Consider the following 55,595-nt stretch of genomic DNA (forward strand, 5'->3'; position numbering starts at 1 on the left):
ATTTTTGCGGGCTTCGGTGTTCGGCTATTGCTCTCCCAGAAGTAGGTTAGCTCGGCCGCTTCTGAAGAAGCTGCGAACGGCAGTATTCTGACCGGTCATGCTCTCCTGATTTGAATGCGAACGGCAGCTCCGTCCGCACTGCCGACGCTCGCGCCAGTCGCAGGGAATGGCCGCTTCGGCGTAGGTCGCCCGGTCAGAGGCAACGCTTCTGACGGAAAGGGCAGAGCAATGGGATGCCGTCTAAAGGGTGGGAATTGTCACAAAGTTCTGCCTCCAAGGCCTAAAATTCTCCTTGATTTCAGCACCCGAACATCTCGATGCTGAACCGAACCTGCCTTTTTCGTCAGATAAGTTTGCCTCTGGCTGAACGTGAAAAAGCCGGCGCAGTGGCCGACTTCCTTCGACTGATGTTTTAGAGAACGTCGTTTCGCCTGAAAACCATGTTGGCGCGTGGTCCAAGTGGAAGAGGCTGCGCCCCGCGGTCGAGCTGGATCACGGCTTCGACGCTTGGCAGCCGCCCGCTCGTTGCTGCCAGGTCGACCACCGAAATATGGGTCTTGGAAAACCGCTCCATCGACTTGGCGCAGACGTACCGTCGCCTGCGTCCGCTCTTCAGCTCCACTATGTCGCGAGACTTGAGAACGCCCGCGTCCATCAGGCTGCGGATCGTCCGGATATTGATGCCGAGGAGCTCTGCAGCCCGGGTCGGCCGAACGGCTCCATGGTGATCGGCAGCGATGACCTCACGCAGCACGGCGAGCGATACGCGGAAATCCGGAAAGCATGCGGTGGTGGGGTCGGGGGCATACAGCGGAAGGCGGTTTCTCAGAATGGTTTCGACCACGCGCTCGGTCGGTATGCGGACTCGATGCGATGCCGTCGCAATGTCGAGTAGGTCCTTCGCCTCCGAGTCCTTAACTTGCGCTCGCAGCTTCCCGATGAACCCGTCGAGATCGCGGGGGTGATACATCGGAGAGGCATTCTTTTCGTCGAAGTACTTCTCGACCAGTCCGGGCTTCGTCAGCTTCGCCATCATGAACCGCTCGACGCCGAGATACCTTCCTGCGTCGGTCGCGTTCAGAAGGGCGTCGAAATCGGTCGCGATGTCATTGATGACTTCCGTGGGCACGTAACCGGTCACTACAAAACCCTGGCCAGATGTCTTCCTCTCCGCGAGACCCATCGAGGCCAGGCGGCGCGCCAGCTTCCAACCAGACATGCCATATCGCGAGCGAGCCGTTGAAAGCGAATGAACGTATTGTTCGGGGAAGGGGCGGCCCAATACGATCGAGCCTTCGGAGATCGGGAAGTTGCGGAAGATGAACTCTCGCACCAGATCGCGGATCACATCGAACTGAGGGTCGTCGTCACGGTGGCGCAGCCACTCGAAAAACACGCGATAGCGGGTCCGGTAGAGGGTGTTGTCGACTGGATGCGCCCGCTGGATCTCCTTGAGCTTTTCCCGGAAAGCGTCTGGTCCGTGACGTAGGACACCATAACCGGCAGTGCCTGCAGCCGCCCATTGCGCCGGCGTCACTGTTTCTCGCCGGGCTTTCGGGCCAAGGGTCAGCAGAAGCCCGAAGGCCTCGCAGGTCTGCGCCGCAACATGGACGGGCAAACGGTCCAGCCACGTCTTCCCAGGCCCCTTCTCGATCCTGTTTTTCAGGTAGTGCTCGAACAAAAGGTCCTGATCGTTCGCGATTTGGGCTTCTGGTGGGGAAAAGCCAGAGGTCAGCTTGGTGACGTCGAACCGCTCTCGTGGCCCAGACGAAGTGGGCAACGGAGTGAGGTAACAGCCGTGCAAGCCGCAGGTGCGGATTGAGGTCAGCTGCCACAGACCGAGATGCCCAGTCTCGCTATCGTTTGAAGCGTCTTGTAGGCATTGTGGACAGCCTTTGAGAGCGGTTCGGCTGAAGGCCGTGAATTTGATCTCCTCCAGGCCCAGCCGGAACCAGCCAGGGGAGATGAGCGCAGGCGTGTTTCGACGCAGTTCCGCCTGATCGACACCGGCAAGTGCGGCCAGCCGCGCGCAATCCTCTTGGTCGCCATTGGTTAGGTTGAGATAGTCGATCCCGAAGTCAGACAAAAACATGGCCATGCCTGACACGCCATTGCGACGTGCCAAGCGGGATGCGAGAGAGGTTGCGGATTCTCCGAGATGGTATTTCACGTTCAAGGGCAACGCTTAACGGTCGAGAACATCATGTGCGGTTCTCCCGAGAAAACACCTGACGGGCGTCGATGCGCATGAAATCCGGCACGACAAACGGATTGAATTCGGCGTCGCAGGAGGTCCGCCGATGGTACGCCCTGATGAAATTGTGCCGGTTCAGTGTCTCCTGTCCTTGCAGGAAGGCATCCTCGATGGCGTCGAGGATCAGCACGATGGCGATGCCGAACTGGTTTGCCGCGGCGTGGACCACGCGTTCGCCGTGGGACAATTCCAGCACGTCCTCCTCTGGTGCGAGGTTCGACCGCTCGCAGTAGCTCTCGAGCAGGTCGAGGATATCATCGCCATATGCAGCGGGGGATAGGCTCTCGAACCGAAAGGTCTTCATGCGCCGCGCGAGCTGGTGGTCGTGGTTGAGGATGTCTTCCAGCTCGTTTGTGCCCGAAAGAATGATCCCGACCGGCCATTCCGGGTCCGTCATCAGGGTCTTCAGCATGGATGTGACTGAATCCAGCTCGTGCTTGGTTCCCCGCGACGCCAGGTCCTGCGCCTCGTCGAGATGCACGAAAAGGACACGCCGCTCCTTGAGGTGATGTTGAACCAGGTCCCAGATGTACCAGGCATGGCGATCGGCACCGATGGGGTAGCCAAGCGCCCGAAGGAGCATCTGCCCGACGAATTTCAGCTTTGCGGGTGATGGCACCCGCAAGCTGATGATGGTTGAATCTCCGTAATCCCGATCGGCCAGCCTCCGGCTTTCCTGGGAAAGAAAATGGGTGATTGCCGCGCTTTTGCCGGCCCCCGAGTGCCCGGACAGGGCAAGCCCTTGCGCCTCGCTGATGCGGCCGGTCTGGATGTCTACGAGCCTTTTCTCGGCGAGGATCGAAAACCCTTCTGCCAGTGGAACGAAGCGCTCGTGATCGACGAAATACCCCTTCAGTTCAGCGACCCGTTGTGCTGCTCGGGTGATCAGATCATTTCCCATCATTGAACCCCCAGCGTCTGCGGGTCTTGCGTCTTGTTCGACGCTCGGACCCCGGCCCGCTATCGTCGCTGTCTGACTCCCGGGATGTGTCCGTGGGTGGAGTAATGGTGATCGCGTCATTGAGCAGATCGTTGCTCGGCGGCACGTATCCCAACCGCTGCGCGTCAGAGCGGAGCGGATGGTGCAGTCCCGCATCTGCACGTGCTATCTCCACGTCGGTTGTGTGGTACGGCGTCAGGGCGCGCAACGCGAACGCACGACGGTTCGCCTCGGAAATTCGTTCGATGGCGCGCTGAACCGTGGGCGCGTCCAGTTTCGCGGCGCGCGCATGTGCGTGTCGAACAGCCCGAATTCCCTCACGCAGCTCTTCGAAGCTCACGCCCGCGAAGCCGGGCTGATTGGCGAGCGCCGGATACCAGGTGGCCCCGACCTTGACGGCGATCCAGCCGATGTCCTGCAGATCGACCCTGATTTCCACTTCCCGTATGGGGGAGTGGAGATAAGCTTCCCGCAGCGCCTCGCAGCTATAACTAAGCCCAGAGAACAGCACGCCCTCGTCATTGAGTTTCCGGGTCAGCGGCCTGCCGAATGCTTTTCTAAGGGTCAGGCCATCCGGTACCGGAGGCGTCCCGTGTTCGGCAATCAGGCGCTTCCATGCTGCATTCGGGGTTTCTCCTTTCAGCGAGCCGTGTGGCTGATTGTGATAGATATCAACGATATAGGTCAGCAGAACCTTGATGAGATCGTCGTCGCATAGGCAGGCGAGCATCTCGGAGGGGTAGTCACCACGATCCACGGTGTCGAAGAAGGTACGACCTGCCAAGAGCGGCATGAGCTGATGCCCGAGTGTGCGGAAGAAGGACTCGATGTGCCCCCGCATCCAGGGAATCCCGGCAGGCGGCAGGTGTGACGTGATCCCGAGCGAAGCCACCGTCGTCTGGAAGGCATCCGAGACGAAGGCAGGCCCCATGTCGGTCACGAGGGTCCCGATCCCGCCGTGGTGATGCCATGTGCTTTCGCATTCGGCCGCCTGCGCCAGCGGGGTCTTGTCCTCGAAGATCTGCCGCAGCGCGCGGATCGCATCATCCGAGTTTGGCGTTTCAGCCAAACGCATCGACACGACGCATTTCGTCGCGTAGTCGATTGCAATGTAGAGCCAGCGCCGCCCGGTCTCGAATTTCTTCTGCCGATCCGGCGGCAGATGCTCCCAGATGCCTGTCAGCGTCAGCAACGACATGACGTCGAGCTTGTTTTCATCCATTTCGACCCGCTCCATCGGACGCACGACATCAGGACCGTTGCTGCTCATGGCGAACTTCCGGGCAGCCGCAGACGTGCCATGCCGTTTGGCGTAGACGTAGAATGGGTCAGCCGAGTCCAGTCGGCGTTTAACGCTAGAGGCCGAGGGGACCATTAGCAGCGTTGCGCCCGCGCTGGTTCTGCGCGCGTTCTCTTCGGCGAACAGCGCCCGTGTTTCCTGAATAGACTGAACTTTGCTCGGTCGCTGCGTGTCGGCGTAGATCTCGATGACTTGGTTCATCAGGGCTTCTGCCTTCGGGCACCAGCGCCGGGTCCGATTGCCGGATAGATGTGTGGCCGGAATGAGTGAAAGTGCGGAGTAGCCTGCAGCCTGGTAGGAGCGGACCCAATGCAAGACCGTCCGGCTTGCCGGCAGCTTGCGAGTTTTTATTTCCTTGCCCGGTCGTACTTTGGCAAAGGCCGATGCGCCTTCGCCAACCAGCCTAGCCGTCGCTGATGCGAGCTGCGCTTTCGCCTGCTCATATGCCCGCTGCGTGCGTTTGATGAGGCCCGCTGCTTCGAGCGCCAGGAAGGCGTCACAGACGGCCTTCCGCCAAATCACCAGCCGTGCAGTCTTTTCCGGCAGCTCGCTGATGACCTCCACAGGTTTGTCGCGACGCGCCTCTTGCGTGGCCCGGTCGAAATACCCGGCAAAGTAGGTCGTGTCCGGCCGACGCATCATCTCGGCGAGCTGATGATGGGAAAATGCCTCGATGATGCCAGGCTGGCCGACGCGCTCGAAGGTGCCGCCGATGTCGTTGATCTCAACCGGTCGCATGGCGACGCCTGCCGTCGTGATCATGTCGGAGCTCGAGAAGCGGAAACGTAGGGTCATACTGTTACCTCCACCAGCGAGGGGCGGGACCAGGCGAGTGTCCGGGCCGCTTCAGCTGCGGCGGCCCGGTCGAGGTGCTGGTCGGTGACCAGGAGCACCCGGTCGGCGAAGGATTTGGAGACCGCTGCCGCAACAGCTTCGAGCTCGGAGGCAAAGTTCAGCTTCAGGACTCGCTGCATGGGTTTGATCGCGACCGCGATCCGCTCGCCATCCGCCTTGGTGACGAGGAAGTCGAAGACATGTCGCGCGGGGCGGCCGTCGGTGCCGACATAAGAAATCGCCGGGGGCTGTTCGCGGATGTGATGCACGTCCTCTCGCACCAGCATCAGGCAGAGAAAGGCGTATTCGAGGGCGCTCTCGAAGTGGATGATGCGCGGGCGCTCGAAGCCGGGCAGCAGCGCGACCATGTAGCCGCGAAGGCTTCCCTTGGAACGGCGCGCAGGAACTCGGGTCGCGTGGCTCGGTTCCGGCCCGCGGTAGATCAGTTTTTTCTTCATGATGGTTGGAGCGCACCTCACCTGGGCGCCGACACATGTGGATCGGAGCAGGCGCGGGGCGACATCCCCCTATGTTTGAGATGAGTTTGACCGCCCTGCCAGGAGACGCCCCGGCAGGTTGACTTTTCTTGAGACTCAGGGGATGAATAAGAGGTCGGGTCCAAACGACGCTTATTCGAAAAGGCCTTCTTGCTTAGCGCGGGGAGGTCTTTTCTTTTCCCAGTGTCAGGTTTGCTCGGTTGGACGTTCCTCCTCTGCCGGGTATCGGTCCGGGAACAGCTCAGCCGGTGTCGTGCCGACCGCGTCGGCGAGGGCTTTCTCGATTTTCGAGGACCGACGCAGACCTTGGCTAACAAGCGTGACCGTCGAACGCAGCACTTCAAGCTCGCGGGCGACTGAGGCGATGGACCTACCGCGTAATCGCAGCTCCATCTTCAGGCGCTCGTGAGCAGGATTCACCGTGTGGGACATCGATGCTGTAACCATGGTTGCTGGCACTTCGTGGTCCGGAGGGAATCAGCTATCAACGAATCAGTCAAGAAGAACTGTTTGAAATCAGGTGGTTAAAAAGTAGGGCGAAATTCGCGGCACCACTGCTTCGAGAATTTCACCGGAGTTTTTAGCCAAAGGAGGGCGCATGGCGAACGCTAGAAACTATCTGGCCATAGCCGGAGAGAACGTTTTCATTTTCGAGAATGGCCACGGAACAGGAGTGCATCATTCAGAATTGCTGGGCCTGATGGCTGAAAGCCGGTCTTTGGCGGAGGTTAAGAAGAAATTTCGCGCTAGTCGTTCCAGCCTCATCAAGACGCTTGAGCATTTTGGCTTTGATTTCGACATGCTGCTCCGCGAGCAGTTTCGGGAGGGTCATCGCGATACGACTCTCGCAAGACTTCACCGCGTCGGCACGAAGTGGATAGCTGAAAAGAGACGTTCGCTCGGCTTTTCTCGCGAGCAGGGTCGCCCGCCCGCGATACCGCCGACAGCTTCGTGGGAGCCGCAGAGCTACTTGGTATCGACCGTAAGACATACCAGAAGCTGTACTTAGGCGCGTTGAAATCCGGTTGTGCTACCAAACCGACCGTCTTAGGGTTCCCTGTCGGTCCGGCACGATTTGATGGGGCCGAAGGCGTGGGGGCGGAGGCAAGTCGACTCCTGGGCACATGAAACTGCCGTTCAGGCAGGGCGCGGCGAAGGTGCGGTTCGGGCCCAGAAAGGTCATTCTCAACGGTATGGATTTCGTGCCTGCAGCGAAGGACGCGGCACCTCGAACGGGAATAGCCGGTCGCTCACACGTGGTCGGTCGCTGCAGTGCAGCTTTCGCGAACCGGTCACTCGGCTCTTGGCTACGAACGCCCTCAGGCGATCCAGATCGAGACGATTTTCCAGCATTCCCTAGACATGTTCGCCATATTGCCTCGCGCAAACAGCAAACTTGCTTGGCGAGACGGGGGAGCTGAAACTACTGATCTAAAAGGAGTTCAGTATTTCCGTTCAGTAAGAAGTCTCAGGATTACTCGAAATCCAGACGTCACTCCATCGCCCAGCACTACGCCATAGCGGCGAAGCGCGGTTTCCAACTTCCCGCAATGCACAAGTATGCTCTGAGGAATCGGATCGACACTCCAATTGAGAGACGAGAAACGATTAAGCTCACGTGCGAAGACGCTCCAATCTTCGCCCCGCAAAGGCTTTGGGGAGCTTTCATTCAATTTTCCGTTCCCGCCACGCACGGCGTCTATTGCATTATGGACGGTTGACAGCAACTCAGCGGATTTGCGATCCTCTGACAAGATTACGCACTGCGCATCAAGACCTGTTCGCGTAAAATGACAAGGATTAAGACTTTCCTCGAAGGCGACTGTATAGAGGTAAAGCTCTCCGAAATCAAAATTGCGGGTGCACAGATCTTCGATCTTGCCAATACCATGCTTCGGGCAAAACGCGTACTTGCCGAGGAAGCGCTGGTCCCGACTTACGGCCTCGCTATGGTTGCCACATTCTTCGGTTATTTCGCTCGGTTCAGACTTAATCTCTCTCGCAGCACCAGGCTTATCGTCCAGAACCCGAACACCGTTCAGACTAATGGGTCCGGTGTTGATGACGCTCTCTAGTTGGCGCTTGTCAAACGTCGCATAGTCTAGACAAGCACCGCAGAACGATATACCGGAAATGTCTGAGCTGATAAAATTAATGTGTGAAAGGTCTTCCCCGACTAGGCATACACTGGGGTCCCCGCCATACAGCCTAACAGCGGAAACAAAATCGGTCTCAGAGCACGCCCGTGCCCTGAGCAGAAGTTTTTCGTTCTTCCGGATGCGTTGCCCGTACACTCTCCAGCGCTCCGTTCAATAAACTTCTTTCAGAATTTCCAAAATTTCATTGGCGGGTCCATACTTGTCAAGAATTCTTTGGCGAATACGAACTATGCTTGGATCCTCGCCCATTAGATCGGCCTCCTTTGTCTCAAGTGCCTCAGCTATCGCAGAAAGAGCCTGAAGGGACGGCTTTTTCTTGTTCGACTCGATAAGGGAGACGTAATTTCTGGATAAGCCACTCATCTGAGCAAGTGATACTTGCGACAGTCCTTTTTCATGTCGTTTACGGCAAATTGCCGTGCCTACATCCATGTCGGCCTCCTTGCGACCACAGAAAGTCGTCGGACGCGCCTATTTGCTGGAATCTGCCTACTTCTGGTGCGAGGGGGCGCGCCCTATGACTTCCCTGTCTCAGAAACCCATGCACCGAGATACTCATACTTTTGGCCAGAGCCGCACACCTTGCGCTACTATGGAAAGAGTTCCAGCACACTCTCCCAGTATTGATGGGAGGCAAATCTACCCCCCTCTTAGTCGTTTTAAAGCCTACTTTTCGTTTCGTATCAGTGGTACACCTCCAAAAATCTGGAATATCATTATTCCGTCAGGGTGAATTGAAAGGTTTCGTTGCTTGATTCTTGCACTACCGGGTCGAACACCTCTTTCTCACGAGCCATTTATGAGAAGCCCAGAAGGATGCTGATGATTGAGGCGGCAAGTGATAGAAGCTCAACCGATCGTTTTGAGAGCCCGTAGCCTTGTGAGAGCTCATGCTCAAGTTCAGCTATTAGGTCCTCAATCTCCTTCGTCAGGTCTTCCCACTCCTCATTTTTCTCAAGCTCCCTATGGATCAGCTTGAGCACTTTCAGGTGCTTTTCAGCGGTTTCTCTTAGAGCCATACTACTCTCCGTTTGAGGTCCAAACGGAGGGCAGACACCGCCTCACGAGCAAGAGAAGGGCAGCGCGCCTTCTCTATCTTATGGCTACCGCTGTGTTGACTGAGAGTCAACAAAGTTCATCATCCAGATGATACGAAATCGCGGACAGGCGACGAGCTTGTTCCGACAAGAGGTACAGCACGTCGGACGATGACTACGTTGGGGTTGCCTGGCCGCACCGCTAACGAATTTTCCTTCTTCAATGACCGCCGCACCATCAGCGGAGGCAAGGGGTTTCGCCGCGGTGGCACGAACAGCGGGTGTCTCTGATTGGAAGGGACGCTGTGCCGCGCCGCAGCAAGTCCGTCTTGCACCCTTCATCATGGATGACTGCGAGGCGCGGCATGAACCGAGCACGCGCGGCGAACGGCAGAATTGTCCTGCACTGCGGCCCTTCGAGTGATTGCCGTTGAAAGTCCGCTCCGCAGCAAAGTTTGGACGAGGCGAAATGCATAACTATGGCACCGGGCACGCTGCGAGCAAGGATGGTCCCTTGCTGCGTTTTGCCCTCCTCAAAAGGCGGTCACTGTGCCAGACTTGAGGCTCTCGACGCTATGCCGTCCTCCAGGAAACCTATCAGCAGCACAGAGTTCACCTTGGCGAATATGAGGATAACGAACCTGCCGGACGAGCTTCACGAACGCCTCCGCGCTCAAGCTGAAGCGAATAAGCGGAGCCTTGAAGCCGAAGTGTGCTCGATCCTCATTCAGTCGGTCATCGCGTCTAGCGAGGACGGGTTCGGCCGTCGCATACGTAAACGCTACGGGGCCTACCTTGGGGACGACCTGTCAGTGGAAAGAGATCAGACGAAGAGCCACTCGGGCGTATTCGACTGATTTCAAAAGCCATCAGTGTGATCTCGAATCTGTCACTGCAGTAGCGCAAAATCGAGGGCTTCTACTCGTTGGCGCACCGTAATCGCAGGATTGCGCCTCACATCCTACGACGACGGAGCCATCTACTCCTGTCCGATAGGGGATCGTTCAACGGACGTTTTGATTTCGCCTCGCGCTCCTTCTGCTGTTGGGGAAACTATGTCTCGATAGGGTGGTACGATTTGTTTATCGCTGAAGGGGCCGCTTGCGTTACGCTTCTCCCATGACGACGGCACATCAATTGAAGAGCGTGTTTTTCGAGATCTACCTTGGGAAGGTGTCATGTCTTCTTTTGAGACGGCTCGTGCCATTATCGGAAATGATCCCTCGATCATTTCTCAGATTCAAGTCCGTTTCGGTGCCGGTTTTGAGCCAAATTTTGAGAATTGGATCGACACTCCGAAATTGAGAGTCGCTCTCGGCCGAACCGCAAAAGAAAAGAACTGGTTCAAACGTCAAGATTTTGGCGCGGAATGGGCTAGTGCGATTGCTGCATGTCTCGAAAATAGTGACATTCGCGAAAGTGATTTGGCTCAACAGCTCAAAAGCCTGCGGAAATGGATTGACCATGTGTAATCTCGCGGCAACCCTAGCAGCTTACCGAGGCTCAGGATTTGTTGTGGCGCCTGCCGGATTTGGCAAAACATATTTGATAGCAGAAGCGACGGCCCTTTCAGATGGCCGACAACTCATCCTGACGCATACATATGCTGGCGTGAATGCCCTCCGGCGAAAGTTACGCATTTTGGGGGTCAATGAGCACCAGTTTCATGTTGATACAATTGCGAGTTGGGCACTGCGCTTGTGCCTTTCCTACAAACACACTTCCGGTTGGGCCATTGAAAGGCCAGCAAACAACGATCAATGGAATGCACTATACGCTGCCGTCGGTGATTTGCTCGACCATGACTTCGTTAGGCGGATTATCCAGTCGTCATATGTCGGTCTTTACGTGGATGAGTACCAAGACTGCTCAGTTAGCCAGCACGCTATCGTAATGAAAATTTCCCGCGACCTCCCATGCCGCGTGTTGGGTGATCCCCTGCAGGGAATATTCGATTTCGGCGGCCAACAGTCAGTCGATTGGGCTCGTGATGTTGAAGGCGTGTTCGCACAGATTGGCCAGCTTGATGTACCACATCGTTGGGTGCAGGCAGGTGCAGGCCAGCTCGGAGAGTGGCTGCGCAACGTTCGCGAAAACCTCAAAAACGGAACTACGATAGATCTTAGACGACGTCTGCCTCAGGGAGTTAGGTATGTTGCGGCAAACGCTGCACCGCAAGATCTTCAGCGAACACAGGGCAACACATGCCGCTATTTTAATTGTGGACCGGGGCAAACGGTCATTGCCATTCATAACGGCAGTCAAGAATTCAAGGCGAAATGTCATCGTCTGTCGCAAAACTTATCTGGACGATACTCTTCAATTGAGGAGGTCGAGGGGCGCGATATGTTTGCGTTCTTCAGTCGTATGAATACTGCTGCCAGCAATAGTCGCCGCCTTCAAGAAGTCATCGCGTTTGCTGGAAAGTGTATGACGCAGGTGAATGCGAGCCTACCAGCTGGCACATGCCGGGGGGAAGCGGTCGCTATTCGCGCAGCTACCCGTAGCCCTAAAGTGGCTAGGTTGGCCAATGAATACTTGGATAATCCCACTAGCGGCCGCATGGCAGAGCTTTTGAAGGCAATCAAAGGGCTTGTCCAGACGAACGTGACGCGAGCCGATCTCCTCAACCGCGTTCTCGGTGTCTTAGAGAAGCATTCGATGTATCCCAAGCTGACATTTGATGAAGCCGCAGAAAAGTACCAACGCGAATTTCGTTTCAAGGGGCGCCTGGTTGGCAATCTTCGCCAAATTGGTACGACGCTGCTCGTGAAGGGATTGGAGTACGACCACGCCATCGTTCTGGACGCGACGACACTATCGCGCAAGGAGCTTTACGTTGCGCTGACACGCGGTGCTCGAACACTCACGATCATATCGACCAATCCCGTGTTGAATCCGGCCGCATGATTTCAGCATATCCTGCCGGAAGTCATCTTTGGAAGCAACCTTAACTCGGAGCAAAGAGCTCGATGACGAGGAAAGCAGAAAATTAAAGGGGCATCATAATGGTGAAAATTGTAGTGAGCCGGGAACCTGGTGGACGTTTTTCTACCTCTACTAAACACACAGGCCTTTCGCAAAGAGATAGCTTGGAGGCGATAATGTCGAACTTGTGTGATCACTTGGGTATTAAGACAGTCTAAAAAAAATTTGGCGCACGAGGCGGTACATTTTACTGCCCCAATAATGAAATCGGTGTGTATCAGAGCGCTACCAATACGATATTGGGATTGTCAGCTAAGTTAAGCTTGTCAAAAGATTAAGAACTTTGAGTTTGCTTCATCGATCGATCAAGCTCACACCCAAAGAAAGCCGTGAAATCCCAGGTTGCTGCGCAGTAAGCGTCCGTTTTGCGAAGGCCGCACCGCGGCGTTGCGCGGTATCGCGAACGACCGCAATAGGCCGTGAGTGTCAGGCAGCGGGAGGCCGGAGGGGCCATACGGTTTTTCCGCTTCAGCAGTTTTACCAGGGCATCTCGCGATTACGGTTGCCCCGCTGCGGACAAACAAAATCGGCGCGTGTTGCAATGTCGGCGCGCGGCAACTCCCTGATTTGGTATCCGAGCGCGGTGTAGGTCTCCCGCATGACTGCGCCGGTCGCTTCGGCCTCGGCACGGGTCTGCTTGCGTTCGGTGTCCTGTGTGAAGATCTTATCCCAGTAGGGGGTAAGGAAGACGCGGGCGTTGTAGCGGGCTGCCTTGGCCGCGGTAGCGACGTGGGGCGGCACGGGGAGGCCGCAGAGGGTCAGGTAGCCCATTATGTCGGGAATGCCCCGGTCGAAGATCACGGGGCCTGAGAGTGCCTGAGCGTCCTCGTAGGCGCGGAGGTCGCGCTCAAGCATCCGTTCGGCATAGGCCATGCGGTCCGCCCAGCGGAGGGCGTCTCCGCCGCTGGCCACCTCCTCGCGGATGACCGCGCGGCCGGATTCGGGGATCGTGTGAAAGCCGCGGCGGGAGAGCTCGGTGATCAGGCTGGTCTTGCCCGCACCAGGGCCGCCCGTCACGACGAAGAAATGGTCGCTCATGGGCCATCCTCGGGTTTGACAGGGGAAGGGCTGCGCAGCGATCGACGTTCCGAAAGACGCGGATCAAGGCAGCATGGATTTTCGTAGGGAAAACAACACCTGTCTGCGCGGCAGAGGCAAATCCTCTGACGAAAAAGGCAGAACTATCTGGTGCGTTTCAAAGGGGAAATGGTGGAGCCTAGGGGGATCGAACCCCTGACCTCTTGCATGCCATGCAAGCGCTCTCCCAGCTGAGCTAAGGCCCCGTCCGGCACCCTCTCGGGCGCGTGCCGCTCTCTAAGAGACGGCCCGGGCGAGATCAAGCGAAAAATCCCGCCCGGCTGGTCCTATGGCGGCGGCCTGTCCGGCCGCCCGCCGATCACCCGCAGATCAGTCCTCGTCGTCCTTGCCGGCGACGTCGCCCAGCTCTTCGAGCGAGACCGAATCGTCGTCGTCGTCGTCTTCCTCGAGCACGTCATCGCCGAGATCGACGTCTTCCTCCTCGTCGTCCTCGATCAGCAGGTCGTCGTCATCCTTGTCCTTGCTGGCGAGCTTCTTGGTCTGCGCGTCCTCGGCGTCGGCCACCATCGTGCGGCTCTTGGCGGCATCGACGGTGACGGTCTGGCCCGTGTAGGGGCTGACGATCGGGTCGCGGTTCATGTCGTAGAAGCGCTTGCCCGTGGTCGGGCAGACGCGCTTCGTTCCCCATTCTTCCTTGGGCATGGCTGGTCCTCATGTTGCGGCTTCGGTGCGGCCGAGGGGCGACTCGGTCGCTTGCCCTTGCGGCGGATTCAGCGCCTCTGCCATATGCGCTGCATGGTGTCAAAACCTTCGGCCAAAGGCGGTTCCGCGATGGCGCATCACGTTCTGCCGGGCGATCCGCCCGTCACGGTCGCCCTGCGCCGCTCGGCGCGGGCCCGTCGCTACACGCTGCGCGTCAGCCACGTCACCGGCGAGGCGGTGCTCACCCTGCCCGCCCGCGCCCGCGAGGCGGACGGGCTGGCCTTCGTGGCCGAGCGCGCCGACTGGCTGCGCGCCCAGCTCGCCGCCCGGCCGGAGGAGATCCGCCCCGCCCCCGGCGGCACCATCCCCTTCCTCGGCAAGGACGTGCTCCTGCGCCCCGCCGCCGTGCGCCGCGTATCCCGCGACGGCGCCGCGCTCGTCGTGCCTGAGGAGCCGCGCCTCCTCGCCCCCCGCCTCGCCGCCTTCCTCAAGGAGGAGGCGCGCGCCCGCCTCCTCGACGCCTCCGAGCGGCACGCCGCCACGCTCGGCGCCCGCTTCGGGCGGATCACCCTGCGCGACCCGCGCGGGCGCTGGGGCTCCTGCTCCTCCCGGGGGGACCTGATGTATTCCTGGCGGCTCGTCCTCGCCCCGCCCCCGGTGCTCGATTACGTCGCCGCCCACGAGGTCGCCCACCTGCGGGAGATGAACCACGCGCCCGCCTTCTGGGCCCTCGTCGCCCGGCTCTGCCCGGGCGAGGCCGCCCAGCGCCGCTGGCTGAAGGAGCACGGCTCCGCCCTCCACCGCCTCCGCCTGGATTGACCGCGCGCCCCCTTGTGATCACATGGCCGCCATGAGCCTCGCCCCCCGCCAGCCCCTGCCCCGCACCGCCGATGCGCCCCGCCCCGCGGAGCCTTCGGGCGCCGCGCATGACCGGCTCTACCGGGCGCTCCGCTCGCAGATCATGCATGGCGAGATCGCCCCCGGCTCGGCCCTCACCCTGCGCGGCATCGGCAAGAGCTTCGGCGTCTCGATGACCCCGGCGCGGGAGTCGGTCCGCCGCCTCGTGGCCGAAGGCGCCCTCTCCTTCTCTGCCTCGGGGCGCGTCTCCACCCCCGCCCTCTCCAACGAGCGGATCGAGGAGCTGGCGACGCTCCGCGCCCTGCTGGAGCCCGAGCTCGCCTCGCGCGCCCTGCCCCGCGCCCACTTCGCCCTCATCGACCGGCTGGAGGCGATCAACGCCTCGGTCAGCCAGATGGTCGCCCGGCAGGACGCGTCCGGCTACATCCGCACGAACCTCGAGTTCCACCGCACCCTCTACCTGCGCGCCCAGGCCCCCGCGATCCTCGCGATGACGGAGACGGTGTGGCTCCAGCTCGGCCCCACCATGCGCGCCCTCTACGGCCGCCTGCGCCGGACAGAGCCGCCCCAGCACCACCGCCTGATCCTCGCCGCCCTCAAGGCCGGCGACGAGCCCGGCCTGCGCATCGCCGTCCGGGCGGACGTCACGCAGGGGCTCAGGATGCTGAAAGGGTAGCGCGGGGAGGCTGGCCTGCGTGGGGGCGCTGCCCCCACACCCCCGAGGGTATTTTTGGCCAGATGAATGGGGATCCTCCACGAGCTTCGGGCGGAGCCGCTGCCCTGGCGCGCGGGGTGGGCGGGCGGGAGCGTGGCAGGGCAGCGGCGGTCAGAGCCGGGCGCCGGTGGCGGGGTCGAAGAGGCAGAGGCCGGTGCGGTCCACCGCCAGCGGGATCACCTGCCCCGGCGCCTCGCGCATCCGTCCGGGGAGGCGGGCGGTCAGGGTGGCCCCACCCAGATCGAGCGTCACGTAGGCCTCGGCGCCCGTGTTCTCGATCATCCGTGCCTCCAGCCGCAGGTCCGGCGCTCCCGTCGCCAGCGACAGGTGCTCGGGCCGCAGCCCCAGCGTCACCTCCTCCGGCGTGCCCGGCGGCAGCTCCATCGCCAGGTGCGTGCCGCCGAGGTCCAGCCCCCCCGGCGCGCGCCGGGCGGGGATGAGGTTCATCGGCGGTGCCCCCATGAAATCGGCGACGAAGGTATTGGCCGGCCGGTCGTAGATCTCCTCCGGCGTGCCGATCTGCTGAACGTGCCCGCCCTTCAGCACGACGATCCGCGTCGCCATCGTCATCGCCTCGATCTGGTCGTGGGTCACATAGACGATCGTCGCCCCCGTCGCGGCATGGATGCGCTTGATCTCGGCCCGCATCTCCACCCTCAGCTTGGCGTCGAGGTTGGAGAGCGGCTCGTCGAAGAGAAAGAGCGCCGGCTCGCGCACCAGCGCCCGGCCCATCGCCACCCGCTGGCGCTGCCCGCCGGAAAGCTGCGCGGGCAGCCGGTCCAGCAGGTGGTCGATCTGCAAGAGGCCCGCCACCTCGCGGACCTTCGCCTCCGCCTCCGCCTTCGGCACCCGGCGGATCTTCAGGCCGAAGCCGATGTTCTGCGCGACACTCATCGTCGGGTAGAGCGCGTAGCTCTGGAAGACCATGGCGATGTCGCGGTCCTTCGGCGGCTCGCCCGTCACCTCGCGCCCGTCTATGAAGAGCCGCCCGCCGGTGATCTCCTCCAGCCCGGCGATGCAGTTGAGCAAGGTGGACTTGCCGCAGCCCGAGGGCCCCACCAGCACGAGGAACTCGCCGGAGCCGATCTCGATGTCGATCCCGTGGAGGACATCGAGACCCCCGAAGCTCTTGCTCAGCCCCTCGGCCCTGAGCGCCGCCTGGTCACCTGAATCCAGCACCGCATCCTCCCTGCCGCACCTCCCCCGAGGTTAATCCTGCGGCACCCCCCTGTCCATCGCGTGTCCATCGCGGCGCGTATGGCCGTGGATCGGGCCTTTCGGGGTTGACCTCTAGCTCTTGTCCGTAAAGGTGCCCGCCAACGGTGGACCGGCGCCCTGCCATCCGCCCTTGCAAACGTATGCAAACGGCCGAGGGACCCCTATGCGTGAATGGTGGCGTGATGCGGTGATCTACCAGATCTATCCGCGCTCTTATCAGGACAGCGACGGCGACGGGATCGGCGATCTGCCGGGCATCACCTCCCGGCTGGAGCATGTGGCCTCCCTCGGGGTCGATGCCATCTGGCTCTCGCCCTTCTTCACCTCCCCCGATGCCGACATGGGCTACGACGTCTCCGACTACACGGGCGTCTCCCCCCTCTACGGCACGATGGAGGATTTCGACGCGATGCTGGACCGCGCCCACGAGCTGGGGCTGAAGGTCATCATCGACCAGGTGCTCTCGCATTCCTCGATCGAGCATCCGTGGTTCGAGGAGAGCCGCTCCAGCCGCGACAACCCCAAGGCCGACTGGTACGTCTGGGCCGACCCTCAGCGCGACGGCAGCCCGCCGAACAACTGGCTGTCGATCTTCGGCGGCTCGGCGTGGGAGTTCGACCCGCGCCGCAAGCAGTATTACCTGCACAACTTCCTCAAGGAGCAGCCCGACCTCAACTTCCATAACCCCGAGACGGTCGATGCCCTCCTCGAGACGATGGAGTTCTGGCTGAAGAAGGGCGTCGACGGCTTCCGCCTCGACACGGTGAACTTCTATGTCCACGACGCTCAGCTGCGCAGCAACCCGCCCTCGGACTGGACCAAATTCCCGGTGAACCCCTACGAGGCGCAGGACCAGCTCTATTCCAAGACCCAGCCGGAAAACATCGCCATCCTTCAGCGCCTCCGCGCTCTGACGGACAAGTACGACGCCCGCATGATGGTCGGCGAGGTCGGCGAGATGGGCCGGCAGATCGACATCATGGCCGAGTACACCACCGGCGACGACCGCCTGCACATGGCCTATTCCTTCGAGTTCCTCAGCTCCGACCAGACGGCGGAGCACTTCTCCAGCCGCATCTCCCGCTTCTTCGCCAAGGCGCCGGAAGGCTGGCCCTGCTGGAGCTTCTCCAACCACGACGTCTCGCGCCACGTCTCCCGCTGGACGCAAGAGGGTGAGCCTACCGAGCCGGTCGCCAAGCAGGCCATCGCCCTCCTCACCTCCTTCCCCGGCACGCTCGGCATCTATCAGGGCGAAGAGCTGGGCCAGACGGATACCGAGATCCTCTTCGAGGAGCTTCAGGATACCGCCAACATCGAGTTCTGGCCGGAGTACAAGGGCCGCGACGGCTGCCGCTCCCCCATGGTGTGGAGCGCGCAGGCCGAGCATGGCGGCTTCTCCGATGCCAAGCCCTGGCTGCCGGTGAAGCCCGAGCAGGCCGCCCGTGCCGTCGACCGGCAGGAGGGGGATGAGGGCAGCGTCCTCGCCGCCTACCGGGAGGCCCTCGCCTTCCGCAAGGAGCGCGACGAGCTGCGCCTCGGCGAGGCCGATTTCATCGACCTGCCCGAGCCCGTGCTCGGCCTCCGCCGCGTCTGGGGCAACGCCCACCTGACGGCGCTCTTCAACCTCTCGGCCGAGCCTCAGGCCCTCTCCCTCATCGGCGCGGGCACGCCCGTCGGCCCCGGCCTCTTCGAGCGGGACGGTGCGTCGCTCGACCTGCCGCCGCGCGGTTTTGTCTTCCTCGAATCGCAGGGCGCGCTAACAGTGACGTTGCGGGAGGTGGAGGCGGCGACCTGACGGAGCGCCGGGGATCCTCCCCACAGGGAGGATACCATGATCAAGACCATCACCGCGCTCGGCGCCGTCCTACTGCTCGGCACCACCGCCATGCCCGCCTTCGCGCTCAGCGAGGGCGAGCTGCTCATCTGGGTCGGCGCCAATCGCGACGAGGCGGCGCTGCGCGAGGCCGTCCAGCCCTTCATCGACGATTACGGCGTGCCCGTGACGGTGGAGGTGGTGGACCCGGACCTGCCGACCAAGTTCCAGCAGGCGGCCGCCACCGGCGACGGGCCGGATATCGTCCTCTGGGCGCATGACCGCTTCGGCGAATGGGCCGCCGGCGGCCTGCTGGAGCCGCTGCCCGCCAGCCCCGAGTGGGTGGAGGGGGTGCTCCCCTCGGCGATGGAGGCCCTGCAGATCGGCGATGACGTCTGGGGCTACCCCGTCTTCGTGGAGGCCGTGCACCTTATCTACAACCGGGGCCTGATCGACGCCCCGCCCGCCACCTTCGAGGAGATCCCCTCGATGGAGATGGCAGAGGGCGTCCGCCCGATCCTGTGGGATTACAACAACATCTACTTCACCATGCCGCTGCTCATGGCGAACGGCGGCTACGCCTTCCAGAAGGTCGACGGCGTCTATGACGGCACGACCACCGGCGTGAACACCGAGGGCGCCGTCGCGGGCGCGCAGGTGGTGGCCGATTTCATCGAGCAGGGCGTGATGCCGGAAGGCGTCGACTACGGCGTGATGGAAGGGGCGATGAACAACGGCGAGGTCGCGATGATCCTCAGCGGCCCCTGGGCGTGGAGCGGGCTGGATTCGGCCGGCATCGACTTCGGCGTCGCCCCGATCCCCAGCGTCGGCGGCGAGCCCTCTCCGCCCTTCCTCGGCGTCGGCGCGCTTGCGATCAACGCCGCCTCGCCCAACACCGACCTCGCGGTGGAGCTGATCGAGAACTACCTCCTCACCGACGAGGGGCTGGCCGCGTGGAACGCCAATGGCGCCCTCGGTGCGCTGGCGGACGAGAGCGCGGCGGAGGCGATGAACGACGAGCGCGTCTCGGGCATGCTGGAGGTCGCCGCCATCGGCGTGCCCATGCCCTCCAACCCGGAGATGGGCGCCTACTGGAGCGCGATGGCCCCGGCGATGACCAACATCACCACCGGCGCCCAGACGGCGCAGGAGGCGCTGGACGACGCCGCCGCCCGCATCCTCGGCGAATGAGCCGGCCTCTCCCCGCGGCGCTGCGGCCCGCGGGGGGAGCCTTGCGATGACCTACGCCTCCGATCCCCTCCGCCGCCCGGCGGCCGGCGAAGAGCCGGACCCCGCCCCCCGGGGCGGGCGCCGCGATACGCATGGCGACGAGCGCCCGGCCGCCCGGGCCCTGCGCCTCGGCCTGACGGCGCTGGTGACGCTCGCCCTGCTCTACGGCGCCTTCCGGCTCTACCTCGAGGGGCTGGCCCTCCTCGGCGCGCTGTTCCTCGCGGTGGCGGTGGGGGTGGCGGTGATCTTCTCGCTCTCCCGCTTCTACGCGGCGCGCTTCATCTTCCCCGGCGTGGCGGCGGTGCTGATCTTCGTCGCCTTTCCGATGGCCTACACGATCTGGATCGGCTTCACGAACTACTCCTCCCTCAACCTGCTCACCTACGAGCGCGCGCAGGATTACCTCCTCGCCCGCGGCTCGGTGGATGCCGAGACGGAGCAGCCCTTCCTCGTCGCCCCCGACGGCGATGCCTTCCGCATCTGGCTTCCCGAATCCGGCCTCCTCTCGGCCCCCGTGCCGCTGGACGACGCGGTGGAGGAGGAGGCCGCCCTCTCCCCCGCCGAGGAGCCCGCCGCCCTGCTGGAGCGGCGAGACGCCATTGCCCTCCGCGGCGGGCTCCAGACGCTCAGCCTGACGACGCCGGAGGGCGTGATCCTCGTCAACGCCGGCCTGCGCACCTTCGCCTCCGTCACCCCCACCTACCGGCTGGCGGAGGATGGCGTGCTGGTGCGGACGGAGGACGGCGCCACCCTCACGCCCGACCAGAGCCGCGGCTTCTACGTCACCGAGGCGGGGGAGACGGTGCCCCCCGGCTGGCGAGTCGCCGTCGGCCTGCAGAACTTCGAGCGCATCTTTCAGTCGCGCGGAATCCGTGAGCCCATCGCGGCGATCTTCCTGTGGACGGTGATCTTCGCCGCCGCCTCCGTCGTCGGCACCTTCGCCATCGGCCTCGCCCTCGCCGTGGTGCTGCAATGGCCGCACCTGAGCTTCAAGCCGCTCTACCGGATCCTGCTGATCCTGCCCTACGCGGTGCCGGCCTTCATCTCGATCCTCGTCTTCCGGGGGCTCTTCAACCAGAACTTCGGCGAGATTAACCTGATCCTCGGCGCCCTCTTCGGCATAAGACCGGACTGGTTCTCCGACCCGATACTGGCGCGGACGATGATCCTCGTCGTCAATATCTGGCTGGGCTACCCCTACATGATGCTGATCGGCATGGGCTTCCTGCAGGCCGTGCCGGAGGATCACAAGAAGGCGGCGGCGCTGGAGGGCGCCTCGGCGCTGAGGGTGTTCTTCACCATCACCCTGCCCCAGATCCTGCCGCCCTTCCTGCCGCTGCTGATCGCCAGCTTCGCCTTCAACTTCAACAACCTCGTGGTGATCCTCCTCCTCACCCGCGGCCTGCCGGACATGCCGGGCACCATCGTCCCCGCCGGCCAGACGGATATCCTCGCCAGCTTCACCTACCGCATCGCCTTCTCCGACAGCCTCCAGCAATTCGGCCTCGCCGGCGCCATCACCCTGCTGATCTTCGTGCTCGTGGCCGGCCTCTCCTATGCCAACTTCGTCGCCATGCGCCGCGCTGGCCGGAGGCCGTCATGAGAGACCTCGCCCTCGCCCCGACCACTTCGGCGGCCCCTCGCCTCCCGCCTCGCCGTCCGCCGCCCCGGCTGGAGCCCGCCCTGCGAGACAGCGCCGCTTTCAACCCGGCCGACCATGCCGCCCCTCCGGCAGACTCGCGACCTGCCCCTCCTCCGAAGCCCCGGTCAGGAGGAGACCCTGTCGCTGGTCACCGACCCCTCCAGCGGTCCGAAAGCCTGCCCCAGCCGGAGGCCGTCATGAGCCCCGCCCTCTCCCCCGGCGCCCCACGGGGATATGGAGGGCGGGCGGGCGATTGCCGAAGGCGAGGCCGCCCCGCCCTCTCCATGGAGGCAAACCGATGATCGTCGAGCGAAAGCGCGACCTCCGCCTGAAGAAGATCGCCGCCCACGGCTTCCTCATCCTCTTCCTCGCGGCGATCATCTTCCCTTTCCTCGTGATCCTCTCGATCTCCTTCCGGGAGGGGAACTTCGCCGTCGGCACCCTCCTGCCCACCAACCCGACGCTGGAGCATTGGTCCCTCGCCCTCGGCATCCCCTTCACGCGGGCAGACGGCACCCTGGTCGAGCCGCCCTACCCCGTGCTCCTCTGGCTCTGGAACTCCGTCAAGCTCGGCCTCCTCGCCGGCGCCGGCGTGCTGGCGATCTCCACCATCTCCGCCTACGCCTTCTCGCGCGTGCGCTTCCGCGGCCGGAGCAGCCTGCTCGACAGCCTCTTCATCGTGCAGATGTTCCCCACCACCCTCGCCCTCGTCGCCATCTACGCGATCTTCGACTCCATGTCCGAGGTCTCCCCCGCCCTCGGCATCGACAGCCACCTCGCCGTGGTCCTCGTCTACTGGTCGGGCGTCGTCATGCACATCTGGACGCTGAAGGGCTATTTCGACGGCATCGACCCGGCGCTCGACAAGGCCGCTGCCATCGACGGGGCGACGCCCTGGCAGACCTTCCGCCACATCTTCCTACCCTTGGCGGTGCCTATGATGAGCGTCGTCTTCGTGCTCGTCTTCATCGGCGCCATCAACGACTACCCCGTCGCCTCGGTCCTCCTGCGCAGCCAGGACAAGCTGACGCTCGCCGTCGGCTCCCGCCTCTACCTCAACGAGATGCGCTACCTCTGGGGGGACTTCGCGGCAGCGGCGATCCTCTCCGGCGTGCCGATCACGATCGTCTTCCTCGTCGCCCAGCGCTACCTCGTCTCCGGCCTCTCCGAGGGCTCGGTGAAGGGCTGAGGACGCGCTACTCCAGCGCGTCCAGCAGGTCCCGCGTCGGCCAGGCATCCGCCGGCATCCCCAGCCGGCGCTGCTCGGCCTGCACCGCGGCGCGGGTCATCTCGCCGAGGATGCCGTCCACCCCGCCGACATCGTAGCCCCGCTCGACGAGCAGCCCCTGCAGCGCCTGCATCTCCTGCCCGGTCAGCCCCGCCTTGAAGGCGTCGGCATTGGCGAAGACGGGCGCCCCCTCCAGCCGCGTGGCGAAGTAGGCGGCGGTGGTGACGTAGACGAAGCTCTCGTTCCACTCGAAGAGCACCGCGAAGTTCGGATAGGCGAGGAAGGCCGGCCCGCGCCGCCCCACCGGCAGCAGCAGCGAGGCCGGCAGGTCGCTCAGCTGCCCCGTCCGCGCCTGCACGCCCATCGCCGCCCATTCCGCCGCCGGCCTCGGCTGGTCCAGCCCCGTGGCGGCCCAGTCCAGCGTCTCGGGCACCAGCACCTCCTGCAGCCACGGCTCGTTCGGCCGCCAGCCGAGCGAGCGCAGGACGTTGGCGCCCGACATCAGCGCATCCTCGGCGGAGGTCTTCAGCGTCACGTGCCCGTCGCCGTCGCCGTCCACCCCGTTTTCCAGGATGTCCCCCGGCAGCATCTGCACCTGCCCGATCTCCCCCGCCCAGGCGCCGGTCGTCGTCGCCGGGTCCAGATCCCCCCGCCCGTAGAGCGCCATCGCCGCGAAGACCTGCGGGCGGAAGAGCTCCGGCCGCCGGCAATCATGCGCCAGCGTCACCAGCGCGTTGGCGGTGTTGAAGTCGCCCTGCACCTGCCCGTAATCGGTCTCGAAGGCCCAGAAGGCGAGGAGGATGCCGCGCGGCACCCCGTATTGCTGCGCGATCCGGTCGAAGGTCGCGTCGTACTGGCTGGAGAAGCGGGCGCCGTTGTCGATCCGGTTCTGGGAGATGAGCCTGCGCGAGAACTCCACGAAATCGAGCTGGAAGACCCCCTGCTGCCGGTCGGCGGCGATGACGCTCTCGTCCCGGCTCACGCCGGCGAGGAAGGCCTGCGCCGTCTCGGCCGGCACGCCGTAGCCCGGCGCCTCCTGCACGAGACCGGCCTTGAAGCTCTCGAAGTCGCCGCCGCAGGGGGCGGTCTGCGCCAGCGCCGGGGTCCCGGCGAGCGCGAGAAGGATGGATAGGTGCCGCATGATATGCCTCCCGTTTTGCGGGGGACCATGGCGGCGCGGGCCCCCCATGTCCACTGACGGCTCCGTGGGGCGCGCCAAGCCGCCTTTCCCTCTGGCCCTCCGCGCGGTAATCCACGGCCCGACCCGAAGGGAGCCCGATCATGGCGATGGACAAGACATTCGACACGAGCGCCGCCGAGCCGCGCCTCTACGCCGCCTGGGAAGAGGCCGGCGCCTTCAAGGCCGGTGCCGGCAAGCGGCGTGAGGAAACCTTCACCATCATGATCCCGCCGCCCAACGTCACGGGCGCGCTGCACATGGGCCACGGCTTCAACAACACCCTGCAGGACATCCTGACCCGCTGGCACCGCATGCGCGGCTTCGACACGCTCTGGCAGCCGGGGCAGGATCATGCGGGCATCGCCACGCAGCTGCAGGTCGAAAAGCAGCTCGCCGCCACCCAGCAGCCCACCCGCGCCGAACTCGGCCGCGCGGCGTTCATCGCCAAGGTCTGGGAGTGGAAGGGCGATTACGGCGGGCGGATCATCAACCAGCTCCGCCGCCTCGGCGCCTCCTGCGACTGGAGCCGCAACGCCTTCACCATGGCCGGCGCCCCGGGCGACCCGCGCACGGGCCACGAGAACTCCCCCGATTTCCACGACGCCGTCATCAAGGTCTTCGTCGATCTCTACGGCAAGGGCCTCATCTACCGCGGCAAGCGCCTCGTGAACTGGGACCCGCATTTCGAGACGGCGATCTCCGATCTCGAGGTCGAGAACATCGAGACCGCCGGCCACATGTGGCACTTCAAGTACCCGCTCGCCGGCGGCGAGACCTACGAATACATCGAGCGTGACGAGGACGGCACCGAGCTCTTCCGCGAGACGCGCGACTACATCTCCATCGCCACCACCCGGCCGGAGACGATGCTCGGCGACGGCGCCGTCGCCGTCCACCCGAGCGACGAGCGCTACGCCCCCATCGTCGGCAAGCTCTGCGAGATCCCCGTCGGCCCGAAGGAGAGCCGCCGCCTGATCCCCATCATCACCGACGAGTACCCCGACCCGACCTTCGGCTCGGGCGCGGTGAAGATCACCGGCGCGCATGACTTCAACGACTACGGCGTCGCCAGCCGCGGCGGCATCCCGATGTATCGCCTGATGGATACCAAGGGCCGGATGCGCGCCGACGGCGCCCCTTATGCCGAGGCCGCCGCCCGCGCTCAGGAGATCGCCAACGGCGACAGCTTCACCGGCGAAGAGGTCGACGGCCTCAACCTCGTGCCCGACCACCTGCGCGGGATGGACCGCTTCGAAGCACGCAAGGCCGTGGTGCAGGAGATCACCGACGAAGGTCTGGCGGTCATGACGGAGGTCACCGACCCCCGCCTCGGCAAAAAGGCCGAGACGGCCCCCGTCGCCCCCGAAGAGGGCGGCGAGGCGCGCGACGAGAGCCAGAACTTCGTCCCCCTCGTCGAGGAAAAGCTCATCATGCAGCCCTACGGCGACCGCTCGAAGGTCGTCGTCGAGCCGATGCTGACCGACCAGTGGTTCGTCGATGCCGAAAAGCTCGCCGGCCCGGCGCTGGAAGCGGTCCGTTCCGGCGCCGTCACCATCATGCCCGAGAGCGGCGAGAAAACCTTCTACCACTGGCTGGAGAACATCGAGCCGTGGTGCATCTCCCGCCAGCTCTGGTGGGGCCACCGCGTGCCGGTCTGGTACGGGCTCGACCTCTCCGCCCCCGACTTCAAGGATGACGAGGGGGACGGCGAGCTCGACCAGGTCGAGCTGATGCGCCTGCTCTCCGAGGGCGGGATGCTGCACCGGGGCGACGTCGCCCGCTGCGCCGCCTCGCTCGACGAGGTGCGCGACGGCTTCTTCGACGCCAATGCCGACGTGCCGGCCCCGATCTCCCACGCCCGGGTGATCGAGGTGGAGGACAAGCACGAGGCGATCCACCGCTTCGCCGAGGGCCTCGCCGAGTACAACGTCAGCCAGGATCTGACGAAGCTCGTCTACCCCGTCTGGCGCGACACCGACGTGCTCGACACGTGGTTCTCCTCCGGCCTCTGGCCCTTCGGCACGCTCGGCTGGCCCGAGAACACCGAAGAGCTGCGGAAGTATTTCCCATCCGACGTGCTGATCACCGGGCAGGACATCCTCTTCTTCTGGGTCGCCCGGATGATGATGATGTCTCAGGCCGTGCTCGGCGAGAACCCGTTCCACACCGTCTATCTTCACCAGCTCGTCCGCGACGAGAAGGGCAAGAAGATGTCGAAGACGGTCGGCAACGTCGTCGACCCGCTCGACATGGTGGACGAGTTCGGCGCCGACGCCCTGCGCTTCACCATGGCGCAGATGGCGGCGATCGGGGGCGTGCTGAAGTTCTCCCGCGAGCGGATCACCGGCTTCCGCAACTTCGGCACCAAGCTCTGGAACGCCTGCCGCTTCGCCGAAATGAACGGCGTTTTCGAGGCAGACGTGCCGTGCACGCCCGGTGCACGCCCGGTGCACGCCGAGCAGACGGTCAATAAGTGGATCCTCGGCGAGACCGGCCGCGTCCGCGAAGAGGTCGACGCCGCCCTCGCCGCCTACCGTTTCAACGACGCCGCCAATGCCCTCTACGCCTTCGTCTGGGGCCGCGTCTGCGACTGGTACGTGGAGTTCTCCAAGCCCCTCCTCCTCGACGGTCCGCCCGAGATCCAGGCCGAGACGCGCGCCACGATGCGCTTCGTCCTCGAGCAGTGCGTGACCATGCTCCACCCCATCATGCCCTTCATTACCGAGGAACTCTGGGGGGTTATGGGCAACCACGACCAGATGCTCATCCTCACCCCCTGGCCGGAATACACGGCGGACGAGCTCATCGACCCAGCCGCCGATGCCGAGATGAACCAGGCCATCGCCCTCATCGAGGCCGTCCGCTCGGCCCGCTCCCAGATGAACGTCCCCGCCGGCCTCTACGTCCCGCTTCTGGAGCTGGAGGCGGACGCCGCCGCACAGGAGGCCTTCACCCGCAACGAAACCCTCATCAAGCGCCTCGCCCGCATCGACTCCCTCACCCCCGCCACCGAGGCCCCGAAGGGCGCGCTCACGGTGGCGGTGCGGGGGGCGAGCTATGCCATCCCGTTGGCGGACATTATCGACGTGGAGGCGGAAAAGGCCCGCCTTTCCAAGGCGATGGACAAGCTGAAGAAGGAGATCGGCGGGCTCTCGGGGAGGCTCAACAACCCCAAGTTCGCCGAGTCCGCGCCGGAAGAGGTGGTCGAGGAAACCCGCGCCAACCTCGCCGCCCGGCAGGAGGAAGAGGCCCAGCTCTCCACCGCCCTCGCCCGTCTGGCAGAGATCGGCTGACCCCCCGGGAGATCGAATTCCATATGGAATTCGACGGCGGAAACCACATGGTTTCCGCCCCCCCCCCGGCCCGAGCGGAGACGAGTTCCGCGCGGAAATCGTGACGGAATTCGCGCGAATTCCGTCCCCCGCCCCTCGGCGAGTCAAAAGCTGAACATTGGGACATCCTTTCCGCTCGCGCCTTCTCGCCGCGCCGGGAATCGCGCACCCTTGCCCTCATGGCGCCGCGCCGGCTTTCGGCGTGCGCGACTATGGGAGGACAGATCATGCAACTTCATTCCTGCGGCCTCGCCGCCGGCCTTCTCGCCGTCTCCGCGGCCCTGCCCGCCACCGCGCAGGAGCTGACGGAAGCCTGGCGCACCGGCGGCTTCATGAGCCCTGAATCGGTCAGCTACGATGCCGGGACGGGCACGCTTTTCGTCACCAACATCAACAGCCCGGACATGAGCGCCAACGGCGAGGGCTATGTCAGCCAGCTCTCCATGGAGGGCGAGGTGATGAACGAGCAGTTCGTCACCGGCCTCAACGCGCCCAAGGGCACGCTGGTGGCGGACGGCATGCTCTATGTCGCCGGCGTCGAGGAGCTAGTCGCCATCGACATCGCCGCCGGCGAGGTGGCCGAGCGCTATTCCGCCCCCGGGGCCGGCTTCCTCAATGACGTCACCCAGACGGAGGACGGCACGATCTACGTCACCGAAACCGGCCAGGGCGCCATCTACGCCCTGCAGGACGGCGAGCTGACGCAGGTGCTGGCCGACCCGATGCTCGCCGGTGCCAACGGCATCGTCGCCGACGGCAACATGCTGAACGTCGCCACGATGGGCGACATCAGCGGCGGGTTCGAGAACCTGCAGCCCAGCAACGTCAAGGTGGTCGACACGGCCGACATGTCCGTCAGCGATTACGCCTCGCCCGAGGGCGTGGGCGCGCTCGACGGCATCGAGATGATGGACGGGCAGGTCATGGTGACCGACAACATGGGCGGCCGGCTCGTCTCCATCGCCGAGGATGGCACGGTGACGGAGCTCGCCTCCGTCGGCGGCGGCGCGGCGGATCACGAGTATATCCCGGAGGAGGGGATGGTGCTGATCCCCAACCTGCAGACGGGCGAGGTCGTCGCCTGGCAGATGAACTGACGGACGGGCGCTGCCGGCCCCGGCCGGTGGCGCCTATTCCGCCTGCGTCTCGAAGCGACCGGGCAGGCTGACCTCGAGGATCTCCAGATCCTCCGTCGGCTCGGCCCAGCGGGTCTTCATCCCCGGCGGGATCACGAAGGCATCGCCGGCGGAAAGCCGGTAGGGCTCCTTCCCCTCGCCCTCCAGCACCATCCGGCCTTCCATCACGAAGCCGAAGAGGATGTCGCCCTCGTGGCGCGCCCAGACCGGCTCGCCCTCGGCCCGGCGCACCACCTGCACACCGGCGACGCCGCCGGTGTTCTCGGCGATCGTCGTGTCCCGCGCCTGGTAGCCCGGCAAGCGGAAGGGGAACCACTCCGCCCCGTCGGCGAGGTTGTGGACGAAGCGCTGCCCGTCCCATTCCCGCTCCGGCCGGTAATCGGGCGTCGGCAGGGTCATCTCGTGGTCGATCTCGGTGACATGATCGGCCGGCACGCCGATCTCGATCACCTCGATCCCCTCGGAGGCCTCGACGACGCGGTGGCGGATCTGCGGCGGCTGGATGAAGCAGTCGCCGGCATAGAGACGGCGGAGGTCGCCCTGATCCTCGTAGAGCACGTCGACCCAGCCGCGGTAGCAGAAGATCAGCTGAAACCCGACCTTGTGGTAATGCACCATGTCCGGCACCGGCCCGCCATCGGGGATGCGGATGTGGCTGGCGATCATCGCGCCGCCGAGCCGCGTGGGGACCAGATCGCGGTACATCATCCCGGCCCGCCCGATGACCCAGGGCGCCTGGTCGGCGAGGCGGCGGACGACGAAGGCATGCTCCGTCTGCGGCAGGACGAGCGGCGGGTTCAGCTCCTCCACCGTCACGCGGGTGCCGCCGGGGCTGGTGAGCTCGCGCTGGCCGTCGGCGAACTCCCCGTCGGTGCGGATGCGGATGTGGCCGGGGGTGCCCTCCCCCTCCACCAGCCGCAGGCGCAGGCCGTGGCCGGACCAGGTGGCGACGGAGGGCGCATCGGCGGGGTAGATGCTGTCGAGCCGCATCCCCAGCACCTTGCCGAAGAAGCCCAAGTCCTCCCGCAGGTTGGCGGTGGTCAGCTCGACTTCGGCGCGGATCTCATCTGTCATGGCGCGATCATTGGCGCGCTGCTAGGAGATTGGCAAGCCGCCCCGGGGCAGGTAAGAGCGCAGGGCAGGGCAATAGTTTAATATTGAACAATCGGAGCAGGCGATGGACCGGCCGAAGGATTCCGCCCGCGAGGCGGCGCTGAACTACCACCGCTACCCCAAACCGGGGAAGCTGGAGATCCGCGCCACCAAGCCGCTCGCCAATGGGCGGGACCTCGCCCGCGCCTACTCCCCCGGCGTCGCCGAGGCCTGCCTCGAGATCAAGGCCGATGCGGTGACGGCCCGCGACTACACGGCGCGCGGCAACCTCGTCGCCGTCATCTCCAACGGCACGGCGGTGCTCGGCCTCGGCAATATCGGGGCGCTCGCGTCGAAGCCGGTGATGGAGGGCAAGGCCGTCCTCTTCAAGAAATTCGCCGATATCGACTGCTTCGACATCGAGGTGAACGAGAGCGACCCCGAGCGACTCGCCGACATCGTCTGCGCGCTGGAGCCGACCTTCGGCGCCGTGAACCTCGAGGACATCAAGGCGCCCGACTGCTTCATCGTCGAGAAGCTCTGCCGCGAGCGCATGAACATCCCCGTCTTCCATGACGATCAGCACGGCACCGCCATCGTCGTCGGCGCCGCCGCGACCAACGCGCTGCATGTCGCGGGCAAGAGCTTCGAGGACATCAAGGTCGTCTCCACCGGCGGCGGCGCGGCGGGCATCGCCTGCCTCAACATGCTGGTGAAGCTGGGCGTGAAGCGCGAGAACATCTGGCTCTGCGATCTGCACGGGCTGGTGCACGAGGGCCGGGCGGAGGACATGACGCCGCAGAAGGCGCTGTTCGCGCAAGGCGCCACCCCCGCCGGCCTGATCGACGTAATCGAGGGGGCCGACCTCTTCCTCGGTCTTTCCGGCCCCGGCGTGCTGACGGCCGAGATGGTGCGCAAGATGGCGCCGCAGCCGATCATCTTCGCCCTCGCCAACCCGAACCCCGAGATCCTGCCGGAAGAGGCACGCGCCGCGGCGCCCGACGCGCTGATCGCGACGGGGCGCTCGGACTACCCCAACCAGGTCAACAACGTGCTCTGCTTCCCCTTCATCTTCCGGGGGGCGCTGGACGTGGGCGCGACCGAGATCAACGACGAGATGCAGATCGCCTGTGTCGAGGGCATCGCGGCGCTGGCCCGCGCCACCACCTCGGCCGAGGCCGCCGCCGCCTATCAGGGCGAGAAGCTCACCTTCGGCGCCGATTACCTGATCCCCAAGCCCTTCGACCCGCGCCTGATGGAGATCGTCGCCACCGCCGTCGCCGAGGCGGCCATGGCCTCCGGCGTCGCCGCCCGGCCGCTGGAGGATATCCCCGCCTACAAGCGGCAGCTGCAGCACACGGTCTTCCGCTCCTCCTTCCTCATGCGCCCTGTCTTCGAGGCGGCGCGGACGGCGGAGCGGCGCATCGTCTTTGCCGAGGGCGAGGACGAGCGCGTGCTGCGCACCGCGCAGGCGATCGTGGAGGAGATGACGGACCAGCCGATCCTCATCGGCCGCCCCGAGGTGGTGGAGGCCCGCTGCGAGCGCGCCGGCCTGACGATCCGCCCCGGCCGCGACTTCCAGCTGGTGAACCCCGAGGACGACCCCCGCTACCGCGACTACTGGGAGACCTATCACCACCTGATGGCGCGGCGCGGCGTCTCCCCCGATCTGGCGCGGGCGATCATGCGCACCAACACCACCGCCATCGCGGCGGTCATGGTGCACAGAGGCGAGGCCGACAGCATGATCTGCGGCACCTTCGGGCAGTTCCTGTGGCACCTCAACTACGTCACCCAGGTGCTGGGGACGGAGGCGCTGACGCCGGTGGGCGCCCTGTCGCTGATGATCCTCGAGGACGGGCCGCTCTTCATCGCCGACACGCAGGTGAACCCCGAGCCGACCTCCGAGCAGATCGCCGAGACGGCCCGCGCCGCGGCCCGGCACGTCCGCCGCTTCGGGATGGAGCCGCAGGTGGCGCTCTGCTCGCATTCGCAGTTCGGCAACCTCGACACGGAGTCGGGCCGCAAGATGCGCGGCGCGCTGAAGATCCTCGACGGCCAGCCGCGCGACTTCGGCTACGAGGGCGAGATGCACATCGATGCCGCGCTCGACCTCGAGACGCGCGAGCGCATCTTCCCCGGCGGCCGGCTCACGGGAGAGGCGAATACGCTGATTTTCTCGAACGCCGACGCGGCCTCTGCGGTGCGCAACATCCTCAAGATGCGCGGCGGCGGGCTGGAGGTGGGGCCGATCCTCATGGGCATGGGCAATCGCGCCCACATCGTGACCCCCTCGATCACCGCCCGCGGGCTCCTCAACATCACCGCCCTCGCGGGGATGCCGGTGTCGCATTACGGCTGAGGCAGGGGGCGCTGGCGGCAAGAGTGCAGCGCCCAAGGTGGGTTACAAACCCACCCTACGTAGGGCCTCCGGAGCACCCGCCCGCCCGACCACGTAGGGTGGGTTTCCAACCCACCGCCTCCCCTCCCCCCGCCCGAACGCAGGGCGAGCGCCGGCCCGTGGGGTGGCGCTCCGACGGCGCCGCTGCGCACTTTATGCCCGCCAAGCCCCTCCCCGCCCTGAGCGACGCACCCGGCCCAACCACAGCGCCAGCCCGCCGGGACGGGCCCGGCGCTCGCCCGGCCCCTGCGGCGCGCTTACGGGCGGGGGAACAGCTCAACGGTATTGACCCCGCCGCCACCCGCCCGCAAACCCCCTTCCCCGCCGCAATCCCTTCCGTCTAACTGGCCCCACGGGATGCCAGGGAGGAGACCATGGGATACCGCGAGACCGATGACGCCTGGCGGGCGGATCCGGAGGGCTTCTGGGCCTCCGCCGCCGAGGCCGTGGACTGGCACCGCCCCGCCACCCGCATCGCGCCGGAGGGTCATGGCCCCTGGTTCGCCGATGCGGAGGTGAACAGCTGCTGGAACGCCGTCGACCGCCACGTCGCCGCCGGACGCGGCGCCGAGACGGCCATCATCCACGACAGCCCCGTCACCGGCACCACCACCCGCCTCACCTTCGCCGAGTTGCAGGAGAAGACGGCCCGCCTCGCCGGCGCCCTCTCCGCCCGCGGCGTCGGGCTCGGCGACCGGGTGATCATCTACATGCCGATGGTGCCCGAGGCGCTGATCGCGATGCTCGCCTGCGCCCGCATCGGCGCCATCCATTCCGTCGTCTTCGGCGGCTTCGCGGCGCACGAGCTGGCCCTGCGCATCAACGACGCGGCGCCCAAGGCGGTGCTCGCCGCCTCCTGCGGGATCGAGCCGACCCATGTCGTCCGCTACAAGCCGCTGCTCGACGCCGCCATCGAGGCGGCCCGTCACAAGCCGGAGGTCTGCCTCATCCTCCAGCGGGAGCCGGAACGTGCCGACCTCACCCCCGGCCGGGATGTCGACTGGCACGCGGCACAGGAGGGCGTCGCCCCCGCGCCCTGCGTCCCCGTTCCCGGCGACCACCCGGCCTACATCCTCTACACCTCCGGCACCACCGGCGCGCCCAAGGGTGTCGTGCGCCCCACGGCGGGGCACCTCGTCGCGCTCACATGGTCGATGCGGCACATCTACGATGCCGGCCCGGGGGACGTCTTCTGGGCCGCCTCCGACGTCGGCTGGGTCGTCGGGCACAGCTACATCTGCTACGCCCCGCTCTTCGCCGGCTGCACGACGCTGGTCTACGAGGGCAAGCCCGTCGGCACCCCCGATGCCGGCGCCTTCTGGCGGGTGATGCAGGATCACCGGGTGAAGAGCTTCTTCACCGCCCCCACCGCGCTCCGCGCCATCAAGCGCGTCGACCCTACGGGGGAGCTGGTGCCCGGCTATGACCTCTCGGCCCTGCGCACGCTCTTCCTCGCCGGCGAGCGGGCCGATCCGGACACCCTCGCCTGGGCGGAGCGGCACCTCGGCGTCCCCGTGATCGACCATTGGTGGCAGACAGAGACGGGCTGGGCGATCGCCGCCAATCCCTGGGGGCTGGAGCGGCTGCCGATCAAGCCCGGCTCCCCCTCCGTCCCCATGCCCGGCTACGACGTGCAGGTGCTGGACGAGGCCGGCCAGCCCGTCCCTCCCGGCACCCTCGGCGCCATCGCGATCAAGCTGCCCCTGCCGCCCGGCTGCCTGCCGACGCTGTGGAACGCCGAGGCGCGCTTCCACAAGAGCTACCTTGGCCGCTTCCCCGGCTACTACGAGACGGGCGATGCCGGCTACATCGACGACGACGGCTACATCTTCGTCATGGCCCGCACCGACGACGTCATCAACGTCGCCGGCCACCGCCTCTCCACCGGCGCGATGGAGGAGGTGATCTCCGCCCTCCCCGATGTCGGAGAATGCGCGGTGATCGGCGTGGCGGACGAGGTGAAGGGCCAGCTGCCGATGGGCTTTCTCTGCCTCAACCGCGGCTGCCCCCGCCCGCCGGAAGAGGTCGCCGCCGAGGCCGTCGCCGCCGTCCGGCGGGAGATCGGCCCCGTCGCCGCCTTCAAGCTGGCGGTGGTGGTGGAGCGTCTGCCGAAGACCCGCTCGGGCAAGATCCTCCGCGCCACGATGGCCAGGCTCGCCGACGGCGAGCCCTTCCGCCTGCCCGCCACCATCGACGACCCGGCGATCCTGGAGGAGGTGCGGGCGGCGCTGGCGACGCTCGGCTACCCCCGTAGCGCTTGAAGGCGCGCCGCCGGCGCCCCACCTGTGATCCAGATCAAGGCGCGCCCGCGCCCCCGGCGCCAGGATGGCGCCGCGGACTGACAGGAGGACGGACATGACGGACCAGAACAATGAAGTTGTGACCGAGGAAGTCGAAGTCTCCTCGGACAACCTGATGGACAAGGTGAAGGCCTGGGCGAAGGACGCCTCGGTCAAGCGCGTGCGGATCAAGGAGCCTGACGGCGACATCGCGGTCGACCTGCCGCTGACGGTCGGCGCGCTGGCCGGGGGCGCCCTCGTGCTCGCCGCCCCCGCCCTCGCCATCGTCGGCGCCATCGCCGGCGCCTTCGCGAAGGTCACGGTGGAAGTGGTGCGCGACCCCAACGAGCCGCGCGAAACCTGACCGGAGCCCTCAGTCAGGGTGGGCCGCCCGCAACGCGCCCCCCTGTCTTTGGTCCTAAAAATCCCGGGGGTCGCCATTGAGTGCGCCATTGGTTCAAGCACCAATGGCGACGGCAGAGCCCCGGGTCTCTCAGCCCGCGCCGTCACCCACCCCCGAAGGCGCGCCGCACGAGACGGCCCATCAGGGCCGGCGAGGGATCACGCGAACTGCTCGCGAATGAGCCGCTCCTCCAGCCCGTGCCCGGGATCGAAGAGCAGCCGGTGCGAGATCTGCGGCTGCGTGCGCACGTCGACGCGCGCCACGTGCCGCGCCGCCCGGCTATCGGCATCCGCCATGACCGGCCGCTTCTTCGGCTCGATCACCTCGAAGGTCACCAGCGCCGAGGCCGGCAGGATCGCCCCGCGCCAGCGACGCGGCCGGAAGGGGGCGATGGCCGTCAGCGCCAGCACCTCGGAGCGGATCGGCAGCACCGGCCCGTGCGCCGAGTAATTGTAGGCCGTCGAGCCCGCCGGCGTCGCCACCAGCGCCCCGTCGCAGACCAGCTCCGCCAGCCGGAGCCGCCCGTCGACGAAGATGCGCAGCTTCGCCGCCTGCGGCCCGGCGCGCAGCAGCGAGACCTCGTTGATGGCCAGCGCCTCCAGCACCTCGCCCTCCACGGTCTCTGCCCGCATGGAGAGGGGGTGCAGCACCGCCTCCTCGGCGCCGCGCAGCCGGTCGGGCAGGCCCTCCTCGTGGTACTCGTTCATCATGAAACCAACGGTGCCGCGGTTCATCCCGTAGACGGGCGTGCCGCGCAGCTCCGTCTCGTGCAGCGTCTGCAGCATGAAGCCGTCGCCGCCCAGCGCCACGATCACGTCCGCCTCGTCGGTCGCCACCTCGCCGTAGCGCGCCGCCAGCCGCTCGCGGCTTTCGGCGGCGATGGGCGCGTCGCTGGCGACGAAGGCGATCTTCAGGTCCACGGGGAGCATCCGGTCCAGGCTTGGGCATCTTCGGGGCGGCACCGCCCCGGCGGGGGGAGTGTTGGGCGAGGGCCTGCCGAAAGGCAAGCCCGCCCTCCCCCTCAGATCTCCGCCCGGCCCATCACCTCCAGCTCATGCACCATCACCCCCGGCAGCGCCGCGGCCAGCGCCCGCGGGCTCTGCTCCAGCACCGGCATCGTCCCGTAATGCCCCGGCACGATGTGCCGGAAGTCGAACCAGCGCTTCGCCGCGAAGGCCGCCTGGCGCATGTCCATCGTGAAATGCCCGCCGCAGGAGAGGATGCCGATGTCCGGCCGGTGATGGGCGCCGATCCACTCCATGTCGGCCATCAGCGAGGTGTCGCCGCTGATGTAGATCACGTGCCCCTCGCCCTCGACGACGAAGCCCGCCGGGTCCCCCGCCGGCAGGATCCCCTCCCCCGTCCAGTCGATGGAGGAGGAGTGGCTGGCCGGCACCATCGTCACCGTCACCTCGCCCACACGCACCGTCCCGCCCATGTTCATGCGCACGACATTGTTGCTGCGCGCCTCCAGCCACTTCGCCAGCTCGTGGATGGCGACGATCGGCACGCCGGCGTCGGCGGCGATCAGCTCCACCTCCGAGGCGTGATCGTGGTGGCCGTGGGTGAGGAGCACCTTCGTGGCGCCGGCCCCCGCCTCCGCCCGCCGCTCGTTGGGGAAGACGGGGTTCCCCTCCAGCCACGGGTCGACGAGCAGGACCTCCCCGGCGATCTCGATGCGGAAGGAGCCATGGCCGAGCCAGATGATATTCATGTCGCGTTCCTCCTGTTAGACCCCGACGATAGGATGATCGGAGGGTGGGGGAAGCCATGAACTGGTCGGAGCAGATCGACATCTACTGCGAGCGGCTGGGCCCCGGCTTCTGGGCGGAGCCGCTGAACGCCGTCACCAACGCCGCCTTCCTCGCCGCCGCCCTGCTCCTCTGGCCGCGCTCCCGCGGCCATCGCCCGGCGGAGCTGCTCTGCGCGATCCTCTTCGTGATCAGCATCGGCTCCTTCCTCTTCCACACCTTCGCGACCCAATGGGCCTCGCTGGCGGATACGGCGCCCATCGGCATCTTCATCCTCGTCTATCTCTTCCTCGTGCACCGGCAATTCCTGGGCCTGCCGCTCTGGGGCGCCCTCCTCGCCACCGCCGGCTTCGCGCCCTACGCGGCGATCATGGTGCCCGTCCTCGACCGGCTGCCCTTCTTCGCCATCTCCGACTTCTACTGGACCGTCCCGCTCCTCCTCTTCGTCTACGCCCTCGCGCTCCGCCGGCGGATGCCCCACGTCGCCCGTGGCCTCGCCATCGGCGGCGCGATCCTGTCGCTCTCCATCACCATCCGCTCGTTGGACATGGCCCTCTGCCCCGCCTGGCCCGTCGGCACGCACTTCCTCTGGCACGCGCTCAACGCGCTGATGCTGGGCTGGATGATCCACGTCTGGCTCGGCTGGCGGGCGCGCCGCCCGGGCCCCGGGCGCCTTGCAGGAGCGCAGGCGCCGGGCTAAACGGCCTCCTGATCTTTCAGGACCAGCGAGGCCCCCATGTCGATCGACGAAGGCACCGCGGCGCGCGTCGCCAAGCTCGCCCGCATCCAGGTGGCGCCGGAGCGTCTGCCGGCGCTGGCGGAGGAATTCTCCGCCATCCTCGGCTTCATCGAGCAGCTGAACGAGGTGGACGTGGACGGTGTGGAGCCCATGGTCTCCGTCACGCCCATGCGCCTCAAGCGCCGGGAGGACGTGGTGACGGACGGCGGCCAGCAAAAAGCCGTGCTGGCGAACGCGCCCGACGCGCGCGAGGGTTTCTTTGCCGTGCCGAAGGTGGTGGAATGACCGAGTTCCGCACCATCGCCGCCGCCCGCGACGCCCTGCGCAAGGGCGACGTCTCCGCTACCGAGCTGGCGGAGGAGTACATCGCCCGCGTCGAGGGCGCGGATGCCCTCAACGCCTTTGTCCACAAGACGCCCGAGATTGCCCGCGAGCAGGCCGCGGCCGCCGATGCGCGGCTGAAGGCGGGGGACGCGCCCAGCCTCTGCGGCATCCCGCTCGGCATCAAGGATCTGTTCTGCACCAAGGGCGTGCCCTCCCAGGCCGCCTCGAAGATCCTCACCGACTTCCGCCCCGAGTACGAGAGCACCGTCACGACCAAGCTCTTCGCCGACGGTGCCGTCATGCTCGGCAAGCTGAACATGGACGAATTCGCCATGGGCAGCTCCAACGAGACCTCCACCTACGGCGACGCGGTGAACCCATGGCGCCGCGGCAATGACGAGACGAAACTGACGCCCGGCGGCTCCTCCGGCGGCTCGGCCTCTGCCGTCTCCGCCGATCTCTGCCTCGGCGCGACGGGCACCGATACCGGCGGCTCCATCCGCCAGCCGGCCGCCTTCACCGGCATCACGGGGCTGAAGCCCACCTACGGGCGCGTCTCCCGCTTCGGCATCATCGCCTTCGCCTCCTCGCTCGATCAGGCCGGGCCGATGGCGCGCGACGTGCGCGACTGCGCCATCATGCTCTCCGCCATGGCCGGGCATGACGCCAAGGACAGCACCTCGGCCGACCTCGCCGTGCCGGATTTCGAGGCGATGCTCGACGGCGACATCAAGGGCAAGGTCATCGGCATCCCGCGCGAGTATCGCATGGACGGGATGCCGGAAGAGATCGAGGCGCTCTGGGCCGAAGGCCGCAAGATGATGGAGGCGGCGGGCGCCACGCTCCGCGACATCTCCCTGCCGCACACGAAGTATGCCCTTCCGACATATTACGTGATCGCCCCCGCCGAGGCCTCCTCGAACCTCGCCCGCTACGACGGTGTCCGCTTCGGGCGCCGCGCGCAGCTCGCGCAGGGCGACGGCATCACCGAGATGTACGAGAAGACGCGCGCCGAAGGCTTCGGCGACGAGGTGCAGCGCCGCGTCATGATCGGCACCTACGTGCTCTCCGCCGGCTTCTACGACGCCTATTACAACCGCGCCCGCAAGGTCCGCACGCTGATCAAGCGGGACTTCGAGCAGGCCTTCGCGGACGGCGTCGACGCCATCCTGACGCCCGCCACCCCCTCCGCCGCCTTCGGGCTGGGCGAGATGGCGGAGGCGGACCCGGTGCAGATGTACCTCAACGACGTCTTCACGGTGACGGTCAACCTCGCCGGCCTGCCGGGCATCGCGGTGCCCACGGGGCAGAGCGCGCAGGGCCTGCCGCTGGGGCTGCAGCTCATCGGCAAGCCTTGGGAAGAGGGCGAGTTGCTGAATGCCGCCTACGCACTGGAGCGTGAGGCGGGCTTTGTGGAAAAGCCCGCGAAGTGGTGGTAAGGGACACCCCCAACCATCCCAACTGAGAGTCGGGCCGTGACAAAACTGCGTTCCCTTGCGATGGCGGCGGGCCTGCCGCTGCTGCTTGCCGCGTGTAGCGACAGGCCGGCGGGGGAATGGCCGTCGGACGAGTACGCTGCCTACGAGATGCAGCGCGCCGAGGCGGAAGCCGCCGCGGCCGCGCCCGCGCAGCAGCCGACGGTGAGCCCCTCCGAGGTCTTCGCCGCGCCCACCCCGACGCAGACCCTGCCGCCCGCCGGCGGCGGGATCAGCAGCAACGAGCTGGCCGCGGCCGGCATCGGCGGCACCGGAGCCCCCGCGACGACGGGCTCCCCCCCCACCGCCACGCCGGGGCTGACGCCCGCTGCGCCGATGCAGACCGTCTCGCCCGAGGCGAGCTACCTCAACAACGACGTGGTGCGCGCCGGTGTCGAGGCCTCGCCCTCCAACGCCGCGCCCTCCGTCATCAACAACCCCGGCATCTCCGACGAGCAGGATTTCAACGCGGTCGCCAGCCGCGAGACCATCGAATCGGATGCCGAGCGCCTCGCGGAGAACGCTGCGCAGTACCAGGTCGTCCAGCCCACCGCCCTGCCGGAGCGGACGACGGAGACGGGGCCGAACATCGTCGAATACGCGCTCGGCGCGCCGAACCGGAAGGGGCAGGAGTGGTACTCCCGCTCGATCATCCAGATCCCCAACCAGTTCGAGCGCAACTGCGCCAGCTACAACTCGCCCGACGAGGCGCAGCGCGATTTCCTCGCCCGTGGCGGGCCGAACCGTGACCCCAAGGGGATCGACCCCGATGGCGACGGCTTCGCCTGCGGCTGGGATCCGGCCCCCTTCCTCGCCGCCGTGGGACGGGGGTGAACGGGCCCGCGCCCAACGTCACCCCCTATCCTTCCGCCAACGCGGGCGAGCGGCGGCCCGGCTCCCACCTCGACATGGTGGTGCTCCACTACACCGTCCTCGATCTCTCCGAGACGCTGGACCGGCTTTGTGACCCGGCCGCCGAGGTCTCCGCCCATTACGTGATCGCCGGCGAGGGCGAGGTGCTGCAGCTCGTCGGCGAGGAGCGGCGGGCCTGGCATGCCGGCGCCGGCCGCTGGGGTGGGGTGGCGGACGTCAACTCCCACTCCCTCGGGATCGAGCTGGTCAACGACGGCCGCGCCCCCTTCCCCGCGCCGCAGATGCTGGCGCTGGAGCGGCTGCTGGCCGCGCTGATGGCGCGCCACGACATCCCGCCCGAGCGCGTCATCGGCCATTCCGACATGGCACCGGGCCGCAAGAGCGACCCCGGCCCCCGCTTCGACTGGCGGCGCCTCGCCCGGCAGCGCCTCTCCGTCTGGCCGGCCTCCGGGGCCCGCGCCCCGCTGGATGAGCTGCAGCCCGCCCTCGTCGCCTTCGGCTACGATTCGTCGCTGGGAGAGACGGCCCGCCTCTCCGCCTTCCGCCGCCGCTTCTTCCCCGGCCGCGCCGGGCCACCGGCCGCCGACGAGGCGGGCGCGGCCGTCGATCTCGCCCGCCGCTTTCCCGTTGACGCAAAGCCCGCCCGGGCCTAGAGCGCGCGGGCGCGGAGGGCCGGACGGCCGCGGGGCAACTCGAGGAAAGTCCGGACTCCATCAGGCAGCGGTGCCGGGTAACGCCCGGCCGGGGCAACCCGAGGGACAGCGCCACAGAGAACAGACCGCCGGGACGCAGTCCCGGTAAGGGTGAAACGGTGGGGCAAGAGCCCACCGGGGGGCCGGCAACGGCGCCCGCATGGCAAGCCCCACCGGGAGCAATGCCGAATAGGGGCCGCGCGCCGCCCCTCCCGCAAGGGAGGACGGCAGGGATGCTTGATCCCGAGCGGTCCGGGTTGGCAGCATGAGTGGCGGAGCAATCCGTCGCCACAGATGAATGGCCGTCGCCGGGGCGCAAGCTCCGGGCACAGAATCCGGCTTACAGGCCCTCCGCGCATATCTGCCCCCACGGGACGCCCCGCCTTGACAGTCGCCTGCGGGTGCGTAAAAGGCGGGTTTCAGGATTTCACGCGTGTGGCCGCAGGGCGCGCCGCCCCACCCGCAAGGAGAGTGACATGGCCAAACCGGCAACCATCAAGATCCGCCTCAACTCCACGGCGGACACCGGGCACTTCTACGTGACGAAGAAGAACGCCAAGACGATGACCGACAAGATGAGCGTGCGGAAGTACGACCCCGTCGCCCGCAAGCATGTCGAGTACAAGGAAGGCAAGATCAAGTAATCTTGCCTCCATCGAGGGACTTATGGCCGCACCTTCGGGGGCGGCCTTTTTCGTTCCGGCCTGCCGGGGGCGGGCCGGCCCCGTGGAGAGAGTGCCCATGCCCGCCGCCAGCGCCCCAGCCGCCCTGAGCATCCGCCCCGCCACGGGGGCCGACATCGCGGGTATCGACGCTATGATGGGGCGGGCCTGGTCCCGGCAGATGGCCGGCGCCTACCCGCCCTCGCTGCTGATTCTCGCCGTCCCCTACATCTCCCGCGCGCAGCCGGCGCTCGTCACCTCCGGCCGCTACTACGTGGCCGAAGAGGCGGGCCGCATCCTCGGCGCCGGCGGCTGGAGCGGGGGAGAGGCGGGGCGGGGCGACGTGCGCCACGTCGCCGTGGATGCCTCTGCCGCCGGCCGCGGCATCGGGCGGGCGCTGATGGAGCGCAGCATCGCCGCCGCGCGGGACGCCGGCGTGACGCGGCTGAACTGCACTGCCACGCTCAACGCCGTCCCCTTCTACGAGGCCGTGGGCTTCCGCGCCCTCGGCCCCACCTCCGTCCGCCTCGGACCGGCCCTGTCGCTGCCCTGCACCGCCATGGTGCGGGAGCTGTAGGCCCGGGGGCCCGCCACACCGCTGATCTGGCCTGCGCAAAAGAAAAGGGCCGGCAGATGCCGGCCCTTCCCGATCTCTCGGTCCACTGCGGGGCTTATTCGCGGGCGGCGCCCATGAATTGCAGCAGGAACATGAAGAGGTTGATGAAGTCGAGGTAGAGGTTCAGCGCGCCCATGATGGCGGCCTTGCCCAGCCACTCCTGATCGCCATGCGAGGCATGGGCGATGTAGGTGTTCTTGATGTTCTGCGTGTCGTAGGCGGTCAGGCCCGCGAAGATCAGCACGCCAAGGGCGGAGATCGCGAACATGATCGCTTCGGACTGCAGGAAGATGTTCACGATCGAGCCGATGATCAGGCCGACCACGCCCATGATCAGGAACGATCCCCAGCCGGAGATGTCCTTCTTCGTCGTGTAGCCCCAAAGCGACAGCGCCGCGAAGGAGGCGGCCGTCACGAGGAACGTTTGCACGATCGAGAAGCCGGTGAAGATCAGGAAGATCGAGCTGATCGACACGCCCATCACGGCGGCGAAGGCGTAGAACACCGTCTGCGCCGTGGCGGCGGACATGCGGTTGATCCCCGCGGAGAAGCCGAACACGAAGAGCAGCGGCGCGAACATGATGAGCCACTTCAGCGGCGAGCCGTAGATGGCGTAGCCGAAGCTCGTCAGATACGTGTCCGCCCCGATCTGCGCCGAGGCGCCCGAGGGATCGCTGGTGACGGCAAGGCCGGAGATCGCCCAAGAGGCGAGAGCCGTGATCACCATGCCGATCGACATGGTGCCGTAGACCTTGCTCATGTGGGAGCGCAGGCCCTCGTCAATCGCAGCGGTGCGGGCGCCCGTGACGGGCCGCGCATATCTTGGTTGTGCCATCAAAGACCTCCTGACAAGCCGGTACCACCCACGGCAACCTGCCGTGGGGATTTGCTCAAGATATGAGGGGACGCGCGCCGCATTTCAAGACTGTCGAGGCCGGGAAGCTGACCTTTCGTAAGCCGCCGGTCAGCGGCGCCAGGTGGCGGGCACGTCCCAGAACGGGCGGCCGGCCTCGCACGCCGCGTCATCCGCGGTGAGGCCCAGATCGGCAAGGCGCGTCTCGTCCAGCCCGGAGAGGGCGCGGCGCTGCAGCCAGACGCCGTGCATCGAGGCAAGCGCCGCCGCGGCGGGCAGGCGCATGGCGAGGGGGGAGAAGATGTTCAGAACGGCAGACATGGGAGATATCCGTGGAATGTGTGATGTGATGTGAGTCTGTATCTCGATGCTTGATATATCGAAGAGAGGCTGCCAAAAGAAAAACGAATGTTGCTCATCCCAATCATCAGGATCCTTGATATGCCCCGGAACCTCGACATGGTGGCCCTCCGCTCCTTCGTCGCCGTCGCCGAGACCGGCGGCGTGACGCGGGCGGCGGGCTTTTTGAACCTCACGCAATCGGCCGTCTCCATGCAGCTCAAGCGGCTGGAGGAGAGCATGAACCTCTCGCTCTTCGAGCGGGCCGGGCGCGGCGTGGCGCTGACGGCGGCGGGCGAACAGCTCCTCTCCTATGCCCGCCGGATGTTGCGGCTGAATGACGAGATCTACGCCCGCCTGACGGCGCAGGAGTTCGAGGGCGAGGTGGTGCTGGGCGTGCCGCACGATGTCATCTACCCCGCTATCCCGCTGGTGCTGCAGAAGTTCGCCGCCGACTTCCCGCGCGTGCGCGTGCAGCTGCTCTCCTCCTTCACGCGGCGGCTGGTGAGCCAGTTTTCCCGCGGCGAGGCCGACGTGATCCTGACGACGGAGAGCGAGCTGCGCGAGGGCGGCGAGACGCTGGCGGAGCGTCCGCTCGTGTGGCTCGGCGCGCCCGGCGGCGAGGCATGGAAGCAGCGGCCGCTGCGGCTGGCCTACGAGCAGGAATGCATCTTCCGCCTCGGCGTGCAGGAGCGGCTCGACCGGGATGGCGTGGAGTGGGAGATGGCAGTGAGCTCCAACTCCTCCCGCACGATCGAGGCGACGGTCAGCGCCGACCTCGCCGTGCACACGATGATCGAGGGCACCGAGCCCCGGCATTTCGAGCGCATCCAGCACGGCGGCGCCCTGCCGGAGCTCTGGCCGGTGAAGGTGAACATGTACGCCTCCGACCAGGGCGGCCCGCCGGTGGCGGCGCTGGCGGACATGCTGCGGCAGGCCTATCTCGCCGGGTAGCCGGAAGGTGGGTTGAAAACCCACCCAACGGGGCCAGGCGCAGACATCGGCAGGCACAGGGCGAGCGCCGGCCCGTGGGGTGGCGCTCCTGCAGCGCCGCTGCGCGCTTTATTCCGGCCAAACTCCTCCCCGCCCTGAGCGACGCGCCAAGACCAGACAGAGCGCCAGCTCGGACGACGTGCCTTGGGAATGGCCGGGAGCCGAGCGCGCCACCCCGTAGGGTGGGTTTTCAACCCACCGGCCCGGCGCCCGTAGGGTGGGTTTTCAACCCACCTTCCCGGCCGCCCCCTACACCTCCAGCCAGATCGTCACCGGCCCGTCATTCGTCAGGCTCACCGCCATGTCCGCCCCGAATCGCCCGGTCTCGACCGGCACGCCCTCGGCGCGGAGGGCCGCCGCGAAGGCCTCGTAGAGCCGCTCGCCCTCCGCCGGCGGTGCGGCGCTGGAGAAGCCCGGCCGGTTGCCCGTCCGCGTGTCCGCCGCCAGCGTGAACTGCGAGATCACTAGCGCCGCGCCGCCGATGTCCCTCACCGAGAGGTTCATCTTGCCGGCCTCGTCCGCGAAGATGCGCAGCTTCGCCACCTTGGCGGCCAGCTTCGCCGGCTTGCCCTCGTCGTCGCCGGCCATCGCGCAGACGAGGATCATCAGACCCGGCCCGCAGCGGCCGATCACCTCGCCGGCAACCGCCACCTCGGCGCCCGTCACCCGCTGGACGACCGCCCTCATGCCAGCTCCCGCGCCCAGGGCGGGTTGGCGCCGGCGCGGGCGACGACGACCGCCGCCGCTTTCGCCCCCAGCTCCAGCGCCGCGCGAATATCCGCCTCGCCCAAGGCCGCCACCGCCGGCTTGCTGAGGAGCTCCGCCCCGGCGAGGCTCGCCAGCACCCCGGCGTTGAAGGTGTCGCCGGCGCCGACGGTATCGACCACCTCGGCCTCCTCCGCCTCAACGAAGACGGCGCCGGAGGCATGGTAGCCCGTCACGCCCTTCGCCCCTTCCGTCACGCAGACGAGCTTCGGCCCCGCCGCCAGCATCTCCTCAGCCAGCCGCTCCAGCGGGGCGTCACCGGAGAGCCAGCGCAGGTCCTCGTCGGAGATCTTCACGATATCCGCCCGGGCGATCATCCGCTCCATGCGGGCGCGGTAGGCCACCTCGTCGGTGATGAAGGTGGGGCGGATGTTGGGGTCGAGCATCGTCACCCGGGCCGGCGCCTCGCGCGCCTGCAGCGCCTCGTAGGCGGCGCCGCACGGCTCCACCACCAGCGAGATGCCCCCGAAGAACAGCGCGTCGGCGCCGGAGGGCGGCAGGTCCGCCTCGGCGATCATCCGCCCCGCGGTGTTCTCGTCGTAGAACATGTAGCGCGCCTGCCCGTTCACCAGCCGCACGAAGGCGAGGGTCGTCGGGCGCTCCGACAGAGCGGCAGGCGCGGCGTCGACCTCGGAGGCTTCGAGCGCCCGGCGCAGCAGCGTGCCGAAATGGTCGGTGGAGAGGCCGGAGAAGAAGGCCGTCTCGGCCCCCAGCCGCCCCAGCGCGATGGCGGTGTTGAAGACCGAGCCGCCGGGATAGGGGGCGAAGGCCTCCTCCCCCGCCGCCGTCTCGCGGGGGAGCATGTCGATCAGGGCTTCGCCGCAGCAGAGTATGGTCATCGGGGCACCTCCGCCGCCCCGGATAAAGCGGGGCGGCGGGCCAGACAAGTCAGCGCCGGCAAGTCAGCGCTGTCACGTCAGCGCCGCCAAGTCAGCGCCGGCAAGTCAGCGCCGCAAGCCTCGCTCAGCTATAAAGCGGGAAGCGGCCGCAGAGAGCGGTGACCTCGCCCTTCACGCGCTCCTCGACGTCGCCGTTGCCCTCCTCGCCATTGGCGGAGAGGCCGTCGACCACCTCGACGATCCAGCGGGCGATCTGGCGGAACTCCTCCTCGCGGAAGCCCCGCGTCGTCCCCGCCGGGGTGCCGAGGCGGATGCCGGAGGTGACGAAGGGCTTCTCCGGGTCGAACGGCACACCGTTCTTGTTGCAGGTGATATGCGCCCGGCCCAGCGCCGCTTCGGCGGCCTTGCCGGTGACGCCCTTGGGCCGCAGGTCGGCCAGCATCAGGTGGTTGTCCGTCCCGCCGGAGACGATGTCGATGCCGCCCTTCATCAGCTCGTCGGCCATGGCCCGCGCGTTCTTGACGATCTGCGCCGCGTAGTCCTTGAACTCCGGCCGGAGCGCCTCGCCGAACGCCACCGCCTTGGCGGCGATGACATGCATCAGCGGCCCACCCTGCAGCCCCGGGAAGACGGCGGAGTTCACCTTCTTGGCGATGTCGTCGTGGTTGGTGAGGATCAGGCCGCCCCGCGGGCCGCGCAGGCTCTTGTGCGTCGTCGTCGTCACCACGTGGGCATGCGGCAGCGGCGAGGGGTGCTGGCCCCCGGCGACGAGCCCGGCGATATGGGCCATGTCCACCATCAGGTAGGCGCCCACCTCATCGGCAATGGCGCGGAAGGCGGCCCAGTCCCACACGCGGGAATAGGCGGTGCCGCCGGCGAGGATCAGCTTCGGCTTGTGCTCCAGCGCCTTGGCGCGGACCTCGTCCATGTCGAGCTGCTGGTCCTGCGCCCGCACGCCGTAGGGCACAGGGTTGAACCACTTGCCCGACATGTTGACGGGCGAGCCGTGGGTCAGGTGGCCGCCGGAGTTCAGATCCAGCCCCATGAAGGTGTCGCCGGGCTGCAGGAGCGCCAGGAAAACCGCCTGGTTCATCTGGCTGCCGGAGTTGGGCTGCACGTTGGCATGGGCGGCGCCGAAGAGCTCCTTGGCGCGCTCGATGGCCATGGTCTCGGCCACGTCTACATACTGGCAGCCGCCGTAATAGCGCTTGCCCGGGTAGCCCTCGGCATACTTGTTGGTCAGGACGGAGCCCTGCGCCTCCAGCACCGCCTTGGAGACGATGTTCTCGGAGGCGATCAGCTCGATCTCGTCGCGCTGGCGGCCGAGCTCGTTGTCGATGGCGGCGGCGAGCTCGGGGTCGCGGGAGGCAAGAGCCTCGGTGAAGAAGCCGGAATCGCGGACTTGGGCGTCGGTCATGGGGCACTCCCTCAGGCTGGCGGTTGCCGGTGCATAGACCGGGGGCGCCGGGGGCGGAAGGGCGGAAGCGACGCCGCGAGGGGCGCGGGCGGCACCGGGCGGCGCACATCGGCGCGCACCGGCGCCTTTGGGAAACCCGTCGTCGCGCAAGAGGCGGCGCTCAGCCGCCCTGCACCCCCGCCCCCACGGCCAGCGCCGAGCGCTCGGCGGAGTAGCTGCGCCCCCAGTGGCGCAGCGCCGCCTCCTGCAACCCGCGCGAGCGGGAGAGCCAGGCGCGGGCGCCGGGGGGCGTCTCCTCCTCGATGTCGGCCGTCTCGGCGCGCAGGTCGGCATTGGCGGTCAGCGTGGCGAAGCACAGATCCGCCGCGCCGATGGTGCGCTCGTAGCCGGCGAGGGCGGAGACGAAGTTCAGCGTGCCGGTCTTCGCCTGCACGATGGCGGGCGGCGGGTCCATCAGGTTGCCCTGCGCATCCAGCATCCGGTGGCTCTTCAGCAGCGGGCGGAGGCGCTCTTTCGCCAGCGGGCTGGCGAGGATGGCGGTGAGCTGCAGCGCGCTGATGCGGCTGTCGTCCGACAGGCCCGAGTGATCGACGAAGTGCACCTCCTCGCCGAAGCGCTCGCGCAGCCACAGGCTCATCATCGCGCCGGAGACCTTCAGCGTCGCCGGGCGCAGGCTGCGGGCGGCCGAGGCGGCAAGGCCCAGCACCTCGGCGGTGAGGTTGGTGGAGTAATAGAGCATCTCGCGGGCGAGACTCACCAGCTCCGGGCTCTCCAGCCGCGCCAGCTCCTCCCCCGCCTCCGGCTCGGCCCCCATCCGCTCCGGCGCCGGCAGGGTGATACCCTCATAGGCGGCGATGGCGCGGAACGTCTGCCCGGCATAGACCCACGGGTGGCGCACCGGCAGCCAGCGCGACCCGCCGGAGCCGAGCGCGCCCTTCGCCACCGTCCACTGCTCCTCCACCGGGCCGGCGGCGTAGGTATAGACGGGCATCGAGCGGTCGACGACCTGCATCCCCACCGCCGGCACGTCCGGCGTGTAGCGGGCGGCGCGGGCCTGCATGGTGACGTCGTAGCCCGCCCCCGCCTGTGCCCACTGAAAGTGGATGCGGTTGTAGTTGAGGTTCAGCCCCGCCACGGCCGGGTTGTAGCTGACATGCACGGGCTGTGTCGGCTCGATCTCCTCGAAGGTCGCCAGCGCCCCGTCCCAGACGAGGAATCGCCCGGTGACCCGGGTGATCCCCGCCGCCTTGAGCTGGTCCACCAGCAGGCCCAGCCCGTCGGTATCGAGCCCCGGGTCGCCGCCGCCGGCGAGGATCAGGTCCCCCGTCAGCACCCCGTTGGCGATGGTGCCCTGCGCCAGCACGCGGGTGGTGAAGCGGTGCCCCGCCCCCAGCGTCTCCAGCGCGTAGAGCGTCGTCAGCGCCTTGGTGACGGAGGCCGGCGGCACCGCGACGTCGCCGCGATACTCGCTGCGCACCTCGCCGGTGCCGCTGTCGCGCAGCGCGATGGAGACGTCGCCGCCCAGCCTCGCGTTGCGGACGAAATCCTCCAGCGTCGGCCGGGCGAGCGGCCGCTTGCCGGGGACGTAGGGCTCGGGCGGCGCGGTGCCGGGCCGGGCCAGGGGGCGGAGGGACGCGGCAGGCGCATCGGCCAGGGCCATGCCGCCTGCACTGGCGGCGGCGCCTGCAAGGAAGGCGCGGCGGGAAACAACAGCTCGCATATCGGCGCGGACCTTACCCATATTCTCGCCCACGGCAACGCACGTCGCCGTCAGCCGCCCGTGGCCCTGGGCCACCCCGAAGGCAGGCCCCGCGGGCGCTCATCTCAACGGCGGGCCGCGGCGGCGCGCAGGGCGGTGGAGCTCGCCGGGCTCATCGGCAGGTTGACGAAGCACCATGCCGGCGCATCCGCCGCCCCCAGCCGCCGCGACTGCGACGCCGGGATGCGGGCGCCGCGGTAGACGCGCGCCGCAACGGAAAGGCGGGCGGAGATTCGCTGCCCCGGCCGGGCGAGCACGCCGACGGGCACGCTCTCCATGATCTGCCGCCAATCCTGCCAGAGGTGCAGCTGGGCGAGGTTGTCCGCCCCCATCAGCCAGACGAAGCGCGTGGCGGGGTAGCGGTGCCGCAGGGCAGCCAGCGTCTGCGCCGTGTAGCGCGTGCCGAGCCGCGCCTCGATGCCGGTCACCTCCACCCTCGGATGGTCGATCACCTCCCGCGCCGCCGCCAGCCGCTCCGCCATCGGCGCCGGCCCATGCGCCTTGAGCGGGTTGCCGGGGGAGACGAGCCACCACACGCGATCCAGCTCGAAGCGCAGCAGCGCCTGCCGGGTGATATTGGCATGGCCCTCGTGCGCCGGGTCGAATGACCCGCCGAGCAGGCCGATCACCTCGCCCCGCCGCCCCTTCGGATATGCCCATGCGTCCGTCATCGGAGGATCACGTCCACCAAGCCGCCCCCCATGTCAAACGCCGCGCCCCCTCCGCCGAGGCGGCGCCTCTCTCGCTTTTCTGCAAATATTCCTCGGGGGGGCCGTAGGCGGGGGGCAGACAGCCCCCCTCGACATCGGCCTCAGGCGGCGCCCTCCGGCACGTAGTCGAACCGCGAAAACACGGCCTCCTTGGCCATCCCGGAGGTGTCCATCGCCACCATCCCCACGAAGGCGCCGGTGAAGGAGCCATGCTCGCCCCGCCCGCCCTCGTCGGAGATGACGGCGGCGTTGAGCTCCGGCCCGAAGGCGACCCAGTCACCGCCCTGCCGGTAGAAGAACTGCTGCACCGCGCCGCGCACCTCGACCTTCAGCTCGACCGGCCCGTCCTCCAGCGCCACCGGCTCGGCGGGCCATTCCAGCTGCGCATCCGGCCAGTTGCCGGGGCAGGACATCAGCACCAGCGCCCGCCCGATCCCCGGCTCGTCCGAGACGAGCGCGGCGTGGAACTTGTGGCGATTGTAATAGGTCGTCAGGCCCGCCGCCTGCTGGTAGCTCTCCGGCGCGAACGCCGTGATCTCCGTCTCGGCGGTGTAGTCGAAATCCTCCTGCCGCCGCGCCACCAGCGCCTGCTCGAACCAGCTGCCGATGCTCTCGCGCCCGATCAGGCTCAGCCCCTCCGGCCCCATGCGGAAGATCCGCTCCGGCTCCGGCGTGCGCAGCCACTGGAAATCCATTGGCAGCTCCCCGCCGCCGAAGCTGTGCCGCACGGCCTCGCGGGCCTTCGGGGCTACGTCCACCGGGCCCGGCAGCTCCTGCCGCGGCACCAGCCCGCCCTCCTTCAGCCAGAGCCAGTCATCGCGCCAGACGACCTCCTCGATGCCGGTCTCGCGCCCGAGCGGGCAGTAGCGCCCCGTGCCGTCCGGCCCGGGGATCGGCCGCCCCATCAGGAAGGTGTGGAAATGGTTGCCCCAATGCGTCTCCACCCATTGTCCGTGGCCCGTCCGCTGGATCGGCCCGTCGGTGCCCTTGGTGGAGATGACGTGATGCTCCGGATGGTCCTCGTAGGGCCCCCAGATGTCGCGGCTGCGCGCCAGCGTCACCGCGTGGTCATAGCCCGTGCCGCCCTCGGCGGTGGTCAGGTAGTAATAGCCGTTCCGCTTGAAGAGATGCGGCGCCTCGGTCAGCCCGCGCGGGCTGCCCTTGTAGACGTTCTTGACGGGGCCCGTCAGCCCGCCCTCCGGCGACCATTCCTGCAGGAGGATCCCGTCGAAGCTGGCATTGGCCGGGTTGCCGCCGGTGCCCGGGCCGCGGTGGTTCCAGACCATGTTGACGAACCACTTCCGCCCGTCGTCATCGTGGAAGAGCGAGGGGTCGAAGCCGGACGAGTTGACGTACCACGGGTCGCACCACTCGCCGTCGATCGTATCGCAGGCGGTGATGTAATTGTGGGCGTCCTTGAAGGCGCCATCGAGCCGCTTCACGTCGGTATAGACGAGCCAGAACTTGCCGTCGGCGTAGGAGAGGCACGGCGCCCAGATGCCGCAGCTATCGGGGTTGCCGCGCATGTCGAGCAGCGCCGCCCGGTTCAGCGGTCGGCTCACCAGCTCCCAGTTCACAAGGTCGCGGGAGTGGTGGATCTGCACGCCGGGGTACCACTCGAAGGTGGAGGTGGCGATGTAGTAATCCTCGCCGACGCGGCAGAAGGACGGATCGGCGTTGAAGCCGAGCAGGATGGGATTCTGGATCATGGCGGGGCTCCTCCCTCGCGGCCGTTGGGGCTCAGGCGTTCTCGGACGATTTCGCCCAGAGGTTGATCTTCTCCTCGTCGGCATACTCGTCGATCAGCTTCAGCTCCTCGGCGCTGAACTCCAGGTTGCTGACGGCGCCGACGCAATCTTCCACCTGGCTCGGCTTCGAGGCCCCGATCAGGGCCGTGGTGATCCCGCCCTCGCGCAGCACCCAGGCGATGGCCATCTGCGCCAGCGTCTGGCCGCGCGCTTCGGCGATCTCGTTGAGCTTGTTGAGGTTCGCGATGGCGCGGTCCGACAGCATCGAGGGGTTCAGGCTCTTGCCCTGCGTCGCGCGGCTGCCTTCCGGCACGCCGCCGAGGTACTTCTTCGTCAGCATCCCCTGCGCCAGCGGCGTGAAGGCGATGGAGCCGATGCCGAGCTCGGTCAGCGTCTCCTTCAGCCCGTCGCGCTCGACCCAGCGGTTGAGCATGTTGTAGCTCGGCTGGTGGATCAGGCAGGGCGTGCCGAGATCCTTCAGGATCGCCGCCGCCTCGCGCGTCCGCTCCGAATTGTAGGACGAGATACCCACGTAAAGCGCCCGCCCGGAGCGGACGATGTGGTCGAGCGCGCCCATCGTCTCTTCGAGCGGCGTGTCGGGATCGAAGCGGTGCGAGTAGAAGATGTCGACGTAATCGAGCCCCATCCGCTTCAGGCTCTGGTCGCAGGAGGAGATGAGGTACTTGCGGCTGCCCCACTCGCCATAGGGGCCCTCCCACATCCCGTAGCCGGCCTTGGAGGAGATGATCAGCTCGTCGCGGTAACCCTTCAGATCCGTCCGCAGGATCTCGCCGAACGCCGTCTCGGCGCTGCCGCCGGGCGGGCCGTAGTTGTTGGCGAGGTCGAAATGGGTGATGCCGTTGTCGAAGGCCGTCTGCACGATGGCGCGCTTCGTCTCGTGCGGGAAATCCTCGCCGAAGTTGTGCCAGAGCCCGAGGCTCACCGCCGGCAGCTTCAGCCCCGAGCGGCCTGTGCGGCGGTAGACCATCCGCTCATAGCGGTCCTCGGCGGGAATATACGTCATCATGGGCCTCCTTCTCGTCGCGCGCCAATAGAGCGCGCGGGAGCCGGGAGGTCCAGCATATTGTCAGACAATCTCGCGCCGCTTCGCGATGAAGGCGGCGCCCGCCCCTCAGAGCGTCGGCTTCGGCACCCCGAAATGCCAGCCCTGCAGGCAATCGGCGCCCAGCCGCGTCATGTGCTCCGCCTCGCTGGCCGTCTCCACCCCTTCGGCGATGACGAACATCTCGAACTGGTGGGCCACGGTGATCAGCGCCTCGGCGATCACCTGGTTGTCGGGCGCCGCCTCGATGCCGGAGACGAACTGCCGGTCGACCTTCGCCATGTCGAATAGGAAGTCCTTCAGATGGCTGAAGGAAATGGAGCCCGCTCCGAAATCGTCGAGCGCGAAATGCACGCCCTGCGGCTGCATCTCGGCCATGAAGCGGGTGACGACCTCCGGCAGCATCATCGCCGAGCCTTCGGAAATCTCGAGGATCAGCCGGTCGCCGATCCCCTCCATGCGGGCGATGCCGCGCGACAGCTCATTGCGCCAGGCGCCATCGGCGATGGAGCGGGCGGACATGTTGATCGCCAGCCGCAACCTCGGATGCTGCGCCAGCTTCATCAGCCCCAGCTTGAGGGAGAGCACGTCGATGTCGCGGCCGATCACCGTCTCCTCCACGTGGGGGAGGAACTTGGCGGCCGGCAGGATTCGCCCGCCCTCGTCCATCAGGCGGATAAAGGCCTCGTGAAAGACGACCTTGCCGGTATTTCCCGCCGCCACGACCGGCTGAAAGGCGAGCTGCGCGCGCCCGGCGACCAGCGCCGCGCGCACCATGTCGGGCATGTCCCGGTCTCGCGACTGCATCGCGGCCTCGAGCGGGGAGGTCGGCGCCGGCTTGCGGGCTTCCATTCCATACACCTCTCATGCACTCCTTCGGCACCATGAACGTCCGCCCATAAGGTTACTGTCAGGTTGACATCGCCGGGGCGAAACTGAGGTCGCATTATGGAACGCTGCAGCTGGTGCGGGGAGGACCCGCTCTACGTCGCCTACCACGACGACGAATGGGGCGTGCCGGAGCGGGACGGCCGCGCGCTGTGGGAGAAGCTGGTGCTCGACGGCTTCCAGGCCGGCCTGTCCTGGATCACCATCCTGCGCAAGCGCGAGGCCTTCCGCGCCGCCTTCGAGGGGTTCGATCCCGCCCGCGTCGCCCGCTGGGGCGAGGCGGACATCGCCCGCGCCCTTGCCGACCCCGGCATCGTCCGCCACCGCGGCAAGATCGAGGCGGCGGTCCGCGGCGCCCGGGCCTGGGAGCGCATCGAGAAGCGGGAGGGCTTCGCCCCCTTCCTCTGGCGCTACGTGGACGGCGCCCCTCTGCAAAACGCCTTCCGCCCCGGCGAGATCCCCACCCAGACGCCCCTCTCCGAGCGCATCTCGAAGGACCTCAAGAAGGAGGGCTTCACCTTCGTCGGCCCGACCATCGTCTATGCCTTCATGGAGGCAGTCGGCATGGTCAACGACCACGTCGTCACCTGCCACCGCCACGAAGCCGTCCGCCGCCTGGCCTGAGGCGGAGGCGCTCTGAGGGAGCCGTGGCCCCGGAGGCCCGCTCGCGGACATGGCAGTCGTTGACCCGGAGGGGCCGTTTGGACAGGCTGGGCTAAGTATCGGGCTTGTGGAGACATGAATGGCACGCAGAGCACTCTTTCCAGCCGGCGGGCCAAGGACGACGGCCGAGCAGATCAAGCTTTCGCCCGGAATCATCTCTGGCGACCACGTCTTTCTCACGGGCATGACCGGAAGCGGGCCGGATGGCTCCATGCCGCAAGACCTCGAAGAGCAGTTTCGGCACGCATTCGACAAGATCGGCGCGGTCCTTCGCGAGGCCGGGCTGGGCTTCGATTCGATCGTCGAGATGACGACCTACCACGTCGGACTGCGCGATCATTTCGAGAGGTTCTGCGCCGTCCGTGCGGACTACCTCTCCGACCCCTTTCCGGCGTGGACCGCCGTTGAAGTCGCAGGATTGCGCAGGGAAGGCGCGGTGGTCGAGATCAGGGTGATTGCCGCGACCCACCCAACCTGATCCGCGCGCCCCTCAGCCTGCGGCGCGAACTCTGCTCTCCGCCGCCACCGCATCGGCAACCGTCACCATTCACAGGGCCGTCCCCGACCTCCCATCTGCTCTCGCCCTTTTCCAAATACCTCTCGGGGGGGCTGGCGCAGCCAGCGGGGGGCAGACAGCCCCCCTCCTCCACTAGCCACCCTCCCGCACGCCCGCCACAGCGCCCGTCGGGGATCCCCGGGCGGGCGGGCGCACGCCGCAGGCGAGGCCGCCCCGCCCGGGGCCGCGCCCGTCAGTGCAGGTACTGCCCGCCGTTCGCTGTCAGCGTCGAGCCGGTGATGAACCCGGCGCTCTCGGAGGCGAGGAAGAGCACGCAGCGGGCGATCTCCTCCGCCTCGCCGAGCCTTCCCAGCGGGATCTGCGGCAGGATCTGCTCGGCCATCACCTTCTCGGGAATCGTGCTCATCATCTCGGTGTTGATGTAGCCCGGGCAGATGGCGTTGACGGTGATCCCGGCCCTCGCGCCCTCCTGCGAGAGCGCCTTGGTAAAGCCGATGTCCCCCGCCTTGGCAGCGGCGTAATTCGCCTGCGCGAACTGGCCCTTCTGGCCGTTGATGGAGGAGATGTTGATCACCCGGCCGAACTTGCGGGCCCGCATCCCCGGCCAGACGACATGGGTCATGTTGAAGAGCCCGGTGAGGTTGGTGTCGATCACCTCGCGCCACTGCTCGGGCGTCATCCGGTGGAAGGGCGCGTCGCGGGTGATGCCGGCGTTGTTGACCAGCACGTCCACGGGGCCGAGATCTTCCTCGACCTGCGCGATGCCGGCCTTGCAGGCCTCGTAATCCGACACGTCCCAGCGGTAGGTGCGGATGCCCGTCTCCTCGGTGAAGGCGCGTGCCTTCGCCTCGTTGCCGGCATAGGTGGCGGCCGCGCGGTAGCCCTCCGACGCCAGCGCCCGGGCGACAGCGGCGCCGATGCCGCGGGTGCCGCCGGTGACCAGCGCGATTCTCTCGGACATGTTCTCCTCCTGTCGCAAGCGTCTTTGCCCTGCCCGGGCGGTCAGGCCAGCCCGTGCGCCTTCAGAAACCGGCGTCCGTCCTCCAGCCCCGCCTCCCAGGTGTCGCGGATCTTCCCGGGGTCGGTGAAGTCGATCTTGTCGGCCGGCGTCTCCTCCTCCGGTTCAAGATAAAGCCGGCCGGCGCGCGGCTCCAAGCCCTTGTAGTGGCGCGTGAGCAGAATGAGCGTCTCGCCCTCGTCGGGCTCCGGCATCGGCGCCTGGTCGGCCATGCCGCCGTCGATCACCGGCCGGCCGTCCCAGACCGGCGGCTCGAAGACCGGCGGGATGGTGGCGGCGGCGCAGACAAGATCGGCGAGCCGCCCCTGCCTCGCGGCGTCGTTGACGTCGACAAAGCTCGTCGTCACTCCCGCCTTCTCCGCCCAGTCGAAATGCGGCGCACCGACGAGGTGCAGCTCCGCCTCGTAGGCCATCGCCGCGGCGCTGCCCGTCCAGCGGGCGCGGCCCCCCTCCGGCGGGTGCCCGAGGAGGATCTGCGCCGGCGGCCCCTCGGCCACGCGCCGCTCCACGCCGCCCCGGATCACGCCGTGCACGCATTCGCGGTAGAGCCGCTGGTGCGGCGTCACCCCGTCGTCCTCCGGCGTGTTCCAGGCGATGTTGTGATCGGTCTTCCCG

At 66.9% G+C, this 55,595-nt stretch carries 52 protein-coding genes, 1 tRNA gene and 1 other RNA gene (1 of these 54 running past the window's edge); 26 read left to right on the plus strand and 28 right to left on the minus strand.

Going from position 1 to position 55,595, the window contains the following annotated elements:
• Window positions 1-412: 412 nt before the first annotated feature.
• From GY170_RS15820 to GY170_RS15840, 5 genes are all read right to left on the minus strand, one after another.
• A complete protein-coding gene (locus tag GY170_RS15820) occupies window positions 413-2,170 on the minus strand; it encodes a TniQ family protein (protein ID WP_167803328.1) in 1,758 nt (585 codons plus the stop codon).
• A gap of 31 nt (window positions 2,171-2,201) precedes the next feature.
• A complete protein-coding gene (locus GY170_RS15825) occupies window positions 2,202-3,155 on the minus strand; it encodes an ATP-binding protein (protein ID WP_163895416.1) in 954 nt (317 codons plus the stop codon).
• The gene (locus GY170_RS15830; RefSeq protein WP_163895418.1) at window positions 3,145-5,289 is read right to left on the minus strand and encodes a TnsB C-terminal domain-containing protein; all 2,145 of its coding nucleotides are present in this window, start codon (window positions 5,287-5,289) and stop codon (window positions 3,145-3,147) included. Before GY170_RS15830 ends, GY170_RS15825 begins: the two co-directional genes overlap by 11 nt.
• Entirely contained in the window at window positions 5,286-5,786 is a 501-nt protein-coding gene (locus GY170_RS15835) for a TnsA endonuclease N-terminal domain-containing protein (RefSeq protein ID WP_235924225.1), read from the minus strand. Before GY170_RS15835 ends, GY170_RS15830 begins: the two co-directional genes overlap by 4 nt.
• 225 nt (window positions 5,787-6,011) lie before the next feature.
• Window positions 6,012-6,257 (minus strand): helix-turn-helix domain-containing protein, encoded by a 246-nt coding sequence (locus GY170_RS15840; RefSeq protein ID WP_235924226.1) that lies wholly within the window; start codon window positions 6,255-6,257, stop codon window positions 6,012-6,014.
• A gap of 166 nt (window positions 6,258-6,423) precedes the next feature.
• Between GY170_RS15840 and GY170_RS15845 the strand changes: the two genes are divergently transcribed.
• Entirely contained in the window at window positions 6,424-6,834 is a 411-nt protein-coding gene (locus GY170_RS15845) for a hypothetical protein (protein ID WP_163895420.1), read from the plus strand.
• A gap of 433 nt (window positions 6,835-7,267) precedes the next feature.
• On the opposite strand, the gene GY170_RS15850 is transcribed toward GY170_RS15845, so the two are convergent.
• From GY170_RS15850 to GY170_RS15860, 3 genes are all read right to left on the minus strand, one after another.
• Window positions 7,268-8,119: a hypothetical protein gene (locus GY170_RS15850; protein ID WP_163895422.1), complete on the minus strand. Its 852-nt coding sequence runs from the start codon at window positions 8,117-8,119 to the stop codon at window positions 7,268-7,270.
• Between the two features lie 15 nt (window positions 8,120-8,134).
• Entirely contained in the window at window positions 8,135-8,416 is a 282-nt protein-coding gene (locus GY170_RS15855; protein ID WP_163895424.1) for a helix-turn-helix domain-containing protein, read from the minus strand.
• A 365-nt stretch (window positions 8,417-8,781) separates the two neighbouring features.
• Entirely contained in the window at window positions 8,782-9,003 is a 222-nt protein-coding gene (locus tag GY170_RS15860; RefSeq protein ID WP_163895426.1) for a hypothetical protein, read from the minus strand.
• Between the two features lie 644 nt (window positions 9,004-9,647).
• On the opposite strand from GY170_RS15860, the gene GY170_RS18730 reads away from it, so the two are divergent.
• From GY170_RS18730 to GY170_RS15875, 3 genes are all read left to right on the plus strand, one after another.
• A complete protein-coding gene (locus GY170_RS18730) occupies window positions 9,648-9,878 on the plus strand; it encodes a FitA-like ribbon-helix-helix domain-containing protein (protein ID WP_394351502.1) in 231 nt (76 codons plus the stop codon).
• A 321-nt stretch (window positions 9,879-10,199) separates the two neighbouring features.
• The gene (locus GY170_RS15870; RefSeq protein WP_163895430.1) at window positions 10,200-10,493 is read left to right on the plus strand and encodes a hypothetical protein; all 294 of its coding nucleotides are present in this window, start codon (window positions 10,200-10,202) and stop codon (window positions 10,491-10,493) included.
• Window positions 10,486-11,931 carry a UvrD-helicase domain-containing protein gene (locus GY170_RS15875; protein ID WP_163895432.1) on the plus strand — a complete coding sequence of 482 codons (1,446 nt, stop codon included), beginning with the start codon at window positions 10,486-10,488 and terminating at the stop codon, window positions 11,929-11,931. The genes GY170_RS15870 and GY170_RS15875 overlap by 8 nt, the downstream gene beginning before the upstream one ends.
• 555 nt (window positions 11,932-12,486) lie before the next feature.
• Here GY170_RS15875 and GY170_RS15880 read toward each other — a convergent pair.
• The 3 genes from GY170_RS15880 to GY170_RS15890 all read right to left on the minus strand — a co-directional run bounded on the left by GY170_RS15880 (window position 12,487) and on the right by GY170_RS15890 (window position 13,749).
• On the minus strand, window positions 12,487-13,047 hold the full coding sequence (locus GY170_RS15880; protein WP_163895434.1) for an AAA family ATPase: 561 nt from the start codon (window positions 13,045-13,047) through the stop codon (window positions 12,487-12,489).
• 169 nt (window positions 13,048-13,216) lie between these two features.
• Window positions 13,217-13,292, minus strand: a tRNA-Ala gene (locus tag GY170_RS15885).
• 124 nt (window positions 13,293-13,416) lie between these two features.
• Window positions 13,417-13,749, minus strand: a complete 333-nt coding sequence (locus GY170_RS15890; protein WP_163895436.1) for a TIGR02300 family protein — start codon at window positions 13,747-13,749, stop codon at window positions 13,417-13,419.
• A 129-nt stretch (window positions 13,750-13,878) separates the two neighbouring features.
• On the opposite strand from GY170_RS15890, the gene GY170_RS15895 reads away from it, so the two are divergent.
• Together GY170_RS15895 and GY170_RS15900 are read left to right on the plus strand one after the other, a co-directional pair.
• The gene (locus tag GY170_RS15895) at window positions 13,879-14,568 is read left to right on the plus strand and encodes a M48 family metallopeptidase (RefSeq protein ID WP_163895438.1); all 690 of its coding nucleotides are present in this window, start codon (window positions 13,879-13,881) and stop codon (window positions 14,566-14,568) included.
• A gap of 31 nt (window positions 14,569-14,599) precedes the next feature.
• Window positions 14,600-15,283 carry a GntR family transcriptional regulator gene (locus GY170_RS15900; RefSeq protein WP_163895440.1) on the plus strand — a complete coding sequence of 228 codons (684 nt, stop codon included), beginning with the start codon at window positions 14,600-14,602 and terminating at the stop codon, window positions 15,281-15,283.
• 150 nt (window positions 15,284-15,433) lie between these two features.
• On the opposite strand, the gene GY170_RS15905 is transcribed toward GY170_RS15900, so the two are convergent.
• Window positions 15,434-16,501 carry an ABC transporter ATP-binding protein gene (locus GY170_RS15905; protein WP_328801101.1) on the minus strand — a complete coding sequence of 356 codons (1,068 nt, stop codon included), beginning with the start codon at window positions 16,499-16,501 and terminating at the stop codon, window positions 15,434-15,436.
• Between the two features lie 202 nt (window positions 16,502-16,703).
• Between GY170_RS15905 and GY170_RS15910 the strand changes: the two genes are divergently transcribed.
• The 4 genes from GY170_RS15910 (at window position 16,704) to malG (ending at window position 22,414) form a co-directional block, all read left to right on the plus strand.
• Entirely contained in the window at window positions 16,704-18,335 is a 1,632-nt protein-coding gene (locus GY170_RS15910; RefSeq protein ID WP_163895442.1) for an alpha-amylase family glycosyl hydrolase, read from the plus strand.
• 36 nt (window positions 18,336-18,371) lie between these two features.
• Window positions 18,372-19,544, plus strand: coding sequence for a maltose/maltodextrin ABC transporter substrate-binding protein MalE (malE, locus tag GY170_RS15915; protein ID WP_163895444.1), 1,173 nt, complete (start codon window positions 18,372-18,374; stop codon window positions 19,542-19,544).
• Between the two features lie 46 nt (window positions 19,545-19,590).
• A complete protein-coding gene (gene malF, locus GY170_RS15920; protein ID WP_163895446.1) occupies window positions 19,591-21,186 on the plus strand; it encodes a maltose ABC transporter permease MalF in 1,596 nt (531 codons plus the stop codon).
• Window positions 21,187-21,523: 337 nt separating this feature from the next.
• A complete protein-coding gene (malG, locus tag GY170_RS15925) occupies window positions 21,524-22,414 on the plus strand; it encodes a maltose ABC transporter permease MalG (RefSeq protein WP_163895449.1) in 891 nt (296 codons plus the stop codon).
• A gap of 7 nt (window positions 22,415-22,421) precedes the next feature.
• Here the strand turns inward: malG and GY170_RS15930 are convergent, their stop codons facing one another.
• The gene (locus tag GY170_RS15930; protein WP_163895450.1) at window positions 22,422-23,594 is read right to left on the minus strand and encodes a lytic murein transglycosylase; all 1,173 of its coding nucleotides are present in this window, start codon (window positions 23,592-23,594) and stop codon (window positions 22,422-22,424) included.
• A 140-nt stretch (window positions 23,595-23,734) separates the two neighbouring features.
• Here GY170_RS15930 and GY170_RS15935 point away from each other — a divergent pair, with 140 nt between their 5' ends.
• Together GY170_RS15935 and GY170_RS15940 are read left to right on the plus strand one after the other, a co-directional pair.
• Entirely contained in the window at window positions 23,735-26,926 is a 3,192-nt protein-coding gene (locus tag GY170_RS15935; protein ID WP_163895452.1) for a valine--tRNA ligase, read from the plus strand.
• Window positions 26,927-27,192: 266 nt separating this feature from the next.
• Window positions 27,193-28,062 carry an SMP-30/gluconolactonase/LRE family protein gene (locus GY170_RS15940; RefSeq protein WP_163895454.1) on the plus strand — a complete coding sequence of 290 codons (870 nt, stop codon included), beginning with the start codon at window positions 27,193-27,195 and terminating at the stop codon, window positions 28,060-28,062.
• A 33-nt stretch (window positions 28,063-28,095) separates the two neighbouring features.
• Here GY170_RS15940 and GY170_RS15945 read toward each other — a convergent pair whose 3' ends face one another.
• On the minus strand, window positions 28,096-29,175 hold the full coding sequence (locus GY170_RS15945; RefSeq protein ID WP_163895456.1) for a cupin domain-containing protein: 1,080 nt from the start codon (window positions 29,173-29,175) through the stop codon (window positions 28,096-28,098).
• 103 nt (window positions 29,176-29,278) lie between these two features.
• Here GY170_RS15945 and GY170_RS15950 point away from each other — a divergent pair, with 103 nt between their 5' ends.
• The 3 genes from GY170_RS15950 (at window position 29,279) to GY170_RS15960 (ending at window position 34,237) form a co-directional block, all read left to right on the plus strand.
• Window positions 29,279-31,555, plus strand: coding sequence for an NADP-dependent malic enzyme (locus tag GY170_RS15950; protein ID WP_163895458.1), 2,277 nt, complete (start codon window positions 29,279-29,281; stop codon window positions 31,553-31,555).
• Window positions 31,556-31,968: 413 nt separating this feature from the next.
• Entirely contained in the window at window positions 31,969-33,855 is a 1,887-nt protein-coding gene (locus GY170_RS15955; protein ID WP_163895460.1) for an AMP-binding protein, read from the plus strand.
• Window positions 33,856-33,949: 94 nt separating this feature from the next.
• Entirely contained in the window at window positions 33,950-34,237 is a 288-nt protein-coding gene (locus GY170_RS15960; RefSeq protein WP_163895462.1) for a DUF4342 domain-containing protein, read from the plus strand.
• Between the two features lie 197 nt (window positions 34,238-34,434).
• Here the strand turns inward: GY170_RS15960 and GY170_RS15965 are convergent, their stop codons facing one another.
• Window positions 34,435-35,205: an NAD kinase gene (locus GY170_RS15965; RefSeq protein ID WP_203531361.1), complete on the minus strand. Its 771-nt coding sequence runs from the start codon at window positions 35,203-35,205 to the stop codon at window positions 34,435-34,437.
• A 92-nt stretch (window positions 35,206-35,297) separates the two neighbouring features.
• Window positions 35,298-35,990, minus strand: a complete 693-nt coding sequence (locus GY170_RS15970; RefSeq protein ID WP_163895466.1) for a metal-dependent hydrolase — start codon at window positions 35,988-35,990, stop codon at window positions 35,298-35,300.
• Between the two features lie 56 nt (window positions 35,991-36,046).
• On the opposite strand from GY170_RS15970, the gene GY170_RS15975 reads away from it, so the two are divergent.
• The 8 genes from GY170_RS15975 to GY170_RS16010 all read left to right on the plus strand — a co-directional run bounded on the left by GY170_RS15975 (window position 36,047) and on the right by GY170_RS16010 (window position 41,369).
• Complete coding sequence (locus tag GY170_RS15975; protein ID WP_163895468.1) at window positions 36,047-36,727, plus strand: ceramidase domain-containing protein; 681 nt, start codon at window positions 36,047-36,049, stop codon at window positions 36,725-36,727.
• Window positions 36,728-36,763: 36 nt separating this feature from the next.
• Window positions 36,764-37,051: an Asp-tRNA(Asn)/Glu-tRNA(Gln) amidotransferase subunit GatC gene (gatC, locus tag GY170_RS15980; protein WP_163895470.1), complete on the plus strand. Its 288-nt coding sequence runs from the start codon at window positions 36,764-36,766 to the stop codon at window positions 37,049-37,051.
• Entirely contained in the window at window positions 37,048-38,529 is a 1,482-nt protein-coding gene (gatA, locus tag GY170_RS15985) for an Asp-tRNA(Asn)/Glu-tRNA(Gln) amidotransferase subunit GatA (RefSeq protein ID WP_163895472.1), read from the plus strand. Before gatC ends, gatA begins: the two co-directional genes overlap by 4 nt.
• 36 nt (window positions 38,530-38,565) lie before the next feature.
• Window positions 38,566-39,399: a hypothetical protein gene (locus GY170_RS15990; RefSeq protein ID WP_235937855.1), complete on the plus strand. Its 834-nt coding sequence runs from the start codon at window positions 38,566-38,568 to the stop codon at window positions 39,397-39,399.
• Window positions 39,400-39,473: 74 nt separating this feature from the next.
• Window positions 39,474-40,091 carry an N-acetylmuramoyl-L-alanine amidase gene (locus GY170_RS15995; protein ID WP_163896276.1) on the plus strand — a complete coding sequence of 206 codons (618 nt, stop codon included), beginning with the start codon at window positions 39,474-39,476 and terminating at the stop codon, window positions 40,089-40,091.
• 11 nt (window positions 40,092-40,102) lie between these two features.
• An RNA gene (gene rnpB, locus GY170_RS16000) (RNase P RNA component class A) lies at window positions 40,103-40,489 on the plus strand.
• Window positions 40,490-40,606: 117 nt separating this feature from the next.
• On the plus strand, window positions 40,607-40,774 hold the full coding sequence (gene rpmG / locus GY170_RS16005; protein ID WP_163895475.1) for a 50S ribosomal protein L33: 168 nt from the start codon (window positions 40,607-40,609) through the stop codon (window positions 40,772-40,774).
• Between the two features lie 97 nt (window positions 40,775-40,871).
• Window positions 40,872-41,369: a GNAT family N-acetyltransferase gene (locus tag GY170_RS16010; protein ID WP_163895476.1), complete on the plus strand. Its 498-nt coding sequence runs from the start codon at window positions 40,872-40,874 to the stop codon at window positions 41,367-41,369.
• A gap of 94 nt (window positions 41,370-41,463) precedes the next feature.
• Here GY170_RS16010 and GY170_RS16015 read toward each other — a convergent pair whose 3' ends face one another.
• On the minus strand, window positions 41,464-42,243 hold the full coding sequence (locus GY170_RS16015; RefSeq protein ID WP_163895491.1) for a Bax inhibitor-1/YccA family protein: 780 nt from the start codon (window positions 42,241-42,243) through the stop codon (window positions 41,464-41,466).
• Between the two features lie 129 nt (window positions 42,244-42,372).
• Entirely contained in the window at window positions 42,373-42,582 is a 210-nt protein-coding gene (locus tag GY170_RS16020; RefSeq protein ID WP_235924227.1) for a DUF1127 domain-containing protein, read from the minus strand.
• Window positions 42,583-42,702: 120 nt separating this feature from the next.
• On the opposite strand from GY170_RS16020, the gene GY170_RS16025 reads away from it, so the two are divergent.
• Window positions 42,703-43,554, plus strand: a complete 852-nt coding sequence (locus GY170_RS16025) for a LysR family transcriptional regulator (RefSeq protein ID WP_163895493.1) — start codon at window positions 42,703-42,705, stop codon at window positions 43,552-43,554.
• Between the two features lie 288 nt (window positions 43,555-43,842).
• Here GY170_RS16025 and dtd read toward each other — a convergent pair whose 3' ends face one another.
• The 8 genes from dtd to GY170_RS16065 all read right to left on the minus strand — a co-directional run bounded on the left by dtd (window position 43,843) and on the right by GY170_RS16065 (window position 52,746).
• On the minus strand, window positions 43,843-44,280 hold the full coding sequence (gene dtd / locus GY170_RS16030; protein WP_163895495.1) for a D-aminoacyl-tRNA deacylase: 438 nt from the start codon (window positions 44,278-44,280) through the stop codon (window positions 43,843-43,845).
• Window positions 44,277-45,197 carry a carbohydrate kinase family protein gene (locus GY170_RS16035; protein WP_163895497.1) on the minus strand — a complete coding sequence of 307 codons (921 nt, stop codon included), beginning with the start codon at window positions 45,195-45,197 and terminating at the stop codon, window positions 44,277-44,279. Before GY170_RS16035 ends, dtd begins: the two co-directional genes overlap by 4 nt.
• A 124-nt stretch (window positions 45,198-45,321) precedes the next feature.
• Window positions 45,322-46,614 carry a serine hydroxymethyltransferase gene (gene glyA, locus GY170_RS16040; protein WP_163895499.1) on the minus strand — a complete coding sequence of 431 codons (1,293 nt, stop codon included), beginning with the start codon at window positions 46,612-46,614 and terminating at the stop codon, window positions 45,322-45,324.
• Between the two features lie 160 nt (window positions 46,615-46,774).
• Complete coding sequence (gene dacB, locus GY170_RS16045) at window positions 46,775-48,334, minus strand: D-alanyl-D-alanine carboxypeptidase/D-alanyl-D-alanine endopeptidase (RefSeq protein WP_163895502.1); 1,560 nt, start codon at window positions 48,332-48,334, stop codon at window positions 46,775-46,777.
• Between the two features lie 104 nt (window positions 48,335-48,438).
• Complete coding sequence (locus tag GY170_RS16050; protein ID WP_163895504.1) at window positions 48,439-49,044, minus strand: nicotinate-nucleotide adenylyltransferase; 606 nt, start codon at window positions 49,042-49,044, stop codon at window positions 48,439-48,441.
• Window positions 49,045-49,184: 140 nt separating this feature from the next.
• Entirely contained in the window at window positions 49,185-50,792 is a 1,608-nt protein-coding gene (locus tag GY170_RS16055) for a glycoside hydrolase family 43 protein (protein ID WP_163895506.1), read from the minus strand.
• A gap of 31 nt (window positions 50,793-50,823) precedes the next feature.
• Entirely contained in the window at window positions 50,824-51,855 is a 1,032-nt protein-coding gene (gene mgrA / locus GY170_RS16060; protein WP_163895508.1) for an L-glyceraldehyde 3-phosphate reductase, read from the minus strand.
• 108 nt (window positions 51,856-51,963) lie between these two features.
• Window positions 51,964-52,746, minus strand: a complete 783-nt coding sequence (locus GY170_RS16065) for an EAL domain-containing protein (RefSeq protein ID WP_163895510.1) — start codon at window positions 52,744-52,746, stop codon at window positions 51,964-51,966.
• 96 nt (window positions 52,747-52,842) lie between these two features.
• On the opposite strand from GY170_RS16065, the gene GY170_RS16070 reads away from it, so the two are divergent.
• Entirely contained in the window at window positions 52,843-53,406 is a 564-nt protein-coding gene (locus GY170_RS16070; protein WP_163895511.1) for a DNA-3-methyladenine glycosylase I, read from the plus strand.
• Window positions 53,407-53,524: 118 nt separating this feature from the next.
• The gene (locus tag GY170_RS16075; protein WP_163895513.1) at window positions 53,525-53,923 is read left to right on the plus strand and encodes a RidA family protein; all 399 of its coding nucleotides are present in this window, start codon (window positions 53,525-53,527) and stop codon (window positions 53,921-53,923) included.
• A 271-nt stretch (window positions 53,924-54,194) separates the two neighbouring features.
• On the opposite strand, the gene phbB is transcribed toward GY170_RS16075, so the two are convergent.
• Both phbB and GY170_RS16085 read right to left on the minus strand, forming a co-directional pair.
• Window positions 54,195-54,923 (minus strand): acetoacetyl-CoA reductase, encoded by a 729-nt coding sequence (phbB, locus tag GY170_RS16080; RefSeq protein ID WP_163895515.1) that lies wholly within the window; start codon window positions 54,921-54,923, stop codon window positions 54,195-54,197.
• A gap of 41 nt (window positions 54,924-54,964) precedes the next feature.
• On the minus strand, window positions 54,965-55,595 hold the 3' portion of the coding sequence (locus tag GY170_RS16085; RefSeq protein WP_328801122.1) for a patatin-like phospholipase family protein. It continues 203 nt past the right edge of the window; only the last 631 of its 834 coding nucleotides appear in the window; the start codon falls outside the window, past its right edge; the stop codon is at window positions 54,965-54,967.

This window comes from Pseudoroseicyclus tamaricis (assembly GCF_012070395.1).
Taxonomy (GTDB): Bacteria; Pseudomonadota; Alphaproteobacteria; order Rhodobacterales; family Rhodobacteraceae; genus Pseudoroseicyclus_A; species Pseudoroseicyclus_A tamaricis.

What these genes read in the sequence shown, in the direction of transcription:
- GY170_RS16055 (WP_163895506.1), bottom strand. Translation starts at nt 50,792, where the DNA reads ATGATCCAGAATCCCATCCTGCTCGGCTTCAACGCCGATCCGTCCTTC.
- GY170_RS15955 (WP_163895460.1), top strand. Translation starts at nt 31,969, where the DNA reads ATGGGATACCGCGAGACCGATGACGCCTGGCGGGCGGATCCGGAGGGC.
- phbB (WP_163895515.1), bottom strand. Translation starts at nt 54,923, where the DNA reads ATGTCCGAGAGAATCGCGCTGGTCACCGGCGGCACCCGCGGCATCGGC.
- GY170_RS15890 (WP_163895436.1), bottom strand. Translation starts at nt 13,749, where the DNA reads ATGCCCAAGGAAGAATGGGGAACGAAGCGCGTCTGCCCGACCACGGGC.
- GY170_RS15860 (WP_163895426.1), bottom strand. Translation starts at nt 9,003, where the DNA reads ATGGCTCTAAGAGAAACCGCTGAAAAGCACCTGAAAGTGCTCAAGCTG.
- glyA (WP_163895499.1), bottom strand. Translation starts at nt 46,614, where the DNA reads ATGACCGACGCCCAAGTCCGCGATTCCGGCTTCTTCACCGAGGCTCTT.
- gatA (WP_163895472.1), top strand. Translation starts at nt 37,048, where the DNA reads ATGACCGAGTTCCGCACCATCGCCGCCGCCCGCGACGCCCTGCGCAAG.
- GY170_RS15960 (WP_163895462.1), top strand. Translation starts at nt 33,950, where the DNA reads ATGACGGACCAGAACAATGAAGTTGTGACCGAGGAAGTCGAAGTCTCC.
- GY170_RS15900 (WP_163895440.1), top strand. Translation starts at nt 14,600, where the DNA reads ATGAGCCTCGCCCCCCGCCAGCCCCTGCCCCGCACCGCCGATGCGCCC.
- GY170_RS15945 (WP_163895456.1), bottom strand. Translation starts at nt 29,175, where the DNA reads ATGACAGATGAGATCCGCGCCGAAGTCGAGCTGACCACCGCCAACCTG.
- malF (WP_163895446.1), top strand. Translation starts at nt 19,591, where the DNA reads ATGACCTACGCCTCCGATCCCCTCCGCCGCCCGGCGGCCGGCGAAGAG.
- GY170_RS16050 (WP_163895504.1), bottom strand. Translation starts at nt 49,044, where the DNA reads ATGACGGACGCATGGGCATATCCGAAGGGGCGGCGGGGCGAGGTGATC.
- GY170_RS15910 (WP_163895442.1), top strand. Translation starts at nt 16,704, where the DNA reads ATGCGTGAATGGTGGCGTGATGCGGTGATCTACCAGATCTATCCGCGC.
- GY170_RS16035 (WP_163895497.1), bottom strand. Translation starts at nt 45,197, where the DNA reads ATGACCATACTCTGCTGCGGCGAAGCCCTGATCGACATGCTCCCCCGC.
- GY170_RS15935 (WP_163895452.1), top strand. Translation starts at nt 23,735, where the DNA reads ATGGCGATGGACAAGACATTCGACACGAGCGCCGCCGAGCCGCGCCTC.
- GY170_RS15845 (WP_163895420.1), top strand. Translation starts at nt 6,424, where the DNA reads ATGGCGAACGCTAGAAACTATCTGGCCATAGCCGGAGAGAACGTTTTC.
- GY170_RS15950 (WP_163895458.1), top strand. Translation starts at nt 29,279, where the DNA reads ATGGACCGGCCGAAGGATTCCGCCCGCGAGGCGGCGCTGAACTACCAC.
- GY170_RS15975 (WP_163895468.1), top strand. Translation starts at nt 36,047, where the DNA reads ATGAACTGGTCGGAGCAGATCGACATCTACTGCGAGCGGCTGGGCCCC.
- GY170_RS16025 (WP_163895493.1), top strand. Translation starts at nt 42,703, where the DNA reads ATGCCCCGGAACCTCGACATGGTGGCCCTCCGCTCCTTCGTCGCCGTC.
- GY170_RS15965 (WP_203531361.1), bottom strand. Translation starts at nt 35,205, where the DNA reads ATGCTCCCCGTGGACCTGAAGATCGCCTTCGTCGCCAGCGACGCGCCC.
- GY170_RS16020 (WP_235924227.1), bottom strand. Translation starts at nt 42,582, where the DNA reads ATGTCTGCCGTTCTGAACATCTTCTCCCCCCTCGCCATGCGCCTGCCC.
- malE (WP_163895444.1), top strand. Translation starts at nt 18,372, where the DNA reads ATGATCAAGACCATCACCGCGCTCGGCGCCGTCCTACTGCTCGGCACC.
- GY170_RS15940 (WP_163895454.1), top strand. Translation starts at nt 27,193, where the DNA reads ATGCAACTTCATTCCTGCGGCCTCGCCGCCGGCCTTCTCGCCGTCTCC.
- GY170_RS15875 (WP_163895432.1), top strand. Translation starts at nt 10,486, where the DNA reads ATGTGTAATCTCGCGGCAACCCTAGCAGCTTACCGAGGCTCAGGATTT.
- GY170_RS15830 (WP_163895418.1), bottom strand. Translation starts at nt 5,289, where the DNA reads ATGACCCTACGTTTCCGCTTCTCGAGCTCCGACATGATCACGACGGCA.
- GY170_RS15855 (WP_163895424.1), bottom strand. Translation starts at nt 8,416, where the DNA reads ATGGATGTAGGCACGGCAATTTGCCGTAAACGACATGAAAAAGGACTG.
- GY170_RS15970 (WP_163895466.1), bottom strand. Translation starts at nt 35,990, where the DNA reads ATGAATATCATCTGGCTCGGCCATGGCTCCTTCCGCATCGAGATCGCC.
- GY170_RS16065 (WP_163895510.1), bottom strand. Translation starts at nt 52,746, where the DNA reads ATGGAAGCCCGCAAGCCGGCGCCGACCTCCCCGCTCGAGGCCGCGATG.
- GY170_RS16075 (WP_163895513.1), top strand. Translation starts at nt 53,525, where the DNA reads ATGGCACGCAGAGCACTCTTTCCAGCCGGCGGGCCAAGGACGACGGCC.
- rpmG (WP_163895475.1), top strand. Translation starts at nt 40,607, where the DNA reads ATGGCCAAACCGGCAACCATCAAGATCCGCCTCAACTCCACGGCGGAC.
- GY170_RS15870 (WP_163895430.1), top strand. Translation starts at nt 10,200, where the DNA reads ATGTCTTCTTTTGAGACGGCTCGTGCCATTATCGGAAATGATCCCTCG.
- gatC (WP_163895470.1), top strand. Translation starts at nt 36,764, where the DNA reads ATGTCGATCGACGAAGGCACCGCGGCGCGCGTCGCCAAGCTCGCCCGC.
- GY170_RS15825 (WP_163895416.1), bottom strand. Translation starts at nt 3,155, where the DNA reads ATGGGAAATGATCTGATCACCCGAGCAGCACAACGGGTCGCTGAACTG.
- GY170_RS15840 (WP_235924226.1), bottom strand. Translation starts at nt 6,257, where the DNA reads ATGTCCCACACGGTGAATCCTGCTCACGAGCGCCTGAAGATGGAGCTG.
- GY170_RS15835 (WP_235924225.1), bottom strand. Translation starts at nt 5,786, where the DNA reads ATGAAGAAAAAACTGATCTACCGCGGGCCGGAACCGAGCCACGCGACC.
- GY170_RS16010 (WP_163895476.1), top strand. Translation starts at nt 40,872, where the DNA reads ATGCCCGCCGCCAGCGCCCCAGCCGCCCTGAGCATCCGCCCCGCCACG.
- dacB (WP_163895502.1), bottom strand. Translation starts at nt 48,334, where the DNA reads ATGCGAGCTGTTGTTTCCCGCCGCGCCTTCCTTGCAGGCGCCGCCGCC.
- malG (WP_163895449.1), top strand. Translation starts at nt 21,524, where the DNA reads ATGATCGTCGAGCGAAAGCGCGACCTCCGCCTGAAGAAGATCGCCGCC.
- GY170_RS16015 (WP_163895491.1), bottom strand. Translation starts at nt 42,243, where the DNA reads ATGGCACAACCAAGATATGCGCGGCCCGTCACGGGCGCCCGCACCGCT.
- GY170_RS15930 (WP_163895450.1), bottom strand. Translation starts at nt 23,594, where the DNA reads ATGCGGCACCTATCCATCCTTCTCGCGCTCGCCGGGACCCCGGCGCTG.
- GY170_RS15895 (WP_163895438.1), top strand. Translation starts at nt 13,879, where the DNA reads ATGGCGCATCACGTTCTGCCGGGCGATCCGCCCGTCACGGTCGCCCTG.
- GY170_RS18730 (WP_394351502.1), top strand. Translation starts at nt 9,648, where the DNA reads ATGAGGATAACGAACCTGCCGGACGAGCTTCACGAACGCCTCCGCGCT.
- GY170_RS16070 (WP_163895511.1), top strand. Translation starts at nt 52,843, where the DNA reads ATGGAACGCTGCAGCTGGTGCGGGGAGGACCCGCTCTACGTCGCCTAC.
- GY170_RS15880 (WP_163895434.1), bottom strand. Translation starts at nt 13,047, where the DNA reads ATGAGCGACCATTTCTTCGTCGTGACGGGCGGCCCTGGTGCGGGCAAG.
- dtd (WP_163895495.1), bottom strand. Translation starts at nt 44,280, where the DNA reads ATGAGGGCGGTCGTCCAGCGGGTGACGGGCGCCGAGGTGGCGGTTGCC.
- GY170_RS15995 (WP_163896276.1), top strand. Translation starts at nt 39,474, where the DNA reads ATGGTGGTGCTCCACTACACCGTCCTCGATCTCTCCGAGACGCTGGAC.
- mgrA (WP_163895508.1), bottom strand. Translation starts at nt 51,855, where the DNA reads ATGACGTATATTCCCGCCGAGGACCGCTATGAGCGGATGGTCTACCGC.